59 protein-coding genes, 4 tRNA genes and 1 riboswitch (2 of these 64 cut by a window edge) are annotated in these 57,671 nt (G+C 32.6%); of the genes, 39 read left to right on the top strand and 24 right to left on the bottom strand.

Annotated elements, in window-relative coordinates; genetic code table 11:
- The 5 genes from EDB96_RS18785 to EDB96_RS18770 form a co-directional block, all read left to right on the top strand.
- On the top strand, positions 1-881 hold the 3' portion of the coding sequence (locus EDB96_RS18785) for a tetratricopeptide repeat-containing sensor histidine kinase (protein WP_134142554.1). Its footprint begins 793 nt before the window's first position; the window shows 881 of its 1,674 coding nt (coding positions 794-1,674); its start codon lies beyond the left edge, outside the window; its stop codon occupies positions 879-881.
- Complete coding sequence (locus EDB96_RS18780) at positions 881-2,674, top strand: tetratricopeptide repeat-containing sensor histidine kinase (protein ID WP_134142552.1); 1,794 nt, start codon at positions 881-883, stop codon at positions 2,672-2,674. Before EDB96_RS18785 ends, EDB96_RS18780 begins: the two co-directional genes overlap by 1 nt.
- Before the next feature lie 9 nt (positions 2,675-2,683).
- The gene (locus tag EDB96_RS18775; RefSeq protein ID WP_134142551.1) at positions 2,684-3,352 is read left to right on the top strand and encodes a response regulator; all 669 of its coding nucleotides are present in this window, start codon (positions 2,684-2,686) and stop codon (positions 3,350-3,352) included.
- Between the two features lie 144 nt (positions 3,353-3,496).
- Positions 3,497-3,664: a hypothetical protein gene (locus EDB96_RS21100; RefSeq protein ID WP_157848514.1), complete on the top strand. Its 168-nt coding sequence runs from the start codon at positions 3,497-3,499 to the stop codon at positions 3,662-3,664.
- Between the two features lie 70 nt (positions 3,665-3,734).
- Positions 3,735-4,538, top strand: coding sequence for an endonuclease/exonuclease/phosphatase family protein (locus EDB96_RS18770; protein WP_057117824.1), 804 nt, complete (start codon positions 3,735-3,737; stop codon positions 4,536-4,538).
- 2 nt (positions 4,539-4,540) lie between these two features.
- On the opposite strand, the gene EDB96_RS18765 is transcribed toward EDB96_RS18770, so the two are convergent.
- The 10 genes from EDB96_RS18765 to tgt form a co-directional block, all read right to left on the bottom strand.
- Entirely contained in the window at positions 4,541-5,800 is a 1,260-nt protein-coding gene (locus EDB96_RS18765; protein WP_134142550.1) for an asparagine synthetase B, read from the bottom strand.
- A 350-nt stretch (positions 5,801-6,150) separates the two neighbouring features.
- Positions 6,151-6,816, bottom strand: a complete 666-nt coding sequence (locus EDB96_RS18760; RefSeq protein WP_057117822.1) for a response regulator transcription factor — start codon at positions 6,814-6,816, stop codon at positions 6,151-6,153.
- Positions 6,817-6,931: 115 nt separating this feature from the next.
- Complete coding sequence (locus EDB96_RS18755) at positions 6,932-7,723, bottom strand: sensor histidine kinase (RefSeq protein WP_057117821.1); 792 nt, start codon at positions 7,721-7,723, stop codon at positions 6,932-6,934.
- Between the two features lie 30 nt (positions 7,724-7,753).
- Positions 7,754-8,389: a hypothetical protein gene (locus tag EDB96_RS18750; RefSeq protein ID WP_134142548.1), complete on the bottom strand. Its 636-nt coding sequence runs from the start codon at positions 8,387-8,389 to the stop codon at positions 7,754-7,756.
- A 25-nt stretch (positions 8,390-8,414) separates the two neighbouring features.
- Complete coding sequence (locus EDB96_RS18745) at positions 8,415-8,756, bottom strand: hypothetical protein (RefSeq protein WP_057117819.1); 342 nt, start codon at positions 8,754-8,756, stop codon at positions 8,415-8,417.
- A gap of 136 nt (positions 8,757-8,892) precedes the next feature.
- Positions 8,893-10,437, bottom strand: coding sequence for a replicative DNA helicase (gene dnaB / locus EDB96_RS18740; protein WP_057117818.1), 1,545 nt, complete (start codon positions 10,435-10,437; stop codon positions 8,893-8,895).
- A 140-nt stretch (positions 10,438-10,577) separates the two neighbouring features.
- On the bottom strand, positions 10,578-11,531 hold the full coding sequence (locus tag EDB96_RS18735) for an acetyl-CoA carboxylase carboxyltransferase subunit alpha (protein ID WP_057117817.1): 954 nt from the start codon (positions 11,529-11,531) through the stop codon (positions 10,578-10,580).
- A 112-nt stretch (positions 11,532-11,643) separates the two neighbouring features.
- Positions 11,644-12,534, bottom strand: a complete 891-nt coding sequence (locus EDB96_RS18730) for a DMT family transporter (RefSeq protein ID WP_134142546.1) — start codon at positions 12,532-12,534, stop codon at positions 11,644-11,646.
- The gene (locus tag EDB96_RS18725) at positions 12,521-13,609 is read right to left on the bottom strand and encodes an LptF/LptG family permease (RefSeq protein WP_134142544.1); all 1,089 of its coding nucleotides are present in this window, start codon (positions 13,607-13,609) and stop codon (positions 12,521-12,523) included. The genes EDB96_RS18730 and EDB96_RS18725 overlap by 14 nt, the downstream gene beginning before the upstream one ends.
- A gap of 83 nt (positions 13,610-13,692) precedes the next feature.
- Entirely contained in the window at positions 13,693-14,823 is a 1,131-nt protein-coding gene (tgt, locus tag EDB96_RS18720; protein ID WP_134142542.1) for a tRNA guanosine(34) transglycosylase Tgt, read from the bottom strand.
- 419 nt (positions 14,824-15,242) lie between these two features.
- Here tgt and EDB96_RS18715 point away from each other — a divergent pair, with 419 nt between their 5' ends.
- The 3 genes from EDB96_RS18715 (at position 15,243) to EDB96_RS18705 (ending at position 17,712) form a co-directional block, all read left to right on the top strand.
- Positions 15,243-15,563, top strand: a complete 321-nt coding sequence (locus EDB96_RS18715; protein ID WP_057117813.1) for a hypothetical protein — start codon at positions 15,243-15,245, stop codon at positions 15,561-15,563.
- A 271-nt stretch (positions 15,564-15,834) separates the two neighbouring features.
- The gene (locus EDB96_RS18710; RefSeq protein WP_134142540.1) at positions 15,835-16,686 is read left to right on the top strand and encodes a transketolase; all 852 of its coding nucleotides are present in this window, start codon (positions 15,835-15,837) and stop codon (positions 16,684-16,686) included.
- A gap of 72 nt (positions 16,687-16,758) precedes the next feature.
- Positions 16,759-17,712, top strand: a complete 954-nt coding sequence (locus tag EDB96_RS18705) for a transketolase family protein (protein WP_057117811.1) — start codon at positions 16,759-16,761, stop codon at positions 17,710-17,712.
- A gap of 156 nt (positions 17,713-17,868) precedes the next feature.
- Here EDB96_RS18705 and EDB96_RS18700 read toward each other — a convergent pair whose 3' ends face one another.
- Positions 17,869-19,038, bottom strand: a complete 1,170-nt coding sequence (locus tag EDB96_RS18700; protein ID WP_134142538.1) for an FKBP-type peptidyl-prolyl cis-trans isomerase — start codon at positions 19,036-19,038, stop codon at positions 17,869-17,871.
- A 79-nt stretch (positions 19,039-19,117) separates the two neighbouring features.
- Between EDB96_RS18700 and EDB96_RS18695 the strand changes: the two genes are divergently transcribed.
- Together EDB96_RS18695 and EDB96_RS18690 are read left to right on the top strand one after the other, a co-directional pair.
- Complete coding sequence (locus EDB96_RS18695; RefSeq protein ID WP_057117844.1) at positions 19,118-19,510, top strand: RNA-binding S4 domain-containing protein; 393 nt, start codon at positions 19,118-19,120, stop codon at positions 19,508-19,510.
- A gap of 127 nt (positions 19,511-19,637) precedes the next feature.
- The gene (locus tag EDB96_RS18690; RefSeq protein ID WP_134142536.1) at positions 19,638-20,138 is read left to right on the top strand and encodes a phosphoribosyltransferase domain-containing protein; all 501 of its coding nucleotides are present in this window, start codon (positions 19,638-19,640) and stop codon (positions 20,136-20,138) included.
- On the opposite strand, the gene EDB96_RS18685 is transcribed toward EDB96_RS18690, so the two are convergent.
- Positions 20,130-20,648 (bottom strand): shikimate kinase, encoded by a 519-nt coding sequence (locus EDB96_RS18685; protein WP_134142534.1) that lies wholly within the window; start codon positions 20,646-20,648, stop codon positions 20,130-20,132. The two genes, EDB96_RS18690 and EDB96_RS18685, sit on opposite strands and share 9 nt — an antisense overlap.
- A gap of 126 nt (positions 20,649-20,774) precedes the next feature.
- On the opposite strand from EDB96_RS18685, the gene EDB96_RS18680 reads away from it, so the two are divergent.
- The 13 genes from EDB96_RS18680 (at position 20,775) to EDB96_RS18620 (ending at position 30,427) form a co-directional block, all read left to right on the top strand.
- Positions 20,775-20,847 (top strand) — tRNA-Lys (locus EDB96_RS18680).
- Between the two features lie 40 nt (positions 20,848-20,887).
- Positions 20,888-20,960, top strand: a tRNA-Lys gene (locus EDB96_RS18675).
- Between the two features lie 42 nt (positions 20,961-21,002).
- Positions 21,003-21,085, top strand: a tRNA-Leu gene (locus tag EDB96_RS18670).
- Positions 21,086-21,216: 131 nt separating this feature from the next.
- Positions 21,217-21,289: transfer RNA gene (locus EDB96_RS18665), tRNA-Lys, on the top strand.
- Between the two features lie 117 nt (positions 21,290-21,406).
- Positions 21,407-22,312, top strand: coding sequence for a LytR/AlgR family response regulator transcription factor (locus EDB96_RS18660; protein ID WP_134142532.1), 906 nt, complete (start codon positions 21,407-21,409; stop codon positions 22,310-22,312).
- A gap of 102 nt (positions 22,313-22,414) precedes the next feature.
- A complete protein-coding gene (locus EDB96_RS18655) occupies positions 22,415-23,566 on the top strand; it encodes an acyltransferase family protein (protein ID WP_134142531.1) in 1,152 nt (383 codons plus the stop codon).
- Between the two features lie 144 nt (positions 23,567-23,710).
- On the top strand, positions 23,711-24,211 hold the full coding sequence (locus tag EDB96_RS18650; RefSeq protein WP_243839380.1) for a tetratricopeptide repeat protein: 501 nt from the start codon (positions 23,711-23,713) through the stop codon (positions 24,209-24,211).
- A 206-nt stretch (positions 24,212-24,417) separates the two neighbouring features.
- Positions 24,418-25,317 carry a MerR family transcriptional regulator gene (locus EDB96_RS18645; RefSeq protein ID WP_134142530.1) on the top strand — a complete coding sequence of 300 codons (900 nt, stop codon included), beginning with the start codon at positions 24,418-24,420 and terminating at the stop codon, positions 25,315-25,317.
- A gap of 39 nt (positions 25,318-25,356) precedes the next feature.
- The gene (locus EDB96_RS18640; protein WP_134142529.1) at positions 25,357-26,823 is read left to right on the top strand and encodes a phytoene desaturase family protein; all 1,467 of its coding nucleotides are present in this window, start codon (positions 25,357-25,359) and stop codon (positions 26,821-26,823) included.
- Positions 26,824-26,827: 4 nt separating this feature from the next.
- The gene (locus EDB96_RS18635) at positions 26,828-27,667 is read left to right on the top strand and encodes a phytoene/squalene synthase family protein (RefSeq protein ID WP_057117803.1); all 840 of its coding nucleotides are present in this window, start codon (positions 26,828-26,830) and stop codon (positions 27,665-27,667) included.
- A 196-nt stretch (positions 27,668-27,863) separates the two neighbouring features.
- Positions 27,864-28,304, top strand: a complete 441-nt coding sequence (locus EDB96_RS18630) for a sterol desaturase family protein (protein ID WP_134142527.1) — start codon at positions 27,864-27,866, stop codon at positions 28,302-28,304.
- 146 nt (positions 28,305-28,450) lie between these two features.
- Positions 28,451-28,960 carry an SRPBCC family protein gene (locus tag EDB96_RS18625; RefSeq protein WP_057117801.1) on the top strand — a complete coding sequence of 170 codons (510 nt, stop codon included), beginning with the start codon at positions 28,451-28,453 and terminating at the stop codon, positions 28,958-28,960.
- 171 nt (positions 28,961-29,131) lie between these two features.
- Positions 29,132-30,427, top strand: a complete 1,296-nt coding sequence (locus tag EDB96_RS18620) for a cryptochrome/photolyase family protein (protein WP_134142566.1) — start codon at positions 29,132-29,134, stop codon at positions 30,425-30,427.
- A 164-nt stretch (positions 30,428-30,591) separates the two neighbouring features.
- Here EDB96_RS18620 and EDB96_RS18615 read toward each other — a convergent pair whose 3' ends face one another.
- Positions 30,592-31,896 (bottom strand): ABC1 kinase family protein, encoded by a 1,305-nt coding sequence (locus tag EDB96_RS18615; protein ID WP_134142526.1) that lies wholly within the window; start codon positions 31,894-31,896, stop codon positions 30,592-30,594.
- On the bottom strand, positions 31,896-32,555 hold the full coding sequence (locus EDB96_RS18610; RefSeq protein ID WP_134142525.1) for a TetR family transcriptional regulator C-terminal domain-containing protein: 660 nt from the start codon (positions 32,553-32,555) through the stop codon (positions 31,896-31,898). The genes EDB96_RS18615 and EDB96_RS18610 overlap by 1 nt, the downstream gene beginning before the upstream one ends.
- Positions 32,556-32,653: 98 nt before the next feature.
- Between EDB96_RS18610 and EDB96_RS18605 the strand changes: the two genes are divergently transcribed.
- A complete protein-coding gene (locus EDB96_RS18605) occupies positions 32,654-33,565 on the top strand; it encodes a TIGR01777 family oxidoreductase (RefSeq protein ID WP_134142523.1) in 912 nt (303 codons plus the stop codon).
- A 3-nt stretch (positions 33,566-33,568) separates the two neighbouring features.
- Here the strand turns inward: EDB96_RS18605 and EDB96_RS18600 are convergent, their stop codons facing one another.
- From EDB96_RS18600 to rmuC, 4 genes are all read right to left on the bottom strand, one after another.
- Positions 33,569-34,138, bottom strand: coding sequence for a YceI family protein (locus EDB96_RS18600; protein WP_134142522.1), 570 nt, complete (start codon positions 34,136-34,138; stop codon positions 33,569-33,571).
- A 242-nt stretch (positions 34,139-34,380) separates the two neighbouring features.
- Positions 34,381-34,776: a VOC family protein gene (locus EDB96_RS18595; RefSeq protein WP_134142521.1), complete on the bottom strand. Its 396-nt coding sequence runs from the start codon at positions 34,774-34,776 to the stop codon at positions 34,381-34,383.
- 41 nt (positions 34,777-34,817) lie between these two features.
- Positions 34,818-35,366 (bottom strand): acyl-CoA thioesterase, encoded by a 549-nt coding sequence (locus EDB96_RS18590; protein ID WP_057117795.1) that lies wholly within the window; start codon positions 35,364-35,366, stop codon positions 34,818-34,820.
- 89 nt (positions 35,367-35,455) lie between these two features.
- Positions 35,456-36,829, bottom strand: a complete 1,374-nt coding sequence (gene rmuC, locus EDB96_RS18585) for a DNA recombination protein RmuC (RefSeq protein ID WP_134142519.1) — start codon at positions 36,827-36,829, stop codon at positions 35,456-35,458.
- Positions 36,830-37,019: 190 nt separating this feature from the next.
- On the opposite strand from rmuC, the gene EDB96_RS18580 reads away from it, so the two are divergent.
- Genes EDB96_RS18580 through EDB96_RS18560 form a run of 5 tightly spaced genes read left to right on the top strand, consistent with a single transcriptional unit; the run spans position 37,020 to position 41,142 of the window.
- Complete coding sequence (locus EDB96_RS18580) at positions 37,020-37,895, top strand: protease complex subunit PrcB family protein (protein WP_057117793.1); 876 nt, start codon at positions 37,020-37,022, stop codon at positions 37,893-37,895.
- Between the two features lie 11 nt (positions 37,896-37,906).
- Positions 37,907-38,308, top strand: a complete 402-nt coding sequence (locus tag EDB96_RS18575) for a hypothetical protein (protein WP_057117792.1) — start codon at positions 37,907-37,909, stop codon at positions 38,306-38,308.
- 51 nt (positions 38,309-38,359) lie between these two features.
- Positions 38,360-38,911, top strand: a complete 552-nt coding sequence (locus EDB96_RS18570) for an RNA polymerase sigma factor (protein WP_057117791.1) — start codon at positions 38,360-38,362, stop codon at positions 38,909-38,911.
- On the top strand, positions 38,908-40,557 hold the full coding sequence (locus EDB96_RS18565) for a hypothetical protein (RefSeq protein WP_134142518.1): 1,650 nt from the start codon (positions 38,908-38,910) through the stop codon (positions 40,555-40,557). The genes EDB96_RS18570 and EDB96_RS18565 overlap by 4 nt, the downstream gene beginning before the upstream one ends.
- 45 nt (positions 40,558-40,602) lie before the next feature.
- Positions 40,603-41,142 (top strand): MepB family protein, encoded by a 540-nt coding sequence (locus EDB96_RS18560; protein ID WP_134142517.1) that lies wholly within the window; start codon positions 40,603-40,605, stop codon positions 41,140-41,142.
- 44 nt (positions 41,143-41,186) lie between these two features.
- Here EDB96_RS18560 and EDB96_RS18555 read toward each other — a convergent pair whose 3' ends face one another.
- The 3 genes from EDB96_RS18555 to EDB96_RS18545 all read right to left on the bottom strand — a co-directional run bounded on the left by EDB96_RS18555 (position 41,187) and on the right by EDB96_RS18545 (position 46,181).
- Positions 41,187-44,600 (bottom strand): T9SS type A sorting domain-containing protein, encoded by a 3,414-nt coding sequence (locus EDB96_RS18555; protein ID WP_134142516.1) that lies wholly within the window; start codon positions 44,598-44,600, stop codon positions 41,187-41,189.
- A 305-nt stretch (positions 44,601-44,905) separates the two neighbouring features.
- Positions 44,906-45,658 carry an SDR family NAD(P)-dependent oxidoreductase gene (locus EDB96_RS18550; RefSeq protein ID WP_134142514.1) on the bottom strand — a complete coding sequence of 251 codons (753 nt, stop codon included), beginning with the start codon at positions 45,656-45,658 and terminating at the stop codon, positions 44,906-44,908.
- A gap of 148 nt (positions 45,659-45,806) precedes the next feature.
- Positions 45,807-46,181: a hypothetical protein gene (locus EDB96_RS18545; RefSeq protein ID WP_134142513.1), complete on the bottom strand. Its 375-nt coding sequence runs from the start codon at positions 46,179-46,181 to the stop codon at positions 45,807-45,809.
- A gap of 252 nt (positions 46,182-46,433) precedes the next feature.
- Between EDB96_RS18545 and EDB96_RS18540 the strand changes: the two genes are divergently transcribed.
- Positions 46,434-47,018: a pseudouridine synthase gene (locus EDB96_RS18540; protein ID WP_134142512.1), complete on the top strand. Its 585-nt coding sequence runs from the start codon at positions 46,434-46,436 to the stop codon at positions 47,016-47,018.
- A gap of 66 nt (positions 47,019-47,084) precedes the next feature.
- On the top strand, positions 47,085-47,540 hold the full coding sequence (locus EDB96_RS18535) for a tRNA (cytidine(34)-2'-O)-methyltransferase (RefSeq protein ID WP_057117784.1): 456 nt from the start codon (positions 47,085-47,087) through the stop codon (positions 47,538-47,540).
- A 111-nt stretch (positions 47,541-47,651) separates the two neighbouring features.
- Here the strand turns inward: EDB96_RS18535 and EDB96_RS18530 are convergent, their stop codons facing one another.
- The 3 genes from EDB96_RS18530 to EDB96_RS18520 all read right to left on the bottom strand — a co-directional run bounded on the left by EDB96_RS18530 (position 47,652) and on the right by EDB96_RS18520 (position 50,719).
- Complete coding sequence (locus EDB96_RS18530) at positions 47,652-48,428, bottom strand: ABC transporter ATP-binding protein (RefSeq protein WP_057117783.1); 777 nt, start codon at positions 48,426-48,428, stop codon at positions 47,652-47,654.
- Between the two features lie 118 nt (positions 48,429-48,546).
- Positions 48,547-49,575, bottom strand: coding sequence for a FecCD family ABC transporter permease (locus tag EDB96_RS18525; RefSeq protein ID WP_134142510.1), 1,029 nt, complete (start codon positions 49,573-49,575; stop codon positions 48,547-48,549).
- A gap of 1 nt (position 49,576) precedes the next feature.
- Entirely contained in the window at positions 49,577-50,719 is a 1,143-nt protein-coding gene (locus EDB96_RS18520; protein ID WP_134142509.1) for an ABC transporter substrate-binding protein, read from the bottom strand.
- Between the two features lie 93 nt (positions 50,720-50,812).
- Between EDB96_RS18520 and EDB96_RS18515 the strand changes: the two genes are divergently transcribed.
- The 8 genes from EDB96_RS18515 to EDB96_RS18480 form a co-directional block, all read left to right on the top strand.
- Entirely contained in the window at positions 50,813-51,175 is a 363-nt protein-coding gene (locus tag EDB96_RS18515) for a DUF5522 domain-containing protein (protein WP_057117781.1), read from the top strand.
- Between the two features lie 30 nt (positions 51,176-51,205).
- Complete coding sequence (locus EDB96_RS18510) at positions 51,206-51,583, top strand: four helix bundle protein (protein WP_198530121.1); 378 nt, start codon at positions 51,206-51,208, stop codon at positions 51,581-51,583.
- 29 nt (positions 51,584-51,612) lie between these two features.
- Complete coding sequence (gene cobU / locus EDB96_RS18505; protein ID WP_057117779.1) at positions 51,613-52,137, top strand: bifunctional adenosylcobinamide kinase/adenosylcobinamide-phosphate guanylyltransferase; 525 nt, start codon at positions 51,613-51,615, stop codon at positions 52,135-52,137.
- 132 nt (positions 52,138-52,269) lie between these two features.
- On the top strand, positions 52,270-53,949 hold the full coding sequence (gene cobT / locus EDB96_RS18500; RefSeq protein WP_134142507.1) for a nicotinate-nucleotide--dimethylbenzimidazole phosphoribosyltransferase: 1,680 nt from the start codon (positions 52,270-52,272) through the stop codon (positions 53,947-53,949).
- 62 nt (positions 53,950-54,011) lie between these two features.
- Complete coding sequence (tnpA, locus tag EDB96_RS18495; protein ID WP_134142506.1) at positions 54,012-54,446, top strand: IS200/IS605 family transposase; 435 nt, start codon at positions 54,012-54,014, stop codon at positions 54,444-54,446.
- A gap of 360 nt (positions 54,447-54,806) precedes the next feature.
- Positions 54,807-55,592: an adenosylcobinamide-GDP ribazoletransferase gene (locus tag EDB96_RS18490; RefSeq protein ID WP_134142504.1), complete on the top strand. Its 786-nt coding sequence runs from the start codon at positions 54,807-54,809 to the stop codon at positions 55,590-55,592.
- Complete coding sequence (gene cobC / locus EDB96_RS18485) at positions 55,577-56,107, top strand: alpha-ribazole phosphatase (protein ID WP_134142502.1); 531 nt, start codon at positions 55,577-55,579, stop codon at positions 56,105-56,107. The genes EDB96_RS18490 and cobC overlap by 16 nt, the downstream gene beginning before the upstream one ends.
- Positions 56,108-56,177: 70 nt before the next feature.
- Positions 56,178-56,381: riboswitch (cobalamin riboswitch) on the top strand.
- Between the two features lie 25 nt (positions 56,382-56,406).
- Positions 56,407-57,671 carry the 5' portion of a TonB-dependent receptor plug domain-containing protein gene (locus tag EDB96_RS18480; protein WP_134142501.1) on the top strand. It continues 589 nt past the right edge of the window, so 1,265 of the gene's 1,854 nt are visible here — the first part of the coding sequence; the start codon lies at positions 56,407-56,409; its stop codon lies beyond the right edge, outside the window.

Here is a 57,671-nt window from a genome sequence, read left to right as displayed (position 1 = left end):
TAGAAAATAGTTCTGATATTGATTCAAAAAAAAATGCTCTACTTTACACAAGAGTAATAGATAGTATTTTTGAAGTAAGACAAAGAGCTAAAAATCAATTTGCAAAAATTAAATATGACTCAAAAAAAGAAGAAGAAGAGAACTTAAAATTAAAAGCTCAAAAAATTAAAAATGAACTTCAAATAGTAAAACAGCAAAGCAAAAACATTGTATCATATATCATAATCGTATTAGCCTCATGCCTAATTGTTTTTCTGTACTTTTTTTTAACACTACGAAATAATCGTCAAAAAATTGAAGCAACTTATCAGAGCGAAATCAGAATTTCAAAAAAATTGCATGATGAATTAGCTAATGATATTTACCACACAATGGCATTTGTCGAAAACAGAAATCTTACTTCTCCAGAAAACAGAAATCATTTATTAAAAAAACTAGACAATATCTACTCCCGAACAAAAAATATTTCTAAAGACAATACTCCTGCCATTAGCGATCACAATTATGTAGCTTCGCTAAAAGATATGATATCAGGATTTGACACTCCAAATATTAATATTTTAGTAAATGGTCTCAATACTATTAACTGGGATAAAATTAATGATGATAAAAAAACATCCATTTACCGAACTATACAGGAATTGTTCGTAAATATGAAAAAGCATAGTGATGCAAGTTTAGCAGCAATAACATTTAAAGTACTGGAGAATATTATAATTATCACTTACACGGATAACGGAAAAGGAATCGATAAAAATAAAATGATATTAAGAAATGGTTTGAGCAATATTGAGAATCGAATTCATGCTGTTAGAGGTGATACTGAAATTCATTCCGGTTTAGGAAAAGGTTTTAAGGTTATAATTAAAGTTCCAGTATAATGATTAAGAACTTGTTTCTATTTCGCTTTTTTCAAAAAAAACATATTATTTTTTGCTTGCTAATCTTCGGTATAATTTTGGCAACGATCTTTTATATACAGTTTTCTAAGGCAAGAAACGATAAAGTACTACACATCAAAACCGATCGTTCAGTTGCAATTAAACAAATGATGGAAAAATCTAATGCTTTTTGGTATTCAGGAAAAAATGATAGTGCCCTTTTTTATTTCAATAAAACACAATTGTTATGTTACCCAAAAGCAGATTATGCAGATTATTATGTTGGTTCATTAAACAATATGGTCGAAATTCTCCAACAAAATGGTAATTATAACGAAGCAGAAACCACACTTATAAAAGCATTCCCTTACTTAGAAAAAACTACCAATGTAAAATATGCCGTTAACGCTTATACCTTCATGGCTTACAACTATTTGTATATGTACGATTATGAAAAAGCGTTGTATTATCATAGAAAAGCATTAAAAAAAGCAATCTCTACATTTAGGAAAGCGAGAATATTGTCTGAAATTGCATTTGCATATATGCACCAGAAAAAATATCAAGAGGCGGTAAATTTATTAGAACCTATATCTAAGTGCAAGATTGCAGATAAAATCACCCCTTCAAATACAAATGCTCAACGTGCAGCTATTCTATATAATCTAGGTCTTTCTTACTTAAGACTAGGAGACCACAAAGATGAGGCATTGAAATGCTTTAACGAAAGCCTAGAATTAACCCTAAAACTCAATGACGATTATGAATTAATCGGCAACTACTACGCTTTTTACTTGTTTTATTCAAAATACCACAATCCTGTACTAAAAAAAATTAACGCCGAAAAAGCCTACTATTGTGCAAAAAGCGCAAAATCTGTAACAAATGAAATCAACATGTTAGCTTCCCTAATCGAAGCGGATAATGCTGAAAATTCAAAAAAACACTGGAAAGTTTATAGTAAAAAAATTGACAGTCTTATTGTTAGCAGAAAAAAAGCAAAAAATCAATTTGCCAATATAATATACGATTCTAAAAAAGACAAAGAAGAAAATCTAGAGCTCAAAACTCAAAAATTAGAAAATGAATTAGAGCTGCAGAGACAAAAAAACAGAAGCTTTATTTCTTACATTATCATATCTTTCTCCATTTTCATATTGCTTTTTTTAATCTTTTATATAACCTCAAAAGGCAAAAGGGAAAAAAAAGATATCATATATAAAAGTGAAATGCGAATTTCAAATAAATTACATGATGAACTTGCCATAAATGTCCACCAAACTTTATTATTCGCAGAAGATAATGATCTGGAAAATGAAGAAAATAAAGAAAAATTACTTTATCACTTGAATAACATTTACTCAAAAACACGAAACATTTCAAAAGAAAATAGTCAAATTCCAACAGATGATCGATATGTAGCAGTTTTAAAAGAAATGATTTCAGAGTATAGATCTAAAGATGTCAATATTATCCTAAATGGTTTTGATGTCGTTTCTTGGAATACAATCGAAAAAAATAGAAAAATAATACTCTATAGAATTTTACAGGAGCTTTTATTTAATATGAAAAAGCATAGCGATGCAACTTTGATAAGCATTATACTAAAAATAAATAACAAAAGCCTTACTGTAGTATGCACTGATAACAGTACTGAAATTACAACTAAAGATACAATTTTAGAAAAAAGACTACAAAATGTGGAAAACCGTATTAAAACAATAAAAGGAACTATTAATTTTGACAAAAATACAGAAAGAGGTTTTAAAATAAGTTTCACATTCCCTATATAAGATTTAAATATGTTTAAAAAAGTTTTAGTTGCCGAAGATTTAGACAGTATCAGCATCGCTGTAGTTCAAGTTCTGGAAGAATTAGAGGTTCCGGTAATTGACCATGTAAAATATTGTGATGAAGGTTTACTCAAAGTAAAAAAAGCCTTACTGGAAAAAGAGCCTTACGATCTCTTAATTACCGATTTGTCATTTAAATTAGATCATAGAAAAGCCGACTTAACAAGTGGAGACGAATTAATTGAGGCTGTAAATCATGTTCAGCCTGAATTAAAAAAAATTGTTTTTTCTATCGAAGATAAAAGCTATAGAATCAAAACTCTTTTTAATGAATTGGGCATTAATGCATACGTTTCTAAAGGACGAAACAGTATGACTGAGCTAAAGAATGCCGTTGAAAGCACATACAATAATGAGGAAAGAATACTTTCTTCTGATTTATCTTTTAGCTTTAATGATAAATCTTTGATTGAAATTGAATCATATGACATTTCGATCTTAAAACTTCTTTCACAAGGATATATTTTAGAAAGTATTTCTAAAGAATTTAAAGATTTATCTATTACTCCTAATGGAACGAGCAGTATTGAGAAGAGAATCAATAAATTAAAAATATATTTTAAAGCAAATAATAATGTGCATCTAATTGCAATAGCTAAAGATTTTGGCCTAGTATAAATTGATGAGCTTTACGGTTTTCCGTAAGGATTACAACTTTGATAGATATACATTTGTAAATAACCTACTAACCTTCTAATGAAACCAAAAAATAAAGCTATTATTTTATTTGCAAAAATTAACACAACTCAAAATAAAATTATTATGAAAACAATGCTTCTTTGCCTTTTTTTATCAATTAGTTTTGCTTTAGTTTCTGAAAAAACAGGCTGGCTGGAAATCGATTGGAAAATAATTTTTATTCCAGCTTTACTTGTTTTACAAATCATCATTATTGGTACTGCCTTAAAAAACAGATATAAAAAACACTAGTTAATTCTAAGAGAGGTATGATATTCATATTATAGGAAATATCTATATTTGATTTCATTTTTAATTGTACATGAAAAACGTTCTAAGCCTTCTCTTACTATTATTTACATTTTTATCATTTGCTCAAACCAAAGTTCTATCTTGGAATATCGAAAATTTTGGTAAGTCAAAATCCGATATTGAGCTAAATTATATTGCTAAACAAATTTCAACTTACGACATAATTGCAATTCAAGAGGTAGTCGCTGGAAATGGCGGTGCCCAAAGCGTCGCTAAACTTTCTGAACTACTAAATCAAAAAGGATTTAAATGGGATTATAGTATCAGTGATCCTACAACGAGCAGTAGTTATAAAACTGAGCGATATGCTTATATTTGGAAAACAAAAAAAGTCAAATTGAAAAATAAGCCTTGGCTCGAGAAAAAATACAACTTAGAAATTGACCGAGAACCTTATTTTGCTACCTTCGAGATTAATAAAAAAGCGATCACTCTGGTTAATTTTCATGCTATAACTAAAAAAAAACAGCCTGAAACTGAAATTAAATATTTTAAATTCTTACCAAATCAATATCCGAATTTAAACTTGGTTTTTTTAGGTGACTTCAATTGTCCCGAAAAACATACTGTTTTTAATCCGTTAAAAGGAATGGGATATTCATCGGTTTTTAAAAATCAAAAAACCACACTTAAGCAAAAATGTAAAAACAATGTCTGTCTAGCTTCTGAGTTTGACAACATATTTTACAAAGATTCCAATTTAAAGCTTATTAATTCAGGAGTTATTAAATTCTACGAAGATTATGATTCTCTACAAAATGCTAGAAGAGTTTCTGATCATATTCCGGTTTGGTTTGAATTCTCCTTAAATTAAAATTAGGTTTTAAGCTTCTTTTTTCTAGCAGCAGGAAATAATACATTATTCAAAATTAATCTGTATCCTGGAGAATTAGGATGCAAATCTAACACAGTCGGCGGATCTCCTACTTGATGTTGAAAATCTTCTGGATCATGGCCTCCAAAAAAAGTAAACATTCCTTTTCCTTTTTCACCATGAATATATCTAGATTCTCCATTTAATTCGCAAGTTCCCATTATGAGAACATTAGATTTTATTAATGAAGTATCAAAAGAAGTCGTTTGTCCCATAAAACCTTTTACTAATTGCGTATGATTTTGACACAACATACTAGGAATTGGATCCCATTTTGCAGAAAATTCCATTAAAGTAAAATAATCCTTCTCCATCACGATACGCCTTTTGGTAGTCATATCGATATCTGAAAATTCATAAACTTCAGGTTTTCTTTCTAAAGTAAAGTTTTTAAAAGCAAAAGAATTATTATAATTTAGTTTTGACTGGTAATTTGATTCACTTGGATCACCATCAAACATTGTTTCGCAAATATCTACTCCGTCTGCTGCAAGTGCAATATCAAAACTATCCGTTGCAGAACACATTGCAAACATAAAACCACCACCAATAACAAAATCTCTAATTTTCTTGGCAACAGCACCTTTTTCTTGAGATACCTTATCATATCCTAATTTTGCGGCCAGCGCTTCAGCATCTTTTTTCTGGTCAATATACCAAGGTGTATTTTTATATGCTGCATAAAATTTTCCGTATTGGCCTGTAAAATCTTCATGATGTAAATGCAGCCAATCGTATAACAAAAGCTGGTCGCTTAATACTTCTTCGTCATAAATTGGCGTAAACGGAATTTCGGCATAAGTTAAAACCAGCGTTACAGCATCGTCCCAAGGCTGTTTTCCTTTTGGAGTGTATACTGCAATTTTTGGAGCTTTTTCTAAAATTACCGATTCCATATTTTGAGAAGGACTCGAAATTTCATTTAAAATTGAAGTTTGTTCACTATCTGAAATCACTTCAAAACTAACTCCCCTAATTTTACATTCTTTTCTAATCTCTTCTGCATCGGGCAGTAAAAAAGAACCGCCACGATAATTTAAAAGCCAGCTTGCTTTGTAATCTCTGCTTAAACACCAATATGTTATACCATAAGCCTTTAAGTGATTTTGCTGTGTAGTTTCGTCCATCGGAATTAAGATAAACGATGCTCTAGCATTAAATGTAATTAGTAGTATAAAAATGTAGAATAAACTCCTATTCATCCGAAAATTATTTTAGTAAAGATATAAAGGAAGAATCTAAAAAAAGAATCGTGAGATTTTTTTCTGGCATAATAGAATGTTAAATATAAAAACAGGGGTAAATACCTGATTTACAATATTAAAAAAAACAGGTAAAAACACCTATAGTGTGGCAAAATATTCTATATACATTTGCTATCCCAGGTCATAAAACTAATCAATGCAAAAAAAATCAACCACCATGAAGTTTAATGATAGTAATAACCAAGAAAAGGGTATGAATATAATTCAAAAAATAGGTTTATGTGTTCTTGTCATAACAATCATCTTATATTACGTATTGTCAATTCAATTTTTGACAGCGTAATATTTTAAATTGTTAGAACAGCCAAGTCATTTTGAATAGCGTATACTACTAAGCCTGCAATATTTCGTGATTCTGTTTTGAGCAGTAAATTATTTCTGTGTCCTTCTATAGTTCTTGGACTTAAAAAAAGATGATCTGCAATTTCTGCAGTTGTTTTCTGTTGACAGATCAATTGCAGGATTTCCACTTCACGAGGAGAAAGAAAATTAGTTTCTAAACCGCCTTTTGAATTCTTAGGAGAAACTATTGTTTCTTGAATTGTTTTTAAAACGCTTTCGTTATAATAAAATCCTTTTGCAGCTACTTCATTAATAGTGTGTATTAAATCTTTTGGGGTGGTATTTTTTATTAAATAAGCAACCGCACCTACCTGAATCATATTGGCAATAAATGATTTTGTATCATAACTTGTCAGAGCAATGATCTTAATGTCTGGAAACGATTTCCTTATGATTTTTGTAGCTTCGACACCATTTAAAACTGGCATCTTTAAATCCATTATAATAATGTCGGGCTTAATTTCATTTTTATTTAACTGAGAAATAAGTTCATCTCCGTTTGAAGCTTCAAAAAGAACATCAAAATTTTCTTCTCTCTGCAATAAAAAAGAAATTCCTTTTCGAAACAAAATTTCATCATCGACTAGGGCAATTTTAATAGCAGCATTCATTTAATTTGATTTTGGTCGTTTGTTTTGGTATGCCGAATTTACGAAATATCATTTATAAAAAGTCCATTTAGCTTGTTTTATTGAGTAAAAATCTTATTTTAATACAAAAACTAGATTAAAAAGTAAAATTTACTGCGATTCCGTTATTAATTTCAGAAGTAATTTTTATAGTTCCTTCTAAAAACGATATACGGCTGTCAATATTTTTCATTCCAAGTCCTTTTTGATTTTCAGCATTTGCACTATCAAAACCAACTCCATTATCTTCATAATCACAAATATTTATTCCATCTCTATTAATAAATGAAATCCATATTTCTGTTGCTTTTCCATGTCGCATTGAATTATTCATCAACTCTTGTAAAATTCTAAAAACATGTAAATGTCGATCGATATCTTTATCATCAAAATCGATTTCATTTTTATAATGTGTTTTTACAGATTTACTAGTTTCAAATTCTTCACACAACTCTTCTATTCCTGCATTCAAACCGAATTTTTCAAAAACCGGCGGTAATAAATTATGGGCGATTTTTCTAGAATTTTCTAATGCCTTGGTTGTTAGATTAATGATGTTCTCTGTAATTTCTGCCGTTTCTGTTTCTGTAAGATTTGGCGCGGTAAGCAAATGACTGTTTAGGGAAACAATATTTAATTTTGAACTAATATCATCATGAAGGTCTTGTGCAATTCTTTTACGTTCTTCTTCTTGAGTAATTATAATCGCATGGAGCTGTTCTTTTTGATATTGAAGGACTAAGTCTTTTTTCTCTAATTCTTTTTGAATGATTTTTTTTCGGGAATAGTAAAAGAATATAATTAATGCAACTGCAACAACTATAAAAAAAAGGGATATATATAATATAATTGCAACTAGCTCTTTATCAGGAATTGAATGGGTGTTCATATGTATTTATTTATGGTACACAATTACAGACTAACCTTGTAAAACTTTTTTTCTTGAAAAACTGACCTTCCATTCGTACATAATAAAAAGATAATAGACTATATTTAAAAATGCATTAAACATCCAGCTTAAATATTTTACATCGTTATTCAAGGCAGAAGTAAGATTACCAATAATAAACAATACTGTACTTGACAGTAAATAAATGATTATTCCCATACTTGCATAGTAATATGTTTTATTTTCGGTAAGCATATTATAGAAATGAAGTAATGCAAAAACAACAATCAACAATGATGTTAATGTAATTTCAAATAAATTAAATTTCAAAAATTCCTGTGGATCATTAACAAATTGTATTGTTAGTACAAGCAAAGCCACAATAAGACTAACTTTTACAAATTGTTTTTGGATTTTTATTTTTAAAATTGAATAATAAAACAAACCAAGAAATATCATTTGACCTATAAAAAAAGTATTTACGAGAAATAAATTATTCATTTTAAGGTGAAAGAGTGTCTCCATTGATATTTGCATAAGAAATGCAAAAGCTAGGTAACTAACAAAAAAAACATTAGCTTTTTCCTTTCGGAAAAAGCTATATGCATATAATATTAGATTAATTAATAAAATGGAATAACCTGAATATATTAAAAAATCAGCCATTATTTTTTACTTAAAATATTTAAAATTAAAATGGAGGGCTCGGACGTGAACCATCATAAACAACATCTCCTCCGTTTTCAACGCCGTCACCAGGTCCGTAAACATCAACGTACTTACCAGTTTTTTCGTCGTATTTAGCACCAACAAAAAGTAAAGTTTTTTCATTATCATCATTAATACCAATATATGCACGAACAGCTTCGGTATTAAGTTTTAAAACCAGTTCTAAACTTTCTCTTGGTATCAAATAAGATTTAACTTTTTTCGCACGATCTTCGACAGTAGTATCGTCGTCATACTTTTTCTCCCATTCTTTGGCAGTAGACAAGGGAACCCTGATAGGCCCTGGAAAAGCTTCTTCATTCATAATTTAAATTTGTTATTGGTTAATAATCTAAAAAAAATTAATAGTTTATAATTGGTTTGGCTAAACTACTGATTTTAATTAAAAAATTAACATTCAAACATAAAAAAAGCCTTAAAATTAAGGCTTTTATATTTTATTAGAATGGAACATCGCTGTCATCATCATCATCGTTCAAATTACTTCCAAAAGCTTCATTAGCCGAAGGTAAATTTTTGGTAATAAAAGGGTTATCATCATGATTCATTTTTGAAGGTAAATCATCATAACCTCCCGTAAAGTCTTCTAAATTATCGAACTTACCAAGATGCCCAAGGAATTTCAAACGAATATTCTCCAAACCACCATTACGGTGTTTGGCTATAATAAATTCTGCCTGACCAGCTGTAGATGATTGTTCGTCATCATCCCATTCTTCAATTTTATAATATTCAGGACGATAAATAAACGATACGATATCGGCATCCTGTTCAATCGCTCCAGATTCACGAAGATCCGAAAGTAAAGGTCTTTTACTAGATCCACGCGTTTCAACGGCACGCGACAACTGCGAAAGTGCAATAACCGGCACGTTTAGCTCTTTTGCCAAAGCCTTTAAGTTTCGGGAAATTGTAGAGATCTCCTGCTCACGGTTTCCTCCCCCTTTACCACTACCTCCAGCAGTCATTAACTGCAAGTAGTCAATAATAATTAATTTAATTCCGTGCTGTGAAGCCAAACGACGACATTTTGCACGTAAATCGAATATCGAAAGCGAAGGTGTATCATCAATAAACAACGGGGCTTTTTCTAAGTTTTTTACTTTAGTACTTAATTGTTCCCACTCATGTTTTTCTAACTTTCCTGTTCTTAATTTTTCTGAAGACAATCCTGTTTCAGAAGAAATAAGCCTCGTAATTAACTGTACTGATGCCATCTCCAGAGAGAAAATTGCTACTGCATGTCCGAACTGAATACTCACATTTCTTGCCATCGAAAGTACGAAAGCCGTTTTACCCATACCAGGACGAGCCGCAATAATAATTAAATCGGAAGGCTGCCATCCAGAAGTTACTTCGTCTAATTTTTCAAAACCAGTTGCAACACCACTCAAACCTTCTTTTCCTGCAATTTCTTCAATACGTTTTTTCGCCTGAAGAACTAAACTCTGAGCAGTTTCAGAACTACGTTTGATATTTCCCTGAGTTACTTCATATAATTTAGATTCTGCTTTATCAAGCAAATCAAATACGTCTGTAGTTTCATCATAAGATTCTTCGATAATTTCAGAAGAAATTCTAATCAAACTTCTTTGAATAAATTTTTGAAGAATAATACGCGAGTGAAATTCGATATGCGCAGAAGAAGCAATTTTCTGCGTAAGCTGAATTAAATAAAAATCTCCTCCTGCTAAATCTAATTTTCCATTTTTCTTTAATTGAGTCGAAACTGTCAATATATCAATTGGCTGCGTTTCGGTAAAGAGCTGCAAAATTGCTTCAAAAATGTGTTTGTGTGCATCTTTGTAAAAAGCATCAGGCTGTAAAATATCAATTACATCATCTACCCCCTTTTTGTCAATCATCATAGCACCAAGCACAGCCTCTTCCAAATCAATTACTTGCGGAGGGAGCTTACCTTTTTCTAAGTTAATAATTGTGGTTTTATCTACCTTTACAGGGTTTAAGTTTTTGAAATTTTCCATATAGCGAAAGTAGCGAAATTTAAAAAAAATCTGCTATCGAGTTATAACTAATAATTGTTTATAAATAATATTGATTTGTTGATAACCAAAAAAAAATCCGAAACGGTAAGGCTTCGGATTTTAAGTCTCTTTTTATGAATTTACTCTTTATACTCGCCCATATTACTGTATTTGTCCATTCTCTGGGCAATTAAGTCGGCTGTTGATAAGTCTTTTAATTCATTATATCCTTTAGTGATGTATTCTGCAACCGTTTTGAAAGTTGTTTCACGGTCATAGTGTGCTCCGCCTAGCGGTTCTGGAATAACATCATCAACTAATTTTTGTTTTTTCATGTCAGAAGAAGTTAACTTCAAAGCTTCAGCTGCACGCTCTTTGTACTCCCAGCTCTTCCATAAAATAGAAGAACAAGATTCTGGAGAAATTACAGAGTACCAAGTATTTTCTAACATATATACTTTATCTCCAACACCAATTCCTAAAGCTCCTCCAGAAGCACCTTCACCAACAATAATTGTGATAATTGGCACTTTAAGACGAACCATTTCGAAAATATTTCTAGCAATAGCCTCCCCTTGTCCTCGTTCCTCAGCTTCAAGTCCTGGATATGCACCCGGAGTATCTACTAAAGTTAAAACTGGAATTCCGAATTTCTCTGCCATTTTCATCAAACGCAAAGCTTTACGGTATCCCTCAGGATTAGCCATACCAAAATTACGATATTGACGTGTTTTAGTATTAAAACCTTTTTGCTGGCCAATAATCATAAACGATTGTCCGTTTACTTTACCAAGACCACCAACCATTGCTTTATCATCTTTAAAACCTCTGTCTCCGTGAAGCTCTAAGAAAGTATCACCGCAGATAGCTTTGATATAATCTAAGGTATAAGGTCTATTTGGATGTCTTGACAATTGTACACGCTGCCAAGCCGTAAGGTTTTTGTATATATCTTTCTTGGTTTGTTCTAATTTCTTGTTGATTTCCTTGCAAGTTGGCGTTACATCAACGTCAGATTCTTTTCCAATAATAACGCACTTTTCTAACTGTTCTTCAAGTTCTTTAATTGGAAGCTCAAAATCTAAATATTCCATGGATTTTTGAATTTTGTTTGTAAATCGAACCGCAAATATAAAAATATTATATCATTGGCGAAGTTAATTGTTATTTAAAGTATAAAAATGCAATTTAAAAATAAGTAAACTATTACAAGTTTTCTTTCTTATTCTTGTAATGTTTAAAAACACCATTTAGAATAACTGTTATGATAATGATAACGGCTCCTATATAAAATTCGACACTCATTTTTTCTTTTCCGCCTAATATAAAATAAGCCAAAACAATTCCATAAACCGGCTCTAAATTAGTAGTTAACATTACGGTATAAGGCGTTAATCGCTGCATGACTTTTACAGAAGCAGTAAAAGCATAAGCCGTACATATGGATGATAAAATCAATAATAAAACCCAGTTATTTAAAGACATTGAAAAGAAATCTGCCGTGAATTTTCCTTGAAATAAAAAATAAATAGTAATAAAAAAAACTCCCGCACCAAACTCATAAAATGTAATTACAGAAGGTTCATGATCCGCAATTAATTTTCCATTCATTAAAGTAAATAAAACTCCTAATATTATCGAAGCCAAAGCAAAATAAACACCTTGCAGATATTTTATTTCTACTTGAAGAATCAATCCTAAACCTGCAATAATTATGAGTCCAAAAAAAACTTCGTACCATAATACTTTTCTTCCGTAGAATAATGGCTCTAATAAAGACGCAAAAAATGCTCCCAAGGAGAAAATAGAAAGTGTAATAGAAACATTTGAAACATGAATAGCTTTGAAAAAGAAAATCCAATGAAGCGCAATCAGTAATCCAACAAAGATTAACTTAAAAAATTCTTTAATCGGAACTTGAAAAGATTGTCTTTTAAAAGCAATAAAACCGCCAAGAAAAATCCCAGCCAGCAACATTCTAAACCAAACCAGATTTTCGGCATCAATAGTAATTAGAGCACCCAAAATGGCTGTAAAACCCCAGATAAAAACAATTAAGTGAAGATTTAAATAACTTTTTAAATTATCGTTTCGCATTACGTAATAGGTAAACTGCCAGGATTCCGAAAACAATATTTGGGAACCAAACAGCTAATAAAGGTGAGAATGTAGATTTTTCGGCAAGTGTACCAAATATTTTATCAAAAAACACAAATGAGAAAGCAATTGCAATCCCGATTGCTAAATTCGTTCCCATTCCGCCTCGACGTTTCATAGACGAAACCGCAACAGCAATAATGGTTAAAATAAAAGCTGAAACTGGTACGCTGTATTTTTTGTAAAGAACTACTAAATAGGTATTGATATTTCCAGAACCTCTTTTTCTTTCTTTTTCAATAAAATCGTATAATTTGCCTAAAGTCAAAGTTTCTGCGATATAAACAACAGGCGTTAAATCTGCTAACTCGAACTTAAAAGCAACATTTTTTTCTGGAGTTTTTTCTATTACATCATTTAATTCTCCAATTGTTCTTTTGGTATAATCGTATAAAACGTAAATCTTCTTTTTAGGATCCCATTTAATACGACTTGCAGTAATCTTATAAGTTAGTTTTTCTTTTTCGAAATGTTCCAAAGAAAAATTAAAAGCTGTTTTAGTTTCTTCGTTAAAGCTATTTACAAAGATAAAATCGTGATCGTTAATTTGTCTGTAAACATTTGTGTTTTCGCCCCGCATGAGCTCTTTTCCATTTCCTTTTAAATACGTATATCTAAAATTATTATAACCTTCACTTGCGGCAGGAACAATAAAAAACCCCATTAACAGCACAAAAAGCGATACTATTGTTGCTCCAATAATATAAGGACGTAAAAAACGCGTAAATGAAATACCAGAACTTAATATTGCAATAATCTCCGTATTATTCGCCAATTTTGAAGTAAACCAAATTACCGATAAAAACAAAAATATCGGAAAAAGCGAATTGATAAAATAGATCGTGAAATTGTAATAATAGAATGCAATATCTCCAAATGGAATCTTGTTTTCTAACATTTTATTTACTTTTTCAGAAACGTCAATTACGATTCCGATTGGAGCGAATAAAAGAAGCATAACAGAGAAAGTCCCCAGATATCTTTTTAAAATGTATTTATCTATTATTGTTAACATATATATTTTGTTTGTTTCGTTTCAGGTTTCAAGTTTCACGGCCTGCAGAGAACCTGAAACTTGAAACCTGAAACTTAAAACTTTTAAAGTCTTTGACTCATATTTTTAACCATCATTTCTTTCCATGGTCTAAAATCTCCCGCTAAGATATGTTTTCTAGCTTCACGAACCAACCACATATAGAACCCAAGATTATGAATTGTTGCAATTTGTTTTCCTAAATATTCATTTGCAGCAAACAAGTGACGTAAATATGCTTTTGAATATTCGGTATCAACAAAAGTATGCGCCATTTCATCAATCGGAGAAAAATCGGCTTCCCACTTTTTATTCTTGATATTGATAGTTCCGTTTGCTGTAAACAACATTCCGTTTCTTGCATTACGCGTTGGCATAACACAATCAAACATATCAATTCCTAACGCAATATTTTCTAAAATATTAATAGGAGTTCCAACTCCCATTAAATAACGAGGTTTATCTTCTGGAAGAATTTCGCAGACAACTTCGGTCATTGCATACATTTCTTCAGCCGGCTCACCAACAGAAAGTCCGCCAATAGCATTTCCCTGCTGACCTGCATTTGCAATATATTCAGCAGACTGCTGGCGTAAATCTTTATAAGTACTTCCTTGAACAATCGGAAAAAATGTTTGCTCATAACCATATTTATAAGGAACTTTTTCCAAATGATTAATACAACGGTCTAACCAGCGATGCGTCATATGCATAGATCGCTGCGCATATCTGTAATCACAAGGATACGGCGTACATTCATCAAAAGCCATAATAATATCGGCTCCAATGGTACGCTGAATTTCCATTACATTTTCTGGTGTAAAAAAATGGTAAGATCCATCAATGTGCGATTTAAACTTTACCCCTTCTTCTTTAATTTTTCTATTTGAAGAAAGAGAATACACTTGATATCCTCCAGAATCAGTCAAAATATTACGATCCCAGTTCATAAATTTATGCAATCCTCCTGCTTTTTCAAGAATCTCGGTTTGCGGACGCAAATACAAGTGGTATGTATTTCCTAAAATAATATCTGGGTTAATTTCTTCCTTAAGCTCACGCTGATGCACTCCTTTTACAGATGCAACCGTTCCAACCGGCATAAAAATAGGAGTTTCTATAACTCCGTGATCTGTAGTAATACTTCCCGCTCTAGCTTTAGACTGCGGATCTTTTTGTAATAAATCAAACTTCATCTGTTTCTTTTTTCTCCCGACCTTTCGGGACGGCAAAGATAAGCTAATTTCAGAGAAATTTAATTACATAATTTACCAATTAGAAAATTAGATAATCATTGGAATCAACTTGAAACTTGAAACCTTAAACTTCCAGCGTTTAATATCTAACTATTAAGTTATTTGGGCGTTTCCTACGGCCGGGCTATCCGCTATATCTTTTGGTTCAAGAAGGCTTCATTTCCAGACAAGACCAGACATTTATCACAAAAGGATGCCGCTCCTATCCCTAACGCGAAGGACTTAACGTAAATCATGAACCAATTTTTATCAAATGTAAAAACTACAACAATCACATTATTAATATGTAACATAACGACTGCATTATTTCTTAATTTTAATTAAATAGAAATTACTATCAATTTTAAATCATAGAAATCATGATAAATTCAGAAGAAAGAGATCCTGCAGATCGTTTGGACCAAATTAAGGATGAGCAAATCGAAAGAAATCTAGAAAATTTAGATTATCCAGCAAATGAAGACATTTACAATCAAGAAGATAAATTAGAGGATATTGATCCAGAAGGAATTTCTGGCGAACGCATTATCAATCAAGACAATAATCATGAATGGAAACAAAACAGTGATAAAATTGGTAATGACTTAGACGTTCCAGGATCTGAACTTGACGACGAGCAAGAAGATATTGGCTCAGAAGATGAAGAAAATAATTTTTACAGCGAAAGCGATACCAATTAAATTTAAAATACTATATCATTTAAAAATCATAACAAATAAGTCCTTCAACAAGGGCTTATTTTTTTTTATATTTTAGAATCAAAAACAATCACAATAGTAATTTGATTTCAACACCTCAACATCAAAAACGATCCTAAAAGAGTATATTTTTCTTATTTCATTAAAAAAAGACTACAAAAATTTAACAATTGAAACAAACTAAAGCAGAAAATCATTTGTCTCCCCGCAAAATAACAATTACTTTTGCTACAGTTTAAAATTTTACATATAAATGAAGCCTAACACACAACAATTAAGCGATTTAACGATCCAAGTAAGAAGAGACATTCTTAGAATGGTACATGCTGTAAACTCTGGACACCCAGGTGGTTCATTAGGTTGTACTGAATTTTTGGTAACACTATATCAAAATATTATGGACCGCAAAGAAGGTTTTGATATGGACGGAATTGGAGAAGATTTATTTTTCCTTTCAAACGGACACATCTCTCCTGTATTCTACAGCGTATTAGCTAGAAGCGGTTATTTTCCAATTTCAGAACTTGCTAGTTTTAGATTATTAGATTCTCGTTTACAAGGACACCCAACAACTCACGAAGGTTTACCTGGAGTTCGAATTGCCTCTGGTTCATTAGGACAAGGTTTATCTGTAGCTCTTGGAGCAGCGCAAGCTAAAAAATTAAACAACGACAATCACTTAATCTATACTTTACACGGAGACGGAGAATTGCAGGAAGGTCAAAACTGGGAAGCAATTATGTATGCATCTGCTAAAAAAGTAGATAATATAATCGCAACAGTAGACCTTAACGGAAAACAAATTGACGGAACAACTGATGAAGTTCTGCCAATGGGAAGTCTTCGCGCTAAATTTGAAGCTTTTGACTGGGATGTTATAGAAATTGCAGAAGGAAACAATATCGATGCAATTCTTGCTGGATTGAATGACGCAAAATCAAGAACAGGAAAAGGAAAACCAGTTTGTATTTTATTACATACTGAAATGGGTAACGGAGTAGATTTCATGATGCACACACACGCTTGGCACGGTAAAGCTCCAAACGATGAGCAATTAGAAAAAGCTCTAGCTCAAAATTACTCTAAAGACCAAGTTGATTATTAAAAAAAGCTATAAGCTTTAAGCAATGTTTTACAATATTGCCTACAGCCTATTGCGTACAGCAAAAAGACAAAAATGAAAAAATACGAAAATACAGGAAGTAAAGATACTCGTTCAGGTTTTGGAGCGGGAATGACTGAACTAGGTCAAAAAAATGAAAATGTAGTTGCATTATGCGCCGACTTAATTGGATCATTAAAATTTGATGATTTCAAAAAAAATCACCCAGAGCGTTTTTTCCAAATCGGAATCGCAGAAGCTAATATGATCGGAATCGCTGCAGGTTTAACAATTGGTGGAAAAATTCCTTTTACTGGAACTTTTGCTAACTTCTCTACAGGAAGAGTTTACGATCAAATTCGTCAATCTGTTGCTTACTCAGACAAAAATGTAAAAATTTGTGCTTCTCACGCTGGTTTAACTTTAGGAGAAGATGGAGCAACACACCAAATCTTAGAAGATATTGGTTTAATGAAAATGTTACCAGGAATGACTGTAATCAACACTTGCGATTACAATCAGACTAAAGCCGCGACTATTGCATTGGCAGATCACCACGGTCCTGCTTATTTACGTTTCGGACGTCCGGTTGTACCTAACTTTACTCCTGCTGACGAACCATTCGTAATTGGAAAAGCAATTCTACTAAACGAAGGAACTGATGTAACTATTGTTGCTACAGGTCACTTAGTTTGGGAAGCTCTTATAGCTGCTGAAGCTCTTGAAGCAAAAGGAATTTCTGCTGAAGTAATCAACATTCATACAATTAAACCACTTGACGAAGAAGCAATTTTAAAATCAGTGGCAAAAACGAAATGTATTGTAACTGCAGAAGAGCACAATTACCTTGGAGGTCTTGGAGAAAGCGTTTCAGGAGTATTAGCTTTACACAATCCAACTCCACAAGAATTTGTAGCTGTACAAGATAGTTTTGGTGAGTCTGGAACTCCAGAGCAGTTAATGAACAAATACAAACTAAACAATCAAGCAATTGTTGAAGCTGTAGAAAGAGTTATCAAAAGAAAATAGTTTTTAAATTTTCTTACTTATAAAAAAACCTCGAGATCTATATTTCGAGGTTTTTTGTTTTTATCAATATACATCAACCTTCATAAAAGTAACAACATAATATTGACCATAAAAAAGCCCTGAAATATAACTTCAGGGCTTTTTAATTTATCGAATTTAATTAATCTTTATTGGATAAGTATTATCTAAATGAATTCTTTTTCTTGGATTTTCCGTATAATCTGCCTCAATGTATTTTCTAACATTTGTAGCAGATTCTGGTAAACTAGGATTTGCAAGTTCTCCTGTTGGCCTTCTAGGAATTCCTCTCGGCTCTGTTTCATCTACATTCGGCGTTAACGGATTATCTACAACTGGATCCCATGGAAAGTAAAGTTTAATTCCATAGTTAAAACCATTTACTACACCAACTTCGCCTGCTGCTTTAGTAATTTCAAACCTTGTTGTAAAACCATCTCCATCATCATCAAAATCTAGAAAATCTGCAATTCCATCGCCATCAGTATCATCAATCAACTCTTTGGGCGGATTAGGATATTTAGTTGTATTTCTAAAATCATATAGATATCCATCTCCGTTAACATCTTCTAAATAATCAGGAACACCATCACCAATAAATACTATTCCGCTACTTGATGAATTGTATTCATTATCCATTCTCTGCAAGTCAAATAATTTAAAAGTAAAATATATTGGTGTATATGCAGGAATAGCACTACTACTATTAGCATAATATGCAAGACCTGAAGGCAAAAACATGACTCCAGCCCCATAGTCATTATACGTTATAGTACCATCATTTGAAACAGTAGACGAACTACTAGTTTTAAACTTTGGAAGAATTTCCGCCCATCCTTGTATTACCGTATTTGAATTAGCATATGGAAATAAATTAGCCGTAAACGGAAGACCATAAGAAGAATCAGCGAGAGTTCCATTTAATAAATAACAAGAATACGCTGTTGAAACCTTATCTGTATTAGTTGGAGATTCGCCAGCACCTTTTCTCAAAGTTAAATAATATACTTTATAAGTAATACCATCACTATACACATCTCTGCTCTCTAATTTATATGTAGTTTGATCCCAAATAGAAACTTGAGTTGTTGCATCTGTAATTTTTGATATTTTAACATCAAAATCAGCTGTAACATTTTCGATATAATTACTTTTTAAAAATTTTTCAATAGAATCATTATCTGCTTTATACTGTACTGCATAATCTCTTACAGGAGTTACTACAACCTCGTCATCATCCTTTTTGCTGCAAGAAACGATGGCAATACCAGCAAGTAATAAAACAAAATAATATTTAAATTTATTCATTATTATGATTTTTTTAGGTGCGCAAGATACAATATTGATTTATTTTTGTAAAGAATTTAACTTGGATTTTAGAAAAATTATGAGAATAGATAAATACTTATGGTGCGTTCGATATTACAAGACTAGAAACATGGTTACTGAGGCCTGTAAAAAGAATCACATCACTGTAAATGGGCAGGTTGCTAAACCATCAAAAGAAGTTTTCCCTACAGACCGAATTACTTTTAGAAAAGATCAAATTACCCAAATTATAACTGTTCTAGACATTCCTGAAAGTCGTGTTGGAGCAAAGTTGGTTGATATTTACCGTAAAAACGAAACACCTCCAGAAGCTTACGCGCATTTAGAGCTATTAAAACTTTCTAAAGAACATTACCGAAAAAGCGGAACAGGACGTCCAACTAAAAAAGACCGAAGAGATATCGATGAGTACGGAAATGAAATCTTTGACGAAGAAGAAGAAACGGAATAAATTTCAAAACTTTGAAAAACCCAAAAATTAAATACCTAATTCCAATTTAGAATTTCTTCTGAAAAAATTGAAATTTGGATTTTTTATAATGGAATTTAAATTAATTATATTAGCAAAAAAATAAATTATGAGCAACAACATCATCTTAACCAATCAAGAAGTCGAGCATAAAATAAAACGTATTGCCTATCAAATCTACGAAACATTTGTAAACGAGGAAGAAGTCGTTATTGCTGGAATTGCTTCAAATGGATATGTTTTTGCCGAAAAAATTGCCACAGCACTAAGCAGCATTTCAACCTTAAAGGTATCAATCTGCGAAGTAAAAGTAAACAAGCAAAATCCACAGGAGGCAATACAAACTTCATTAAGTCCCGAGGAGTATAAAAACAAAGGATTAGTTCTTGTTGATGATGTTCTAAATTCAGGAACAACATTAATCTATGCTGTTCGTCATTTCTTAGATGTACCTCTCAAAAAATTCAAAACAGCAGTGCTTGTTGACAGAAACCATAAAAAATACCCTGTAAAGGCAGACTTTAAGGGCATTTCACTTTCAACTTCATTATTAGAGCACGTCCAAGTTGTTTTCGACTCAGAAAACGGAGACTATGCTTCTTTAAGCTAGAATATCTAAAATATCCTTAACCGTTTCTTCGACAGACTTATCATCTACCGAGACTTTATGCTGCGCGTGATTGTAATAAAAGCTTCTGTCGAACAAATGTTTCGCAATAAACTCTTTCATCTCTTCCTCATTCATATTTGCAATTAAAGGACGCTTACTCTTATTGTATATTAATCTACTATATAAAGTATCAATTGATGCTTTTAAATATATAGAAACAACATCTTCTCCTTTTAACAATTCATGATTATTAGCATAACAGGGAGTTCCTCCTCCTAATCCGATAATATTATTTTCGGCAGATTGCAATAATTCAACAAAAATTTGGTGCTCTAATTTTCGAAAATAGATCTCTCCGTGCTTCTCAAAAATCTCATTTATTGACATTTTTGCTCTTTCCTCGATAATTTTATCCAAATCTAAGAACGGAATATTCGTGATTTTTGACAAATTTTGGGCGATTGTCGACTTTCCGCAACCCATATAACCTAACAATACAATTTTCTTCATACTAATAAAACCTTATAAACTAAGCAATTGGAAATTTTTCCAAAAAAAAGACAAATTTATAATAAATTTGCTTGGAAACTTCAAAATAAACTCCTTATATTTGCACCCGCATTCAAGAAATTAAATGACTCGATAGCTCAGTCGGTAGAGCACATCACTTTTAATGATGGGGTCCTGGGTTCGAGCCCCAGTCGGGTCACAGATTTTGTGATTAACAAATTAAATTTCTTGATAGCAATGACTCGATAGCTCAGTCGGTAGAGCACATCACTTTTAATGATGGGGTCCTGGGTTCGAGCCCCAGTCGGGTCACAAAAGGTCGAGTAATTTATTTTACTTGACCTTTTTTATTTTGGCCATGTGGAGAAACGGTAGACTCGCCATCTTGAGGGGGTGGTGCTCGTAAGGGCGTGAGGGTTCAAATCCCTCCATGGTCACTAGAAAAAAATTAAAACTCTATTTAATTGTAGAATAGGCTTTTATAATTTATTCTTAAAATCATTCAAAAAAAAGACGCAAATAGCTAAATAAAGTACTTATATTTGCACCCTCATTGAAGAAAACAACAGACTCGATAGCTCAGTCGGTAGAGCACATCACTTTTAATGATGGGGTCCTGGGTTCGAGCCCCAGTCGGGTCACAAAAGGTCAAGTATTAATTTACTTGACCTTTTTTTATACCCTTTCAAATCGGAGAAATGTCTACACAAAAATTAAACCTTTCTTTTTTGTATTTTTGGAACTAAACAAACTTTAGCATGAGATTTTACATTAATACAGAACATTTAATAAATGAAATCGAATACCCAACTCGATATCAATCTCAAAATCTCATCAAAAGTTCAGTTATAGTATTTTTTATTATTCTAACATTTCTCTTACTATTCAAACCATTTGGAGTTTATGATCCTGAACTCAAAATGCACTATTTGTTTATTTGTTTCTTTCATGCTTTTGCACCAGCATTTATTTTATTTGCTTATTTTGAAGTTTTAAATCATTACAGAAAAACAAAATTCCAGACTAAATGGACGTTGCTCCAAGAATATAGTCACATTGGAATACTGTTAGTCCTTATTGGCACATCGAGTTTTCTAATGCGTGATTTGCTTTATAACAACCCAAACAACTGGTCTTGGAATTATTTTTTCGAAGAAATAAGAAACTGCCTCGTAGCAGGTATCTTTTTTTACTTTTTTATACGATTAGCTAGCTTCTATTTTGAATCTAAAAAAGGATCTCCATTTGTTCTTCAATTCACACCTTTAGCTGTTGAAGCCGAAAAAACAATTTCAAAATCTAATCTTTTCATCAGCACACAGGTAAAGCAAGATGATTTTAGCCTTGATATCGATCAATTACTTTTCGTAAAAGCGGATGGCAATTATATTGAGTTAACAAAATCGAACAACAACCAAATTACCACAGAAGTAAAGAGAATTTCTTTAACCCAATTTGAAACTCAAATAGTAGATTATCCACACTTTTTTAGATGCCACAGAACCTACTTAGTAAATATGTTTAAGGTTCAAAAAATATCTGGAAACTCTCAAGGTTATTTACTATCATTTAATGAAACCAATGTTAAAATTCCAGTTTCAAGAAAACAGATAAACAATTTCAACAACTATCACCAAGAGCTTCGCCGCAAATACATTGCATAATCTTGTTGCTCGTCACAAAAGGTAGTTATTAGTAACAATGCCCGCTATTACTGCATTTTACTGTTGTACGTTTGCCATCAATAACACAAAACCAAAATTATTATGTCAACTGCAACTGCTGTCAAGAATCAGGATTCTAGCTCTTCAAACAAATTATTATACATCGATAATATCAAAGTTCTTCTAACCATATTAGTTGTACTTCACCACACCGTTATTGCTTACAGTTCTTCTGAAGGCTGGTACTACAATGAAGAAACTAGTTTTTTAGGAGCACGCATCCTTTCGACAGTATTCATCAGTATAAATCAGTCTTTCTTTATGGGATATTTCTTTCTGCTGGCTGCTTATTTTACCAACTCTTCCTATTCTAAAAAAGGAGTTTCTAAATTTATCAAGGACAGACTAATTCGATTAGGAATTCCTTTAATTTTCTACTCTTTTATTCTTACTCCATTTATTTGTTATCTAGTTTATTATTTCACAAAAGCACATATCACTTATTTCAATTACTTAAGCAGATATGACAGCTGGATCGACTTAGGAGTTACTTGGTTTGTAGCAGCACTATTGCTTTTTACATTAGCATATGCGGCAGTAAAAAAAATGTTCAACATTAACTTCAACAAACCATTGGCAGCGCCCAGCTCTGGCGCTATAATACTATTTGCGGTAGGATTAGGAGTTATTTCTTTCTTAGTTAGAATTATATTCCCTGTTGGATGGGTTCTTGAACCTGTCGGATTTCAGATTGGGCATTTTCCACAATATATCGCACTATTTATAATTGGATTACTGGCATCAAAAAACAATTGGTTCGAACAGCTTTCAGAAAAAACAGGCAGACAACTCAAAAGGTCAGCACGTTTATGCCTGCTGCTTTTTCCAGTATTTTTTATCATCAGATACAAATTAAACACACCTCTTTCTTGGTTTTCGGGTGGTTTTCACTGGCAGGCATTATTATACGCAGTCTGGGAGCAATGGATTGGAATTTCGATATTAACCGCATTATTAATTAGAGGAAAAATAAATTGGAATGCTACTTCAATATTACTTACTAAAGCATCACGCAGTAGTTTTGCCGTTTACATTTTTCATCCATTAGTGACAGTTATATTTATGTTAGCACTAAAAAACTGGGCTATTGACCCCGCAATAAAGCTTTTAATTACCGCGCCGCTAATCGTATTGGGCAGTTTTGTATTAGGATCTATTATTTTATTAATTCCAGGAGTTAAGAGAATTTTATAACACACATTATTGATCTTTCAACAAAAGTCAAAATCCTAATTATAAACAAATAGCATTATATTAAAAAAGAAATTCCCTTACAGAATAAAAACTTTCTTAAATTCGTTGAGAAATAATTTAAATCACTAATCCCAAATTAGTTTTATGAAAAACCTACTATTAGCATCATTTATGATGATGACCTGCTCCATCTGGGCACAATCTGCAACTGGCTATTTTGACAAAGCCATAAAAAAAGCGGAAGCCGGAAACACAAAAGGCGCAATCGCCGACTACACCAAAGCCATCAGCATGAATTCAAAATTTGTCGAGGCATACCAGAATCGTGGTGTTGCAAAATTTAAATTAAACGATCTCAAAGGCGCGCAGGCAGATTTTAGCAAAACAATCGACTTAGACAGCATGAATGCAGATGCATTTACAGGCAGAGCCAATGTTAATTATAAATTACAAAACTATCAGGGAGCAATTGACGACTGCACATCTTCTTTAGGTTTAAATCCGAAAGATTACATTGCTTACAATTTGAGAGGTTTAGCTTATAATAAAATCGGCGATAGTAAAAATGCTTGTAAAGATTTTACAAAAGCAATTGAATTAGGAAGTCAAAGTGCTGCAAAAAACAGATCGACTTTCTGCAAATAAGAACTTAAAAACAAAAATAGTCTGCAATCTTACTGCAGACTATTTTTACTTTTTATTAAAGTAATATATTTCTTAGATAAAATATACCTGTTTTTAGGTAAAAAATATATTTACAGTACGTAAACCTCTAATCCTCTATCTTTTTAATGTGGTTTTAAGGTTGCATATAAGATTTTGTTTTACATTTGTCGACCTAATCGCGAGAAATGATAAACAATATTAAAACTGTTTTCAGTATTAAAGATCTTGAGAACTTATCTGGAATAAAAGCGCATACCATACGCATCTGGGAAAAGAGATACAACATCCTTGAACCAATGCGAACTGATACAAACATCAGATTTTATAATCTGCAAAATCTTCAGAAACTTTTAAACATCACGTTATTACACGAGTACGGTTATAAGATTTCTAAAATCGCAACTTATCCTGAAGAAAAGATTCCACAATTGGTGCGCGAAATAATTTCTAAGAAAAATTCACAAAATTACGCCATCACTTCTTTCAAAATGGCGATGATGAATTTTGACCAAGAGTTATTCTTTAATACTTTCGATTGGCTTATTTCTGAAAAGACTTTTAAAGAAGTTTTTAAAGAACATTTTTTACCTCTTTTAAAAGAGCTTGGATTATTATGGCAGTCTGAAACAATTACTCCTGCAAATGAACATTTCATGAGCCATTTGATCAAACAGAAAATATTAATTTACACAGAAAGTCTTCAAATAAGAAAACCAACCAAGACAGATAGAGTATTTGTTTTATCGCTTCCGCTAAATGAAATTCACCAAATCGGATTACTATATCTGCAATATGAAATTCTCGACAAAGGCTACAAATCCATTTATTTAGGAGAAAGCATGCCGATTGAAAATCTACAGGATTTAACCAGACATTTTGAGAACATTACATTTGTTTCTTTCATGACAGTTCAGCCTGATAGAAATGTAATTAACCAGTATGTTAAATCTATGGGACAGAAATTGTTGCAAAAAAACAACGAAATCTGGCTTATGGGAAAAATGGTTGAACATATCGATCAGAAAGTTTTAACAGATCGAATTCGAATTTTTGATTCGATGGAAGAAACTATTAATATGATCTAATTTTATTTTGTTTAAGTTTTTCTTATATTTGTTAAACAAATGAGAAAAACAATAACAATACTAGGATCGGGCTTTTCTTCTTTAGCCGCAGCTTGTTACCTTGCACAACAAGGAAACGATGTAACTATTTATGAAAAAAATGACACGATTGGCGGACGTGCCAGACAATTTAAAAAAGACGGTTTTACATTTGACATGGGACCAAGCTGGTATTGGATGCCCGATGTTTTTGAACGCTTTTTTCAAGACTTTAATAAAAAACCTTCAGATTATTACGAACTCGTAAAGCTGAATCCAGCGTATCGCGTCTATTTTGGAATAAATGATTTCATAAGCATTTATGACAATTTAGAAGATATCAAATCGACATTTGAAGAAATTGAAAAAGGAAGCGCTCAAAAACTTCAAAACTTTATCAATCAAGCCAAAAGCAATTATGATATCGCTATAAAAGATTTAGTGTATCGCCCGGGAGTTTCACCGCTTGAATTAATTACAAAAGAAACCGCTTTAAAATTAAATCAGTTTTTTAGTAATGTAAGTGCCGATATCCGAAAGAAATTCAAAAACGAAAGATTGATCCAAATTCTTGAGTTTCCTGTATTATTTCTGGGAGCGAAACCAACCAAAACGCCATCATTTTACAACTTTATGAATTATGCCGATTTTGGATTAGGAACGTGGCACCCGAAAACTGGAATGTTTGATGTTATTCGCGGAATCGAAAAACTAGCCTTAGAACTTGGTGTTTCTATTAAAACTAATGCTCCAATTGAAAAAATAATAGTTGAAAAAAGCACAGCAACTGCGATTGTTATTAATGGCGAAGTTATAAAAGCAGATATCATTTTAAGCGGCGCCGATTATCAGCATACCGAAACTTTATTAGATAAAGAGCATCGCGCTTATTCTGAAAAATATTGGAAAACCCGCATTTTTGCACCTTCTTCTCTCCTATTTTTTATTGGTTTTAATAAAAAAATAGAAAACATTTCGCATCATGCGTTATTTTTTGATACCGATTTTAACCAGCATGCTGCTGATATTTACGATAATCCAAAATGGCCTGAATCGCCTTTATTCTATGCCAATTTTCCATCCAAAACTGATTTAACAGCTGCACCAAATGGAATGGAAACTGGATTCTTCCTAATTCCGCTTGCGCCGGGAATTGAAGATAACGAGAAACTCCGAGAAGAGTATTTCGAAAAGATAATCACTCGTTTTGAGCAAGTTACGCAACAAGAAATCAGAAATAATATTATCTTTAAGAAGTCATTCTGCAAAAACGATTTTGTAACAGATTATAATGCTTATAAAGGAAATGCTTACGGAATGGCCAACACATTATTGCAAACTGCATTTTTAAGGCCCAAATTAAAAAGCAAAAAAGTCAGGAATTTATACTTTACAGGACAATTAACTGTTCCTGGACCAGGTGTTCCTCCTGCCTTAATTTCTGGAAAACTAGCAGCTGAATTAATTCAAAAATCTCTAAGATCTTAAAAAAATGAAATCACTATTCGACGCCGTTTCTTTCAAATGCAGCAAGCTGGTTACCAAAAACTACAGCTCTTCATTTTCAATTGCCGTGAAAATGCTTTCACCAAGCATTCGCGATGCTATTTACAGCATTTATGGATTTGTTCGTTTTGCTGACGAAATTGTAGATTCATTTCATGATTATGAAAAAGAATATCTTATCGACGATTTTGAAAAAGAATATTATAAAGCAATGGAATTAGGAATCAGCCTAAATCCAATTCTAAATTCTTTTCAGCATACTGTAAAACAATATAATATTACAGACGATCTTATTCAGGCTTTTCTAAAAAGCATGAAACTAGATCTTATAAAATCAACCTATAACACACAGGCAGAGTACGCAGATTATATTTACGGCTCAGCTGATGTTGTGGGATTAATGTGTTTAAAGGTTTTTGTTTCTGGAAAAGAGCATAAATACGAACAGTTAAAAGATGAAGCCATGCGCTTAGGATCTGCTTTTCAGAAAGTAAACTTTTTGAGGGATTTAAAAGATGACAATACGCTTTTAAACCGAACTTATTTCCCCGGTGTTAATCTTAACAATTTCAACGAAGATTCAAAAGAACAGATTATACAAGAAATTGAAGAAGATTTCCGCATCGCTTACCAAGGAATTGTAAAACTTCCTATCGAAGCCAAATTCGGAGTTTATACCGCTTATGTTTATTACAGAAAATTGCTTAAAAAACTAAAAAATACGCCTTATTACGAAATTGGTAACGCAAGAATCCGTGTTTCTAATTACACAAAAGCAGGACTTTTGGCGCAGTCTTTTGTGACGTACAAGCTCAAACTGGTATAAATTCGTCCAGTTTATAATTTCCCGACAAAGATGGTTACCATAGTTTACGGAGTTATTTGCGGAGATTTCTCTTTCGTCGAAATGACAAAAATGAGAGCAACAAAGCAAAAAAAATATTCTTTAGAGTCAATCTTTTGTAATTTAAAGCTAAACTCAAAAGATTTTAAATTATAATTTTAATTACAACATTTTACAAATGATTTCTTTCTTAATCTTTTTGGGCGTTTTTCTGTTTATGGAATGTGTGACCTGGCTTACGCACAAATACGTTATGCACGGCTTTATGTGGTATTTTCACGAAGATCATCACCAGCCTAGATATGAACATACTTTTGAGCGCAACGATATTTTCTTTGTCATTTTTGCAATTCCAAGTATTCTCTTATTTTATTTTGGTGTACAAGGCGGTTTTAACTATTTATTTTTTATTGCCTGCGGCGTGACACTTTACGGAATTTGTTATTTTTTAATTCATGATGTATTAATTCATCAGCGTTTTAAATGGTTCAAAAACACCAAAAACAAATATCTAATCGGACTCAGAAAAGCACATAAAATACACCATAAACACCTTAATAAAGAAAAAGGAGAATGTTTCGGAATGTTGTTTGTACCATTAAAATATTATAAAATGTAGCATTATTTGTGCGTTTCCCAAGGGCCGGGCTTTTCGTTCCCGCTTTTTTATGTCGGGCTAAAAAGCCAGCCATAAAAAGAGCTCCACTGCAATCCCTAACGCTCACGTAATACAAGAAACATTTGCAAGCAATTGATTCATAAGAAATGAAATTATACAAAATAGCAACCGTACAATATGTAAATGCCAGCGTAGAAGACTGCTGGGATTTTTTCTCGAGCCCAAAAAATCTCCAGACCATCACTCTGGACAATATGAATTTTCAAATTAAGGACTTCGATGACAAACGCATGTATCACGGTCAAATTATCACTTACACTTTAAGACCGCTTTTAGGAATCAAAATTTCTTGGGTTACCGAAATTACTGCTTGTAAGGAAAACGAGTATTTTATCGATGTACAGCGTTTTGGTCCGTACAAACTATGGCATCACAAACATTTTTTTGAGCGAACACCAGACGGTGGAACCAAAATGACAGACATTGTACACTATGCTTTACCACTCGGAATTTTTGGGCGGATTATGAATAGTTTAGTTGTAAAAAACAAACTAAAAACCATTTTCGATTTCCGCTACAAGAAAATCGAAGAATTGTTTAATTCAAAACCAAAGCCAAAGATTATACAAATACACGCAGAGCAAAAAAGTATTTAAAGATTTTATTTTTAAACATAGAACATATTTTTTAAAGTTTAAATTATAAAACTATATATTTAAAAATAAACGATTTGCTTTTAACTCCTTGCGAGAATTTTAGAATACACCCACAGATTTAATCCTTTTATCTTTTAATCTATGGCAAAAAAACAAAACGGAACTCAACAAATGACAAAACAAAAAGTTTCCTTTTTCTGGTTCAGACGGGATTTACGTTTAGAGGACAACAATGGACTATTTCACGCTTTACAATCTGAATTCCCAATAATTCCTTTATTTATTTTTGATGAAGATATTTTGGATAATCTTCCAAAAAACGACGCGAGGGTGTCTTTCATTTATCATTCACTCCAAAAAATAAACTCAGAATTAAACACTTTTGAATCTTCAATTTTAATTAAAAAAGGAAAAACACAAGAAGTATGGAAATCGCTTTTAGAAGAATTCGACATTCAAAGCGTATTTTTCAATAAAGATTATGAACCTTTTGCTATTAAACGTGATAACGCAATTGCTACGGTATTAAAAGAAAATAAAATAGAATGCTTTTCATTTAAAGATCACGTTATCTTTGAAGAAAAAGAAATCACAAAAGCAGACGGACTTCCATATACCGTTTACACTCCATACAAAAATAAGTGGCTTGAAAAATATCATATTTTAGGATCGGCTCCAGAATATGATTCAAAACCATATCAATCCAATTTTGCAAAAAATCAATTTCCTTTTCCCGATTTATTAGTAATTGGTTTTGAAAGAAGCACCATAAAAGTACAGCCGCACAACTTAACACAAATTGGTAATTATAAAGAGACCAGAGATTTCCCAGCTTTAGACAGTACCTCCTATCTTTCTCCACACCTAAGATTTGGAACGGTAAGCATTCGGAAATTAGTAAACTGGGCAAATCGAAAAAATCAAACTTTTCTAAGCGAATTAATTTGGAGAGAATTCTTTATTCAAATTCTTTTCAGCTTTCCGAATTGTGTCAATCATAATTTCAAATCGGCCTACGATGGAATTCAATGGCGTAATAACGAAGATGATTTTAAAAGATGGTGTTCTGGAACTACAGGTTACCCAATGGTCGATGCAGGAATGCGCCAGCTTAACGAAACGGGTTACATGCACAATCGCGTTCGCATGGTTGTGGCGAGTTTTTTATGCAAGCATTTATTAATCAACTGGCAATGGGGAGAAGCTTATTTTGCCGAGAAACTTTTAGATTTCGAACTGGCTTCGAACGTTGGAAACTGGCAGTGGGCAGCAGGAACAGGTTGTGATGCTGCGCCTTATTTCAGGGTTTTTAATCCAGAAATCCAGCAAAAGAAATTTGACGAAAAAGGCGAATACATCCGCAAATGGATTCCTGAATTTGATTTTGGTTATAATGAACCAATGGTCGATCATGCTTTTGCGAGAGATCGCGCTATTGCGGCTTATAAGGATGGAATAATTAAATAAAATTCCAAATTTTTTAAATTCCAAATTCCAATTGTTCGTAATCTTGTGATCCTTCTTCCGTCAGGATGACAAACAATACAAAAAAACCTTTGTCAAAGTTTTAAACTTTGAAAGGTTTATGTAAAATTGGAATTTGGAATTTAAAAAATTTGGAATTTTCCAATCTAGTACTTCAAATAATTATCTACAACAATTTTTGCCTTCAAATCAAACATTAGATTATACAAACCAAAGAAAGTACGGTTCATGTAAATAAAATGCTTAGAACCGCGGTTTCCGTTCATTTTTTTAAGATTTGTATCTTCAGAGAAACGTTTTCCTAATTCGGCAATTGCATTAAAAAAAGTTTCATCGGCAAAATCGAAGGTTTCATTTTGGAAAGGTTTTGTGAAAAGCGATAACAAATCATGAAACATTTCTGTGAAATATGCAACTTCTGCAGGGGAATCGTCTGGACGAAGAATTTCTAATTCGAATAGTTTTTCGTTAAAACGCTTTTCATCTGTAATTACATTTTTATTGATTAATTCAAAATAAGGCGTGTAGAAATCTTCTGGAATTTGTTTCATACAGCCAAAATCTAAAGCAATCAACTGGTTTTGACCATCAACCAAGAAATTACCTGGATGCGGATCTGCGTGAACTTTTCGTAAAACGTGAATTTGGTACATATAAAAATCCCAAAGTGCCTGCCCTATTTTGTCCCCAACTTCCTGATCTTTATTTATAGCCGTAAACTCAGAAAGATGAATTCCTGTCATCCAATCCATGGTAATGATTTTCTCTGATGAAAACTGTGGATAGTAATTAGGAAAAATGATGTTTTCAATTTTATTACAGGCATCAACAACTTCCTTACTTTGTTCTAATTCTAATAAATAGTTCGTTTCTTCAATAAGTTTATCTTCAACTTCCTTGAAATATTTATCAGAGTCTTTTCCTTGCAGATTAAACATTCTAATTGCAATAGGTTTCACCAAAGCTAAATCTGATGAAATACTGTTGGCAACTCCAGGATATTGAATTTTAACTGCCAGTTTCTTGTCATTTTTCTTAGCCAAATGCACTTGTCCAATACTTGCCGCGTTTACAGAATTTGGATTGAACTCGTCAAAGATTTCGTAAGGTGTTTTACCAAAATTATTTTTGAAAGTTTTTAAAACCAAAGGTGCCGAAAGCGGCGGAACTGAAAATTGAGACAATGAGAATTTCTCCACATAAGCTTGAGGCAGAAAATTCTTGTCCATACTTAACATTTGAGCGACTTTAAGCGCGCTTCCTTTTAAGCTTTTAAGTCCGTCGTAAATATCTTCGGCGTTATTTTCGTTTAGTTTATCTCGGGTTAAATCTGGATTTACTATTTTTTCAGCATAATGCTTTACATAGTTTACCCCAATTTTGGCTCCAGTTTGAACCAGTTTTCCTGCTCTTTCTATTTTTGAGGTAGGAATATAATCGATTGTTTTCATTATCTGCTGTGTATTTTTTCTTTAAATAGAAATTTTCCAAAATCTATTAAATGATTCATTGGTGCAACATTCATTAATTCAAATGATGCATTAACCGATTTTTCGATAAAAATGTCTGTTTTTTCAAAGGCAGCAGATTCATCTTCCATCCAGAATTTAATCGTCAGCATTAATTGCAGCCAAGCTGATTCCCGAATAGTTTTTTCTTGAAATTTTTGAAATCTTTCCTGCTCCAACCTGTAATCGTCAGTAAGGATTTCAGAAACATAATTTTTAAAACTTTCTCGAAGAGTAGTCAGCTGTACTAAATTTTTAAGCGGATTTCTATCGATTTTTAGCGTCTGTAAAACGTAACTTCTATTTGCAGTTAAAATTTCAAAAAACGTAAAATAGAAACTCAGCATTTTATTCTTCATGTCATACTGCTGGTATTCTTCATTTTTAAGAAGCAGATTAACTGTATTTTCAAAAAACATTCTGAAAATTTCTTTTTCTAAACTTTCTAATGTTCCAAAAAAGGAATAAAACTCAGCTTCGGTAAAATCATTTTCTTTCGCAAAATGATAAACCGATTTTGGTTTATGACCTTTTTCCAGAACCTCATCCATATATTTTGAAACGATAACATCTTTGGTAATAACCTGTTTTTTAGTCGCCATTTTATTAAAATTTAGAATTTGCCATAAAGGTAAACATTGTTTAATTATCTTTACTAATCCTTAAACAATATACACTGTTAAATATATTATAAACTATTATGGCTCAAAATGTTCTCTTAACTGGCGGAAGCGGATTCATTGGAAAACACTTAACAGATACACTTCTGGAAGCTGGATATTCTGTGTCTATTTTGAGTCGGTCTGAAAGAGAAAATTCTCCTTCAATTACATATTATAAATGGGATTTAAATAAAAATTATATTGACGAAAATGCCGTCCTAAATGCTGATTACATCATTCACCTTGCTGGTGAAGGAATTGTTGAAAAAAGATGGACAGACAAAAGAAAAAAAGAGCTTTTAGAAAGCCGTATTAAACCAATTGATTTAATCTTTTCTGTTTTAGAACAAAACAACAAGAAACTAAATGCTTTTATTTCTGCTTCGGCAGTTGGGATTTATGGTGCTGTCACCAGTCATAAAATCTGTACCGAAAACACACCGCCAGCCGATGATTTTTTGGGTTCGATCTGTCAAAAATGGGAAAGCACAGTAGACAAAATTGACTCTTTAGAGATTAGAACGGTCAAAATAAGAACGGGAATAGTTTTAGGGAAAAACGAAGGTTTTCTTAAAAAAATGATTCCGACTTTTAAATCTGGATTTGGCTCGGTCCTTGGCTCGGGTAAACAATATCTTTCATGGATCCATATTGATGATTTATGCAATATTTATTTAAAAAGTATCGAAGATGAAAAGCTGAAAGGCGCGTATAACGCATGTATAACAGACAATACCACAAATTCCAGCTTTTCTAAAACACTTGCCAATTTGTTTGGTTATTCTATTTGGCTTCCTAAAGTTCCGCCATTTATTCTAAAAATTTTCTTGGGAGAAATGAGCGAAGCTGTTCTAACTGGGCAACGCGTTTCTTCTGAAAAAATTCAGAAAACTGGATTTGAATTTCAGTTTACCGATTTAGAAAAGGCACTCATAAATTGTATCAAATAACACTTATTTCAAAGCTGCAAACATTATTTCGTCAATATGAACAACACCTGTCAGCGCTGTATTGGCAGTTTTTGCAATTTTTGAAGCAACCGAACTTGGAATTTGGATATTGAAATCTGAAATTGAAATTGGGAAATCTGAAATTACCTGAATGCCGTCTGCAACTTTCTTGATTAGAGCATTTACAACAATCTCTTTCATTTTTCCTCGTAAATAAAGCTTGCCTTTTATCTGATATTGCTTTTCGACTTCATTAATATCTTTCAAATCAAATTTTTCTATTTTGCCTTTAAATACAGCTTTAGGATAACGACGGCTCTCCATATAATTATCGTTAAAATGCTCTTGCATCATATCGAGTTTAAAACGAAAATCTTTGATCATTACAGTACAAATAAAAGTACTTGTTTTAGGTTCTAAAAGAATTGCAACTTGTCTGTTAACTGCTTTTATTTCTTCAAATAGAGGAACAGACGCCTCAAAGTTTACCGTGGCGGTATTGGTAAAAAATTTGTCTTGAGCAATTACAGAAAAAGCAGTAAAAAATAAAAATAATAAGGTAGTTGTTTTCATAATCGTCTACATTTAAACAATTATGTCATTCAATAATTGCAGTTAATAGAAAGTGAAAAAAAAATCCGATTAACTATAAAAATTGAACGGCAGTTATTCAGTGAAAAAAAAAAATTTCGTAACCAAATGATCACATTTAAAGTTACGAAATTTCGACAAGCAAAGTTCTAGAACTAATGCTAAATATTTGTGAATGTTTTTAAAAGTAAAATGTTTTTTGTAAGATGTGAAATGCTCCTTAACTACATTTTTACTTCTGTACAGATTTCGATTAAAAATCCATTTAAGTCTCGTGCATAAGCCACAACTTGTCCCCACGGTTTTTCTACAGGTTCTGAAACCATTATCGCACCAAAAGAAGTCGCTTTTTGTAAAACTTCTGGAACATTTTCAACAATAAAACCTATTTCTATGGCAAAAGGCTTATCTTCTAAACTGCTTTCTATAAAACCGTCTTTCAAATTTTGCGATGCCAGCTTTTTAGATGCAAACGAAAGTGTTGTTTCTCCGGTAATTAATTCGCCATAATCATTATCCGGGCTTATAAATTTCCTTGAGAATCCAAATGCATTTTCATAAAATGCCAATGCCTCTTCGACATCTTCAACGTACAAAATGGTATATCCAAACTTTATCATGTTTTCTTTATTTAATGTGTATTATATAAATATAAGAAAAATTAGCTGATTTCTAGAAGGACATTATATTTTTCTAAACTGGCTAAATCCTCAATAGAGTTTATATTTGTAAGTTTTTCGTGCTCTTCGACTTCTCTTCTAACTTCGATATGTTTAATTGCTTTTCTAAAACGACGGACTTCCTGCAGGTTTGACAAAATTAATCCAGGAACCTGAACACTCTTTCCTTCTTTATCTTTGGCAACCATTGTAAAATAAGAGGAGTTACAATGTTTAACAACTCCAGTCTGAATATTTTCTGCTTCAACACGAATCCCGACAATCATTGAACTTCTGCCGACATAGTTTACAGAGGCTTTCATGGTCACCAATTCTCCAACTTCAATTGGTTTTAGAAAGTTTACGGTATCTACAGAAGCCGTTACGCAATAATTACCGCTGAATTTCGATGCCGAAGCAAAAGCAATTTGATCTAATAGTTGTAAAATATAACCTCCGTGGATTTTACCGCTGAAATTGGTATGCGAAGGCAGCATTAATTCTGATATGCTGATTTTTGATGAAGAAACGGGTTTAAAATCTGTAGTCATGTTTTTGTTTTTTGGAGTGTATTTTATTTTTATTTTTTAAACACATAGATTCAGAACAAAACCTATGTTTCTATGTGTTTTATTTTTTTTTAATTCAAAAATTCATTTTCATCTGAATTTAAAGCTCTTGTAATTATATTTTCAGGAAGTGATTTCTTGGCCTTTGCTCCCATTTTTTTCAATCTTTCTACGCTTGTAATCAAGTTTCCTTTTCCGTCAACCAATTTGTTCATTGCGCTTTCGTATTCTGTTTTGGTATCTTTTATCTTATTTCCAATTCGGACTAAATCAGAAACAAAACCTTCAAATTTATCGTATAATGCGCCGGCTTGTCTTGCGATCTCAAAAGCATTTTCCTGCTGTTTTTGATTGCTCCACATGCTGTCTATTGTTCTCAAAGTAGCCAGAAGTGTACTTGGCGTAACAATTACAATATTTCGGTCGAATGCTTTGGTGTATAAAGCTGGATCTTCATTTAAAGCTATCGCAAAAGCTGGCTCCATCGGAATAAATAACAGCACAAAGTCGGGGCTTTCTATCTGATATAAATCGTGATAATTTTTACTGCCAAGCTGTTCCACGTGCCTTCTAATAGAATTGACATGCTCTTTTAGATACTCTATTTTTAAAAGCTCCGATTCTTCGTTAATCCATTTTTCATAAGCCGCCAGTGAAACTTTAGAATCGACAATCATTTTTTTACCATCAGGAAGATTGATTACAACATCTGGAAAAACACGATTCCCTTCGCTGTTCGTAAAACTCTGCTGTACTTCATATTCTCTTCCTTTCTCTAATCCAGATTTTTCCAGAACGCGCTCTAAAACCAATTCGCCCCAATTTCCCTGCATTTTACTGTCGCCTTTTAGCGCTTTGGTTAGATTTAAGGTTTCTTTACTCATTTGTGCATTCATTTCGCTTAAACCTAAAATCTGCTGGCGAAGTGCGGCGTGATAGTCGATGCTTTCTTTATGGGTCTGATCTACTTTTTGTTCAAAAACATGAATTTTATCCTGAAGCGGCAATAGAATATTTTTCATATTCTCGCTGTTCTGTTCGGTAAACTTAGCCGATTTTTCTTCGAGGATTTTATTGGCTAAATTTTCAAATTCTTTGGTGAATTTTTCCTGAAGCTCGTTGATTTCATTTTTTTGTTCTTTATGTCGTTCCCACAAATTTTCAAAATCAACTTCTTTTTTAGAAAGCTGAATCGCCAGACTGTCTTTCTCTGTCCGAATGTTTTCTTTCTCAAAATTGAGCAGCTGCAATTGTTTTTGAAAGTAATTTTTTTCACTTTCAAATTGCTCTTTCTGCATTTGCAACTGGCTGTTTAATGCGTTTAATCGCTCTTCTGAAATTGCTTTTTCTGACTGAAATGTAGACCCGGAAAGCATTTTACCTAAGTATATTCCAACAAAAAGCGCCACTACAAAAGCCAATAAAAATGGTAGATAATCCGACATAACTAAGTTTATTTTACGTAAAAGTACGCAATAATACGTAGTACTTAGTTTTAAAAATTAAAATTTCACGAATTCGTATTTAATCCAAACTAAATCAACATTTTATTTTTTTTCCAAAAAAAAATAAAAGTTTTACGCAACCTTTTTTAAAAAGTTCAATCTACAAGATATAAACCTATTAAAATAAATTATGAAAAAATTAATGTTGAGCTTATTTATAGCTTTCGGATTTAGTGCATGTTCTCTAAATAATGATGATAATTATGTTGACTGCGGTGCTAATACAAATGTAGCTTTTACTGGATTTCCCTTCTATTGTAATTATAGCGTAAAATCGCAGCCTAACAATGCGGCTGTAGCAGTTGTTGCAACGCAAGAAAAAATGAATGAATTATTCCCAAAACATGATAACACATGTCCTGTTGCAAGCGATCCTAATATTGATTTTACCAAACAATATTTAGTGGGAATTTTTGCGGGAGCTAAACCTACAAGCGGATATGCAATTAAAATTACTTCTATTGTAGAAAACAATTGCGAAATTGTAGTTAATTACTACGAGAAATCACCAGCGCCAGGCGAAAATATAACTCAATCTCCTACTTATCCTTCAGACTTTGTTTTAATTCCAAAAACATCAAAAGGTTTTATTTTCATTAAAGCTAATGAAAGTCCTGATACAGCAATTATTGGTAGTTTTAATAACAATTGTACTGGTGCAGACTGTCAAAAATTCTTTCAAGTTAATGATTACAGTATTTTAAAATTCTTAAATGTTGGCGCTAATCAATACGATTTTAATCAATATAAATACACTCCAACAATAAAAAGAGGTGATTACACAATATTATTAAAAGCTGTTCCTGCTGAAATTTTAGCTTTAAAAGGACAAACTAAAATTTACGGCGCTCCAGATGCAGCAGATCAAGGTGGTGTTTATTTTGAATTACGCCAAGGTATAACAGTAACTAAGGTTTATATTGACAATAATGATACACAAGATCAAAGTGCTGATATAAAAGCTTTCAAAAAACTTATTCAAGAAAAAATTACTAGTTTAAAATAATCCCCCCGATCATGAAAAAACTCTTTATCTCTTTTATTGCATTTTTTCTTTTTGCCAGTTTTTATTCCATAGACAAGACTTTTAGTGCAGGATCTAGTTCTCTTGTAAATACTTGGATTTGGGAAAAATCTGTAGGCGGTGCTAATAATCCGTATGTCGCAACGCCAAAAACTATTGGTTTTACTAAGAAAATTATCTTTACTCCAGATGGGAGAGTGATTACATATAAAAATAATGTAGAGATTAGAAACAGTCCTTATCAGGTAGAAAAAGGGATAGGATATCTTGATCAGTCAGAACATGATCTAATTACGTTCGAAGGCAAAACTTATGTGATAGAAAACCTTGACAATCAAAACCTAACGATTTTGAGTAATAACCAAGACGCAGCTCGTACTATTTTTAAAAGATAGTTTTATAAGCTTTTTAGAACTATTTTTGCCAAACCAAACAATACCACATTTTTGAAAGACGAGTTAGAAAAATATATCAAACTGTGCATGAAAAATGACAGAGAGGGACAACTGAAAATTTATCAGTTGTTCTCTCCTGTTTTGTATGGTATCTGTTTGAAATATATGAAAAACGAGGATGATGCAAAAGATGTCTTTCAGGAAGCCTTTGTGATTGTCTTTCAGAAAATAAACCAATACAAATTTGAAGGAAGTTTTGAAGGATGGCTCAAGCGGATTTTCATCAACAAACTCATCGAGACTTTAAATAAAAAAAAGAAAGAAAGTTTCTTTTTAGATGTTTTTGATCCAGATACTGATTTTGTTGAAGAGGAAGAATTAGAAATTATTCCGATGGAGCAGGAAAAACTTCTAGAATATATTCGGGATTTACCAGACCAATATCGAACGGTTTTTAACTTATATGTTTTTGAAAAAATGAAACACAAGGAAATTGCCGAGTTATTAAAAATCTCCGAAGGAACATCAAAATCAAATTTAAATCGCGCCAAACACATATTACAAAAGCGAATTTTGAGCATAAAAAATTTTAAGACAGCATGAAGAAGCAAAAAATAGAAGATATTTTTTCATCAATGGAAGACTTTTCGAGTGTTCCGCCTCCTGAATTATGGGGACAAATTGAAGAAAAATTAGACAAACCAAAAAAGAAGAAGAGAGCTATTCTTTGGTGGTCGGCTGCTGCATGCTTACTATTAGGGTTGCTTCTGCCCTCAATCTTACATTTTAGTTCTTCTCCTCAAAATAAAAACTTTGATAATGGGAAAGGTGGTTTCGAAAATAATCGGGTAGTTCTGGATGAAAAAATAAATGATAATACCAAAAAAGGCAATATAAACAGTAATCACAATCATAACAAAACCCTTGATTCTGTAACTAATGTTTCTTCAACAGAAGATAAATTAAATAATTCAAAAGCAACGCAAGAGCAAGAAACTGCTGTTGCACATGCCAATTCGAAAAACAAAACCAATAAAAAGGATTCTGAATCTCATATGCAGCTTCCGAATAATAATGTTCCGAATCAATCTCTTGCTGTTCAGAATTTTAATTCTCCAGAAGAAAAATCAGGTACTCGATCTTCAAAAAAATCTATTTTAGAAAAAGACAAATTTTCTAATACTAAAGGAATCGCTGAAGAAAGAGTCGCTTTTGGAAAACCAAACAAATTTAATTCTACGGCTAAAAAACAGCTTTCGAATTCTATTTTTAATGATAAGTTAGTTCCTAAAAACAATAACAATTTTGCTTTCAATACTGAAAGTTCCGCTGGGAATACTAATCCATCAAAACAAAATGCACTTGTTAATAAGAATGAAAAAGTTTCCGAAAAAACTTTAGCCGCTAATACAAAAGAGAACTCAAAATTCAATACTGCTGCTTTAAGTAAAAAAGATTCTATGCAGCTGGCAGAACTTCAAAATTTAGAAAAAGGAATTTTAGCTCCAGAAACTAAAAAAGAAGAAAAGGATAAAAAAGACAAATTAATTAACAAAAAAGAAAAATGGGCTCTTTCTGTTTTTGCCGGTGTTGCGAGTTCTGAAAACACTAAAAATGAAAAGACTTTAGGCAATGTAAACGACTCCAAACAATCTAATTCTTTTGGGGTTAAAACGAAATACAGCATTAATAAAAAATGGGCTGTGGGTTCTGGTTTAAAAATCAATGAACTTGGTCAAAGTGTGGCGAATGTCTCTTATGTAAGTGCCAAAGGTAATGCCCTTTTTGCTCCTGGTGAATATGCCAGCAATAGTAATAGTCCCGTTTCGCAGGCAAGCAGTAATTCTGATTATATACTGATATCAAACAGCACCAAAGAAGCTTTAAAAGGCGATAATATCCAGAGTGGAAAATTGGATCAAAATCTACGATATATTGAAATGCCCTTGGAGGTTTCTTATTCTATTTTTAATAAAAATAAAGCCAGCATTAATTTGAATACAGGTGGTTTTGTCGGGAAATTAATTTCGAACAATGTTGCTTTAGACGGCCATTCTATAGGCGAAAATGTAACTGCAAACGATTATGTTTACGGTTCTACTTTGAGCAGTACAATTCAATATCGAGTTTACAAAAAAACAAATGTTTTTGTAGAGCCTGCTATGAATTATTACATCAATCCTCTAAACAGCCAGTCTTTCAATCAGTTTCAATGGGGATTAAATTTCGGATTAAATGTTTCTTTCTAAGTTATATTTGTAGTAATTTTCAGAAAATTAATTATTATTTCTTTTATGAGTTTTACCGCTTCTACGATTGATTCAATGCCAATTCCAACTGATTTATTATTAGCCAAAGAAAGTATTTTTGACCAAACTGACCTTCATTTAACAGCGCTGCAAAAAGAAGCCGAAAGTGATGAATACAGCGCTTATCGTTTTCTGTTGAATGATAAAAACATTTGTTACCGTGAAGCCAAAATCACTCCAACTAAAACTGGACAGTTTGTTACTTTATGGAAACGTAATAAAACTGGGACAATCGAACCTTTTGATTACTCTGATGCAATAGAGTTTGTAATTGTTAGTGTTCGTAAGGATCAAAATTGGGGACAGTTTATTTTCCCTAAAAAGATATTATTGGAAAAAGGTGTTTTTTCAACCCCAAATAAAGAGGGAATTAGAGCAACAAGAGTTTATCCGCCTTGGGATGAAACGACAAGTAAACAAGCTCAAAAAACACAAAAATGGCAGTTAGATTATTTTATTTCGCTTACTAATTCAAATAAAATTGATTTCGATCAATTGAGAAATTCTTTTATAGATTTTCAATAAAAAAGGCTTCCAAATTTGGAAGCCTTTTTTTGTTTTTATTTTTCTTATTTTTTAAGAATCTTATCTTTAAAGATCACTTTGTTGTTTTCGGTAACGGTATAGAAATAAACTCCCGAAACTAGATTTCCAACCGCAACAGCTGCTGTACTAACTTCAGATTCGTTTTTAACGCTGATTGGATTTCCAATTACACGTCCGTTGAAATCGTATAATCTAATTTTCAGATCTCTTCCTTGAGTTGTTTTTACATCAAAATTCAGAACATCTATAGCAGGATTTGGATACGCTTTTACATAATATTTGTTCTTTTCAAAATCTGGCGTTGAAAGCACATCTTGTTTTAACTGAAAACGCGCTATTACTGGTCCGTGATCTGAAGTTGTTGTGGTATAATTTGCAATATCACTACGCGGATCATAAACGGCTGTAGAGTTTGAAATATAATCATCTATTAGCTCATTAGAAATCGTAATATGATCTAAGAATCCGCCTGAGCTCAAAAAGCTGTATGCACCAGCCTGGCTTATTTCTAAAGTAAGTGCTTTATAATTATTGGTGTCTGTTACAAAAGCTTCATAAGAAGAAGGCTGTCCTTCAATTACAGATGCTTTTACATCATCATTGTAATCTCCCAAAAGAATAATATTGGAGTTTGCATAATGAGCATCTAAGCTGTCTTTCAAAACCTGAGTATCATATTTACGCATGTTGTAACGAGAAATATCAGTTCCGCTGTTAGCACGTGCATGAAGATCTATTAGATTAATTTCATTTTTAACTCCATTAAGATTTGTTTCTATTGTTACCATATAAGGCAGACGCCCTGAAGAGAAAAAGTTGCTATTGCTATCTCCTGGATAATTATTCAACGTTTTAGTTCCATTACGCAATTCGGTATAGAATTTGTCAAACATGACACGTGTTTTTTTCACTGTTACGGTTTGTGTATTATAAAGCACTACCAATTTCTGAGGTGGAAAATTTGGATCAGAAGGCGGATCTTGCCAAGAATAGGACCATACATTAGAAATACTTTTTTCAAATGTTTTTCCGTTTACATTTATTTTCTGAATTAAAGCATCAATCTGAGCATCACTAGAAACCTCTTGTACTACGTAAACATCTGCATCTAATTTATTCATGACTTTGGCCACGTTTTCTAGTTGTAAGGGCTTATCTGAAGGACCATAAGCTGAAGTCGGAGCACCGAAAAACTCTAAATTGTATGTTACTACATCAAAAGTATCTGCTTTTGGCAAAGAAGAACCAGTCAATGAACCTATTTGCTTGTTTAATGAGGTTCCTGTTACGGTTAAAGCTCCTGATATTTTAAATTCTTTTACTGTTGGTGCAAATTTTGCATAAAGTGTTTTTCCTGCTAAAGCATCGGCAGCAGTAATTACTATACTGGATACAAACGAAACATTATCTGCTGAAATTTGATAAGAAGCAGGAGATGTAATTGTAATATCTCCATATCCTTCTGCCTTAAAGTTAAACGATTGAGAGTCTGAAACTGTATTTGGAAGTACAACTCCAAAATCTAAAACAGGATTTGAATCTACATATCCAATCTCATTTGTTACAGCAAAATCATCAAAAGACCATTCTGATGCATTGGTATTACCTCCCGCAGTCGTTTCATAAACCCAAGCCAAATAGGTATTGCTTGTCTTATAATTATCTAGCTTAATATATTGAGATTGTGCATAAGTACCTGTTACAGTCGGAAATGCTCCATTTATTTCTGTCCATGTTGCTGTATTAGGATTACTAACACCATCATAATTCGTTGAGACCATTAATTTTAAAGAGGGACCGGCATAAAATTTACGAGAATAAAAAGACAGCAATGGAAGTGCTCCAAAATTATCTAAACGTAATTTAGGTGAAATCAACCAATCTTTACTTGGTCCATTATCTGAAAAACCATTTATAAGAACTGCGCCAGTTCCCGAATTTACATTTCTAGTTACTGAAGTATAAGACCATTTGTTTACTGGTCCGGCTTCGTTATATTGTGTCCATCCGCTATTTGTTAAAACGTTTGGATCGTTAAAATCTTGTTTATAAGGATTGATTCCTGTTCCTGTCAAAGTAACCGTTTTTGTTACAGCGCCAGTCGATTCATGAGTGATCTGTCCTGTAAAATTAGCAACAGCATTTGGAATAAATTTCACATATACTGTTGGGGTAGCATTTGATGAGAAATCAGCAGGAACAAAAGTCAGAGAAGAGGCAAACGTGCTGTTATCTTTAGAAATAGTAAAATTTGCTGTAGAAGTTAAAACAACATTTTGAGTTAAATCAATTGCTCCAACTTGGTAACTTAGAACCTTTGCTTCATAATTTGCTTCGGAAAAACCTAAATCTAAACTTGTCGTAGTAGTTGTTAAAACTGGAACTGCAGAACTAGCTGTAGTAACATCAACTTTATTTACTACTGCCTGAATATTACTAGAAGTATCTTCAGAAACAGAATAAACAGAATAACTCGTATTTAAAGTAAGTCCCGAAAAAGTTTTGGTATATTCCTGAGCAGGATCTACAATATCTATACTTCCTGCTTGTAAAGCTGCAGTACCATTTGAGTCTTGACCAGCTTTCACCTGCGCAACGGTTGGCGCAGCACTTCCGCCTGGAAGCAGTACAAAATAAGTTTTTCCAGCTTCATCTAATTTATAGATAAAATCAAAACTTTCGGCTAAAACATTATTTGCTTTAGGAAAACCAGAAATATCAACTGGTGCTGTAATATCTCTTCCAACTTTTATATTATCTATAGCAAAAGATGGGCGAGAACCTCCCCCGCTAAGTTGTCTTGAAATCCATCTAATCTGTACTACAGGCTGATTATCACACTCTGCTGGCAAAATGATATTTATAGTCTTAGGATTTTGAGGGGTTGTATTTCCCGTTCCAATTTGGGTCGTAGTATTATTTGAATATAACGTTCCAGTTACTGAAGTAAAACTCGCAGTTGTTCCTACTCTATATTGCAATATCATTTCATTGATACGATTATTGGTTCCATCGCCGTATGGATTACGAATCGTCATTGCATCATATTGAACAGGAATAGAGAATTGTCCAGTTGCATCAAACGCAAAACCAATAGTCAAGTCTAACGAACCTGTATTCAAAAATCCAATTTTTCCATTATAATTATGAAAATTACCGCTGCTAGTACTGGCAGAACTATTGGCTACTAAAGCTCTATCAGCACCAAAACTACCAGATGTAGCAAATTGACTTTCACCTGTTGGATTCGAAGTTCCTGCAGTCCATCCCTGATATCCTGCTGGATAAGATGTATCTGTTACTAAAAGTGTATTAAAATTCTGTGAGTGTGGCAATTTTTGCGGAGCTGGCATTGTCTGAGAAAAAAGATCTCCAGAAAAACAGCCCAAAAAACATAGTAAAAGCAAAAGCTGTCGCGAAAAGTAAAGTTTTTTCATACGTTAAAGAATAGAGTTTTTAGAAGTCAAATTTATAGCCTTTAAAGTTAAGCTAATATTATAAAACTATAAACTTAATGTTGAGTTTTTTATCAAAATAATTCAATTTAAAACAACATAAGCTTTATTAAATTAAAATTACTACAACCAAAATCTCTTAATTCAAAATATAATTCAAAAATAAACAATCTTTAAAAACGCTAAAAAACTCCATGTTTCCTACAAACCAAAGGGTTTTTAAACAAAAAAGAAGCGAACTTTTGTTCGCTTCTTTTCCTAATTCAAAATAGTATTCTCTAAAATTATTATACCGCAGTATAACCTCCATCGGCAATAATATAACTTCCTGTTGTAAATGATGATTTATCAGAATTCAAGAAAACCACCAATTCAGCAATTTCCTCTGCAGTCCCTAAACGATTCATTGCAGATTTTGCTGCAAGAGCGTCCATCATATCTTTATTCAAATTATCTTTCAAAAGTGCTGTTTCAATATACCCAGGTCCAACTGCATTACATCTAATATTTTTCTGTGCATATTCTACAGCAATGTTTTTTGTCAAACCGACAACTCCATGCTTAGAAGCTGTATATGCAGGACTAAGCGGAGCTGCAACCTGCCCATGGATTGAGGCAATGTTTACAATACTTCCACCTCCGTTTTTTTCCATTTGTTCCAATTGATAACGGCATGCATAAAAAACACCGCTTAAATTTAAAGCAATAACTTTATCCCAAGCTTCTGGCTCATATTCTCCAGTTGGTTTTGCAGGTCCGCCCATTCCAGCGTTATTACATGCAATGTCAAGACGGCCGTATTTTGAAACGGTTACCTCAACCATGTGTTTATTATCAATTGCGCTCGACGAATCTCCTTTTACAAAAAAAGCTTCTCCGCCCTTTTCCTTTATAATTTTAACGGTTTCTTCACCGTGATCAACATTAATATCAGATACTACTACTTTTGCTCCTTCTCGAGCGTATGCTTCTGCAACTGCGCGTCCGATTCCTGAACCGCCGCCAGATACAAATGCTACTTTATTTTCTAAAAGTGACATATTCTTACGATTTAAATTTGTACCCCTAATTTACGAAGATCTACACCGATACTCAAGGTTTGAAAAGAGTTTACAATAACATTAACGCTTACCGCTAATGTTATGTTATTTGATATTAAAATGACCTAAATTTCTAAAAAATTTTGTATTATTCATCTTCATCCAATTTCATATTACCACGGTCTTTATGACTTTCTGGATTTGAATTTGGATATCTGTTAGGTGTGATATCAGAATTTCGGTCTTTATTTTCTACCGTCTTTTTTGCTTCTTCTTCAGAAGATACTCCTCGATTTGAATTTGGATTATCTGAGGAAACTTTTGGCGTTTTTAATTGAATATCCTCATTTTCGTTTCGAGCTCGGTCAACTATTTTTTTATCGCCGTCGGCATCGGTTACGATTTCTTTTTTCAATTTAGCATCCTTTAAATCTTTATCGTGCGAAACGTTTTTTCCTTTAGATTCGTCAATATCTTTCTGCGTTCCGTTTATCTTTTTTGTTCCTAAATTATCCGTTCCCATAATCGTTTTATTTTTTGGTTTCTATTATAATATTACGAATTCTAAATCTTAAAATTAAATGGTTTAACATTGCTTTGGGTTTAAAAGGCAAGATCTTTCATAATTTATTATCTTTATTTACAACATTTTAAGATTATGATTCTTTCTCGATTCATGCTGTTCCCCGTTTTGAACTCATTTTTTGCAGACTATTAATATGCTTAACTGTCGCTTTAATTTTAAGAAAGAAACTATCTTTGCAAAAAATTAAAAATGCACAGACACTTCATTCTTTTTAAACCTTACGGCTACTTAAGTCAATTTATTTATGAATTAAAAAGAAAGAAAAAGCTTTTGGGAGAATTGCATGATTTTCCGGAGGGAACAATGGCAATTGGAAGATTAGATGAAGATTCTGAAGGTTTGCTTTTACTTACTACCGACGGAAAAGTAAGTGAACAAATTAGAAGCAAAAAAGTTGACAAAGAATATTACGTTCAAGTTGACGGCATTATTACTCAAGAAGCAATTGAAGAACTGCAAAAAGGTGTCGAAATTGGTTTTGAAGGCGGTAAATACAAAACAAAACCCTGTTCAGCTTTTATCGTAAATGAAATTCCTGATTTTGGACCAAGAGCCAAAAAAATCAGAGACGAACGCCATGGTCCTACTTCGTGGGCTTCTATTACTGTAAACGAAGGGAAATTTCGTCAGGTTAGAAAAATGACTGCTGCAGTGGGTTTTCCGACTCTTCGCCTAGTTCGCGTTCGAATAGGAAATGTATATTTGCAAAACCTAAAAGCTGGAGAAGTTCTGGAGGTAAACGATTTTAAATTAGAAAATATGTCAATTAGATAATTAGATAATTCTTGAACTAAACCCATAACTCATAACCCAAAACTCAAAACTCAAAACTCAAAAAAAATGCTAAACGTAGTTCTTGTAGAACCAGAAATACCAAATAATACCGGAAATATCGGCAGATTGTGCGTTGGCACAGAAAGCCGTCTTCATTTGATTCACCCGTTCGGATTTGTTATTAATGATAAAAACCTAAAACGTTCTGGATTGGATTACTGGGTTCATCTTGATGTAACCGAATATCAAAATGTAGAAGAATGGATTGCACAAATTCCAGATCATTCTCGTGTATTTTTAATGAGCTCTCATTCTGATAAGTCATATTTAGAGAATGAATTTCAAGATGGTGACTGGTTAGTTTTCGGAAAAGAAAGCGTTGGTTTGAGTAAGGAGTTTATGGAGAGATTTGAAAATCATTTAACGATTCCGATGTCACCGCTTATTCGTAGTTTTAATATCGCTAATTCTGTTGCTTTTGTGGTTGGAGAAGCTAAGAGACAAATTGGATTGAAGAAATAATACCTATAGTATCTCTCCTGCAATGTTTTCAAAACCTTGTAGGTATAAATTCTGAAGTTGATGTTTTGAAACTTACAAGGTTTTGAAAACATTGCAGGAAGACGAAGAAAACTAAGTCACAATAAATTTCCCTTTTTCAGCATCAAAAACAATATGTTCATCTTTGAATAAATTGCTGAAACTTCCGTTTGAAATTAAATTACAAGGCTGATCTTGAGTAATATTTTCCGGCGTCATGATAATCATTTCATCGCTTAATTGAATCGCCAGATCAATATCGTGTGTAGAAAACAAAATACATTTTTGAGTTTCCTGGGTCAGTTTTTTTAATAATTTGAATAAAGAAACTTTATGCAGTAAATCCAAATGAGTTGTGGGCTCATCTAAAATAATTAATGGTGTATCCTGTGCCAAAGCTCTGGCGATTAAAACCTTCTGCAATTGGCCATCGCTGATTTCGAAATGCTTTTTTGAGGCTAAATGTTCAATTTGTGTCAGCTTCATAGCTTCTTGAACTTTCAGAATATCTTCATTTGATAAGGTATCAACCCAATTGGTATACGGCTGACGGCCAAGCGCAACTAATTCAAAAACAGAAAGATTGCTCGGAGGTAATTTTTCCGTTAAAACCAAACTCAAATTTTGCGCTAATTCTAAAGGTTTATAGTCGGAAATATTTTTTTCGTTTAAATAGACATTTCCAGATAAAGGCTGCTGAATTCCGGTAAGAGTTCGCAGTAAGGTTGATTTTCCAATGCCGTTTGCTCCTATTAAAGTAATGAGTTTCCCAGCAGCTAAATTTAGATTTAGATTTTCGGCAATGGTCGTAACGCCTTTCTTGGATTTATATCCAATATCTAAATCTGATGTCTTTAATATACTTATCATTTTTTTTAAGATTCTAAGTTACTGAGATCCTAAGGCTCTAAGTTTTTTTTGCCACAGATTAAGAGATTAAAATGATTAAAAAAATCTGTGCTAATCTGTTTAATCTGCGGCAAAAAAATTATTGAAAATTTCTTTTTCTTACCAAAAGCCATATTACAACTGGCGCACCAATTATAGACGTAATTGCATTTATTGGAAGCGTGACATCGAAACCTGGCATTTGTGAAACAATATCACAAAACAACATTATAATCGAACCAAAAAACAAAGTACTCCAAAATAGAATCGTATGATTACTAGTTTGAAAAGTCAGTTTTGCAATATGGGGAACCGCTAAGCCTACAAACGCAATTGGGCCTGCAAAAGCGGTTATACTTCCTGCCAAAATGCTGGTAGCGAATATAATAATAAGTCTTGCTCGTTTAAAATTCAATCCCATGCTTTTAGCATAGTTTTCACCTAAAAGTAATGCGTTTAAAGGTTTGATGCTATTGGCACTTAAAAGCAAGCCGACAGCAACACAGAATGTCAAAATTCCAATTGTTGACCAGGAAAGATTTCCAAGACTTCCCATTGACCAGAAAGTGAATTTCTGCAATTGTTCTGCTGTGCTGAAATAGGTTAAGACACTGACAATTGCCGTTGTAAAACTTCCGAACATTAAACCCACAATTAAAATCGCCATGGTATCACGCAGTCTCTGTGAAACTACCAAAACTAAAAGCAAAACTAACGTGCTTCCTAAAGTAGATGCCAAAACAATTCCGTATGAGGACAAGGCAATTACACTTAAAAAAGACGGCAGAAATCCTGCGCCCAAAATCACAAATGCAACTCCTAAACTCGCACCGGAACTTAATCCTAAAACATAAGGTCCAGCAAGCGGATTTCTAAATAAAGTCTGCATTAAAAGTCCACTTATCGATAGTCCGCTTCCCACTAAAACTGCCGTAATTGCTTTTGGCAGACGATAGTTGATAATAATATATTCCCAAGTTGATTTGGCAGCGTGACCTCCCGTTAAACTTGCAAAAACATCTTTTAAAGGAATCAGGACAGATCCTAGACTAATACTTGCAAAAAACATCAGTAAAAGACCCAAAGCCAAAGTGACAAATAAAATGGTATTTCTTTTCTTATTCGCCAATTTAATTCAGTTTTGATGCAAAAGTAAATTCGTAGCTAGCCAATAAATCTGGATGAAAAATTTTAATATAATCTTTTAAAACTAAATCAGGTCGGCTTGGTGCCAATTCGTAATAAACAGTACCGCCTGTTGCTCCCAATTTTCCTTCAAAGTTATAAACACTTTTATTTTTAAAAGCATCAAATTCTCCGTAATGTGGATTTGCTTTTTGCAGTTCATCTAAACTTTTAAAAGAACCAGAAGCAATCCAAATGTTGGCAGTTTTGGCTTTGTCTAAAACTTTTTCAAAAGACAAACCTTCACTTCCAGTTCCTTTTAAATCTGCCCACAAATAATTGGATTTAGCATCGTCCATAAATTGAGCAACCCAGCTGTTTCCTTTGGCAACGTACCAAACATCTTCATACATAGAACCGTACAAAACTTTTGACGTAGCTGGTTTATCTGCCACTAATTTTTTAGCTTGATTGTAACTCTCTACAATTTTATCAAAAAGTTCCTTGGCTTGATCTTCTTTACCAAATAAAGCACCGTAAAGCTTGATCCATTCTGCTTTTCCAAGTGGGGATTGTTCCATCCAATCACCTTGAATCAAAACTTTTAAACCGCTTTTTTTCAGATTATCCAGCATCGGATTATTATTATCAACTCCAAAAGTTACAATCAAATCTGGAGATAATTCGATTAACTGCTCAATGTTCAGTTTTTCATTTTGTCCAACATTTTTTACGGAACCTTTGTCAATTAATGCTCTGGTTTTTTCTGAAGAAATATAATCGGTATGCGGAAATCCTACTAATTTATTTTCCACTTCAAGCATTTCTAAAAACGGAATATTAGTTGTTGAAGTCACAACTACAGAAGTTAACGGCACCTGAACTGTAGTATAAGTTTGAAGGCTGTCTGGAACCTGTGCATCTTTTTCTTTTAAAATATATTTAAAATCTTTATTGGCATTCGGCCATGGATTTGAGACTGTTACAACCGAATAATCTTCATATTTAACGATAGAAAGTCCTGTTGCATATTCAATACTATTTTTTGCGTTTTCAACTTTTACAATTTCAGCTTTCTCATTCTTCTTACATCCGATAAGAATAAAAAAAGAAGCCACAAAAATCATTTTAGGTAATAAATGTCTCATGTTTTATGTTTTGGATGAAACAAAGGTAAAGTATTTTATATTTTTTTTGTTTACCTTTATTCTTACAAATTTAAACAATTGTATCTTTACAACATGAATACCACAAAAATGAAAATTTGCTCAAGCTGTGAATCTGAATTCAGCTGTGGAGATATATCTATAGAAAACAAATGCTGGTGTAATGATTACCCGCCAATCTTCAATCTCTCTGAAGGCGGAGATTGTCTTTGTCCAGTTTGCTTCAAAGAAGCCTGTGAAGACAAAATAGAGGCCTACATCGAAACTATTACTCCTCACAATGCTCCGAAAAATAAAGCCATATCTTTGCCCAAAACAGAAAAATTAATCGAAGGCATTGATTATTACATCGAAGATGGCAATATGGTTTTCAAAACTTGGTTTCATCTTAAACGAGGAACCTGCTGCGGAAATGACTGCAGACATTGCCCGTATTAATTGTTAATTATAAATTGTTAGTTGTTAATTATGAAAAACAACATCGTAAAAAATAAAAGTTTTGAATTTGCAATCAGAATTGTCAAAATATATCAGTATCTCAGCAATGATAAAAAAGAATTTATACTTTCCAAACAACTTCTTAGATCAGGAACAAGTATTGGCGCAATGATTCGAGAAGCAGAACATGCCGAAAGTAAAAGTGATTTTATTCATAAATTTGCTATTGCGCAAAAAGAAGCAAATGAGGTTATTTATTGGCTGGAATTATTAAAAGCAACTGATTATTTAAATCAAAAAGAATTTGAAAACATCAACAATGATGCTGTTTCAATTTTAAAATTAATAACCAGCATCATTAAAACATCAAAAAACCAATTAAGCAAAAGTAAACTTCTTCCTAATTAACCATTAATAATTAACAATCAACCATTAAGATGATTTACCTAATTACCGGCGGTGAGCGTTCTGGCAAAAGCAGTTATGCTCAGAAACTTGCTTTGGAACTTTCTAACTCTCCTATATATGTAGCAACTGCTCGAAAATGGGACGATGATTTTCAAAATCGCATAGACCGCCATCAGCAGGAAAGAGACGAGCGCTGGACCAATATTGAAAAAGAAAAATTTTTAAGCGAAATTGATTCTTCTGGTAAAACAGCTTTAATTGACTGCGTAACTCTTTGGCTGACTAACTTTTTTGTCGATCATAAAAATAATGTCGATCTAAGTCTCGAAGAAGCTAAAAAAGAATTCCTCTCAATTGCCAGTCAAAAAGATACTAATTTAATTATTGTAACTAACGAAATTGGAATGGGCGTTCATGCTAGTACAGAAATCGGACGAAAATTTACCGAATTGCAAGGCTGGATGAATCAGTTTCTAGCTTCAAATGCAGATGAAGTAGTTTTGATGGTTTCGGGAATTCCGGTTAAGATAAAAGGGGAAAATTCCAAAATTTAAATTCCAAATTCCAAAACTTAGGAAGAGAATTCAAAATTTTAAAATCAAAATTACAAAGCTATGCTTTATCTTTACTAGAATGTTATCCAATTTCAAATTTGGAATTTGGAATTTAAAAAATTGGAATTTAAAATGAGTAATCTAGAAGATATATTAAAATCACGCCGCGACACCAGACATTTTACAACCGATGAAGTTCCTGATGAAGTGATTCAAAAAGCTTTGCAAGCTGGACATTGGGCACCGTCTGTTGGTTTGACTGATGCTACTAGATATTATATCATTAAATTGGATGAAGTAAAGACTTCAATTAAAAAACTATTTTTAGATTACAACAAAAAAGCAGAAGAACTTACCGATAATCCAGAGCAGAAAGAACTTTACAGATCGCTCAAATTAGAAGCAATTGAAGAAGCGCCAATCGGGCTTATTATTGCTTATGATCGTTCTGTTTTAAACCAATTTACTATTGGGACTATTGGCAGTAATGAAGCTGTGAAATTTAGTTCGGTTTGTGCTGCTCAGAATATTTGGCTCTCTCTGACTGAACAAGGTTATGGAATGGGCTGGGTTTCGATTCTGAATTATTATCAGTTTAAAAAAATCCTTGATTTACCTGAGAATATAGAACCGCTTGGTTATTTCTGTATCGGAAAGCCAGCAACAAATTATAATAATCAGCCAATGCTGCAGCAATTGCATTGGAAACAAAAATCAGAAGCTCCGATCTGCGCTGAAATCACAGAAATTCATCAAATAAACATTTCTGATTTTGAAGTAAATTCTAAAAATGAAATCGAAACTAAACCCGATTTCAACAAACTGCTGCAGGAAAAAATAGATTCAAAAACCAAACCGGTTGGTTCTTTAGGAACTTTAGAAACCTTGGCTTTTCAAATGGCAAGTGTTTTTGAAACGTTAAATCCTAAAATTGCAAAACCCAATATTGTCGTTTTTGCTGCAGATCACGGAATCGCTAATCATGGTGTAAGCGATTATCCGCAAGATGTTACACGCCAAATGGTAACTAATTTCCTTGAAGGCGGCGCCGCAATTAATGTTTTCTGCAAACAAAATAATATTGAATTATCAATTGTTGATGCTGGTGTAAATTATGATTTCCCAACAAATGCAAATTTGATTGATGCCAAAATTGCCAAAGGCACTCAATCATTTCTGCATATTCCTGCAATGAGTGAAACCGAAGTTCAATTGTGTTTTGATAAAGGAAAAGATACTATTGAAAGAATTGCTAAAACAGGTTCTAACTGCATTGGATTTGGAGAAATGGGAATAGGAAATACTTCTACGGCTTCTGTCTTAATGAGTCTTTTAACTGATTTTCCTATTGAAGAATGCGTTGGAAAAGGAACTGGAGTTGAAAATGAAAAATTAATTCTGAAACAAAATATTCTAAAAAAAGCACTCGAAAATTATTCCGGTCAAGCCGATTTAATTTCACAGCTTTCTTATTTTGGCGGTTTTGAAATTATACAAATGGCTGGCGGAATGCTGGCTGCCTTTGAAAATAAAATGCTGATTTTAGTTGATGGTTTTATTTGTACCACAGCTTTTTTAATCGCTTATAAAATCAATCCGAATATAAAGCAAAATGCTGTTTTCTGCCATTGCTCTGCAGAAAAAGCACATTCTAAATTGCTAGAATATTTAGATGTCAAGCCCATTTTAAATCTTGATTTACGCTTGGGCGAAGGAACGGGCTGTGCAATTACTTTTCCTATTTTAAAATCGGCTGAGGCTTTTTTGAATGAAATGGCTAGTTTTGAAAGTGCCGGCATAAGTAGGAAATAGATTTCATTTTGCAATAATGGTTTTATAACTTTGGACAGCAAATTAAATTTAAAAAATTATACATGCCGTTTACCAAAGTTTATATCCATTGTGTTTGGAGCACAAAAAATAGATTGCCTTTTTTAAATTCATCTGATCTCCGGCAGAAAGTTTGGCATCATATAAAGGAAAATGCATTAAAAAAGGAAATTTATTTGGATTTCATTAGTGGGTATTCCGATCATTGTCATTGCTTAATTTCAGTCGGAAACAATCAAACTATTCAGAAAACAATACAATTATTAAAAGGTGAATCGTCCTATTGGATCAATAAAAATCAATTAACTGAAGATAAATTTGCCTGGCAAGATGAATATTTTGCAGTTTCAGTTTCGGAATCTATTGTTGATAAAGTCCGAGATTATATAAAAAATCAGGAGGAACATCATAAAAAGAGAACATTTCAAGAAGAATATGAAGAGTTTATAATCAAGTTTGGGTTTAGCAAAAATAATTGAATAAAATTTGGCTAAAGCCCTAATGAGGTAAACTCTCTGAAACCTCCAGATAAATCTGGAGGCAATTCAAAAAAATATAAATGATTTATGCTTTTCTTATTTTTTACTCATTGAATAATCTCCCAATTTATCTTTTAAATTATAATAGGAAAAAATGTAATCAAACAACTAACATCAAAAGATGTTGGCAATTTAAATTATAAAATCATTTTTTTTTTACTTTATAAACAGACTCCAAATTATTAGTAAATTTTAAATCCTCTAAAATTTAAAAAAAATCTTATTGAATTGCCTCCAGATTTATCTGGAGGATATAAATTTGTTTCTTAAAAGGGCTTTAGCCAAACAAACCCAATCTAAATGAAAAAAGAACTACATATTTTCTTCACCTGTTTAATGTTTTACACCAGAATTCCTTGTCCAAAAAACATAACTCATCATCCTGATTATTTAAATAAAGCCACACGATATTTCCCTTTTATTGGCTGGATTGTTGGAACAATTTCATTTCTGGCTTTCTATCTTTTTTCGCTTTTTCTTTCTACAGAAACTGCTGTAATTTTTGCAATTATTGCTTCTGTTTTAACAACCGGCGCTTTTCACGAAGACGGATTTGCAGATGTCTGTGACGGATTTGGCGGCGGCTGGACCAAAGAAAAAATCTTAATGATTATGAAAGACAGTGCCATTGGAGCTTACGGAGCAATCGGATTGGTTTTACTTTTTTTATTAAAATTCAAACTGCTTGCAGAATCCATTTTACTTTTCACAAATAACATTTTACTAATTTTCCTTTTATTTATTTCTGCTCATTCACTAAGCCGTTTAGCCGCAATAAGTATCATTTTTACACATGAATATGCTCGTGAAGATGCTTCTAGCAAAAGTAAACCAATTGCAAAACAATATACTTGGAAAGAAGTTTTTGGCTCATGCTTTTTTGGTTTAATTCCGTTAATTATACTTTCTTCTTTTGATTACAAATTAATTTTAGCCATAATTCCTGTATTTATTACAAGATATTTTTTGGCTCGTTATTTTCAAAAATGGATTGGCGGTTATACAGGTGATTGTTTAGGCGCAACGCAGCAAGTCTGCGAGGTTATATTTTATCTAAGTATTTTATTTTTATGGAAATTTATCTAGTCCGTCACACCGAGACGATCTGCGAAAAAGGAATCTGTTACGGACACTCTGATGTAAATATTGCAGAACCCTTTGATGAAATATTTGGTAAAATTATTTCAGAATTACCTTCAAAAGCAATGATTTTTTCAAGTCCATTAAAACGTTGTTCAATTCTTGCTAAACATATTCAGGAGAATGTAAATACAATTTCATATCAGGAAGATGATCGTCTAAAGGAAATGAATTTTGGAGATTGGGAATTGAAAAGCTGGGATGAGATTCCGCCCGAACAACTCAATCCGTGGATGGAAGATTTTGTAAATATCAAAGTTTCAAATGGCGAATCGTTTGTAGAGTTACATGAAAGAGTTGGTGACTTTTTAAATGAAATTTCACTGCTAGAAAATCCTATAATTATTGTTTCTCATGCAGGAGTCATCAGAAGTATTTTATGTCATCAGACAGAAACTCCCTTGATAGAAGCTTTTAAAAATAAAGTAAATTTCGGACAAGTTATCAGAATAAAGCTCTAATTTTCTGTAATGTTTTACATTTTGCTTCGAAAAGCTAAACAAATTTTGAATATTCAATATTTTTAACTTTATCTTTGCAGCCAATTAAGGTTGTGTTTTTATAAAACACATTAAAAGGGAATCAAGTAATTTCTTGAGCTGTACCCGCAACTGTAAGCTGAGTTCTTAAACGAATGCTTGTTGTAAACTACAAAACCACTGCTCGCCCATGGCGAATGGGAAGGTAAACAACAAGACGCAAGCCAGGAGACCTGCCTTTGTAACAATATCGAGCTCTCGGGAAAAAGAGTGTAGAAATTATGACTATAAAACTAAGGTTAGCTTTTTGTTTATTATTGTTGTGCCAGATTACTTTGGCGCAGAGCGATTCTATTACCAGTTTGAAAGAAGTTTTTGTTTCAGACAAAAACTTAAAAAAATACTCAGCATCGCAATCTGTTTTAAAACTTAATGATTCCATTATCAATAAAAATGAGGCATTGTTAACTGATTTGCTGAATTTTAATTCTACTTTATATTTTAAAGAATATGGTCGCGGAATGCTTTCGACTGTTTCTTTTAGAGGAACGACTTCTTCCCAAACAGCAGTAATTTGGAACGGAATAAACATTAATTCTCAAATGAATGGAAGCACCGATTTTAATACTATTTCCAGTTCAGATTATAATTCAGTCAGTGTTAAGGCTGGCGGTGGAAGTGTAATTTATGGAAGTGGCGCAATTGGAGGAACCGTTCATTTAAATAATGACTTATCTTTTTTAAATCGTTTTGAAAATAACTTAAGATTAGATTACGGCAGTTTTAATACTATTGGTATTAATTACAAAACATCTATTTCTAACAAAAAATGGAGCACGCAAATTGGTTTTTCAAAAAACAGCTCCACAAACGATTATAAGTATTTGAATCGCTATACTTGGAGAGGCGAACAGCGCTGGAATCAAAATGGACAGTATGATATTATTACTCTGAATGCAAATGTTGGTTACAAAGTAAACGAAAACCATATTGTAAAGCTGTATAGCCAGACTTCAAATACAGATAGAAATACATCTTTAATTGTAGAAACAGAAACCAAAAGCAAGTACGTAAATGGTTTCAACAGAAACCTGCTTGAATATGATGGAAATTTTGGAAAGCTGAAAACCAATTTTAAGACAGCATATATTTTTGAAAATTATCAATACTTTGCTGATAATAGCAATAATAATTTTACGTACGGAAAAACCGAAAATTTGATTACAAAGTTAGATTTAGATTATACTTTATTTAAATCTACTCAGGTCAACGGAATTATAGATTACAGCAGAACAAATGGTTATGGAACTAGTTTTGGAAGTCATGTTCGCGAAATCAGTTCGGCTTCTTTGTTGTTAAGGCAAGATATCGGCGATAACTGGAAAAATGAAATTGGTGTTAGAAAAGAATTTACCAATAATTACAAATCACCGCTTTTATTCAATTTAGGCTCTTCTTATAAATTCAATGATTGGTACAATTTAAAGTTGAATATTTCTAGAAATTTCAGAATTCCAACTTACAACGACTTGTATTGGGAAACTGG

Source organism: Flavobacterium sp. S87F.05.LMB.W.Kidney.N (assembly GCF_004366435.1).
Classification (GTDB): domain Bacteria; phylum Bacteroidota; class Bacteroidia; order Flavobacteriales; family Flavobacteriaceae; genus Flavobacterium.
This window is presented reverse-complemented; position numbering and strand designations above follow the sequence as displayed.

Excerpts from the sequence above, each read along its gene's own strand:
- EDB96_RS18700 (WP_134142538.1), bottom strand. The coding sequence starts at position 19,038 with ATGAATAAATTTAAATATTATTTTGTTTTATTACTTGCTGGTATTGCC.
- EDB96_RS18540 (WP_134142512.1), top strand. The coding sequence starts at position 46,434 with ATGCACAGACACTTCATTCTTTTTAAACCTTACGGCTACTTAAGTCAA.
- EDB96_RS18615 (WP_134142526.1), bottom strand. The coding sequence starts at position 31,896 with ATGAAAACAATCGATTATATTCCTACCTCAAAAATAGAAAGAGCAGGA.
- EDB96_RS18625 (WP_057117801.1), top strand. The coding sequence starts at position 28,451 with ATGAAATTATACAAAATAGCAACCGTACAATATGTAAATGCCAGCGTA.
- EDB96_RS18535 (WP_057117784.1), top strand. The coding sequence starts at position 47,085 with ATGCTAAACGTAGTTCTTGTAGAACCAGAAATACCAAATAATACCGGA.
- EDB96_RS18640 (WP_134142529.1), top strand. The coding sequence starts at position 25,357 with ATGAGAAAAACAATAACAATACTAGGATCGGGCTTTTCTTCTTTAGCC.
- EDB96_RS18545 (WP_134142513.1), bottom strand. The coding sequence starts at position 46,181 with ATGGGAACGGATAATTTAGGAACAAAAAAGATAAACGGAACGCAGAAA.
- EDB96_RS21100 (WP_157848514.1), top strand. The coding sequence starts at position 3,497 with ATGAAAACAATGCTTCTTTGCCTTTTTTTATCAATTAGTTTTGCTTTA.
- EDB96_RS18770 (WP_057117824.1), top strand. The coding sequence starts at position 3,735 with ATGAAAAACGTTCTAAGCCTTCTCTTACTATTATTTACATTTTTATCA.
- EDB96_RS18520 (WP_134142509.1), bottom strand. The coding sequence starts at position 50,719 with ATGAGACATTTATTACCTAAAATGATTTTTGTGGCTTCTTTTTTTATT.
- EDB96_RS18510 (WP_198530121.1), top strand. The coding sequence starts at position 51,206 with ATGAAAAACAACATCGTAAAAAATAAAAGTTTTGAATTTGCAATCAGA.
- EDB96_RS18635 (WP_057117803.1), top strand. The coding sequence starts at position 26,828 with ATGAAATCACTATTCGACGCCGTTTCTTTCAAATGCAGCAAGCTGGTT.
- EDB96_RS18730 (WP_134142546.1), bottom strand. The coding sequence starts at position 12,534 with ATGCGAAACGATAATTTAAAAAGTTATTTAAATCTTCACTTAATTGTT.
- EDB96_RS18735 (WP_057117817.1), bottom strand. The coding sequence starts at position 11,531 with ATGGAATATTTAGATTTTGAGCTTCCAATTAAAGAACTTGAAGAACAG.
- EDB96_RS18515 (WP_057117781.1), top strand. The coding sequence starts at position 50,813 with ATGAATACCACAAAAATGAAAATTTGCTCAAGCTGTGAATCTGAATTC.
- EDB96_RS18645 (WP_134142530.1), top strand. The coding sequence starts at position 24,418 with ATGATAAACAATATTAAAACTGTTTTCAGTATTAAAGATCTTGAGAAC.
- EDB96_RS18530 (WP_057117783.1), bottom strand. The coding sequence starts at position 48,428 with ATGATAAGTATATTAAAGACATCAGATTTAGATATTGGATATAAATCC.
- EDB96_RS18595 (WP_134142521.1), bottom strand. The coding sequence starts at position 34,776 with ATGATAAAGTTTGGATATACCATTTTGTACGTTGAAGATGTCGAAGAG.
- EDB96_RS18705 (WP_057117811.1), top strand. The coding sequence starts at position 16,759 with ATGAAAAAATACGAAAATACAGGAAGTAAAGATACTCGTTCAGGTTTT.
- EDB96_RS18690 (WP_134142536.1), top strand. The coding sequence starts at position 19,638 with ATGAGCAACAACATCATCTTAACCAATCAAGAAGTCGAGCATAAAATA.
- EDB96_RS18760 (WP_057117822.1), bottom strand. The coding sequence starts at position 6,816 with ATGAATGCTGCTATTAAAATTGCCCTAGTCGATGATGAAATTTTGTTT.
- EDB96_RS18655 (WP_134142531.1), top strand. The coding sequence starts at position 22,415 with ATGTCAACTGCAACTGCTGTCAAGAATCAGGATTCTAGCTCTTCAAAC.
- EDB96_RS18725 (WP_134142544.1), bottom strand. The coding sequence starts at position 13,609 with ATGTTAACAATAATAGATAAATACATTTTAAAAAGATATCTGGGGACT.
- EDB96_RS18610 (WP_134142525.1), bottom strand. The coding sequence starts at position 32,555 with ATGGCGACTAAAAAACAGGTTATTACCAAAGATGTTATCGTTTCAAAA.
- EDB96_RS18575 (WP_057117792.1), top strand. The coding sequence starts at position 37,907 with ATGAAAAAACTCTTTATCTCTTTTATTGCATTTTTTCTTTTTGCCAGT.
- EDB96_RS18750 (WP_134142548.1), bottom strand. The coding sequence starts at position 8,389 with ATGGCTGATTTTTTAATATATTCAGGTTATTCCATTTTATTAATTAAT.
- EDB96_RS18660 (WP_134142532.1), top strand. The coding sequence starts at position 21,407 with ATGAGATTTTACATTAATACAGAACATTTAATAAATGAAATCGAATAC.
- EDB96_RS18780 (WP_134142552.1), top strand. The coding sequence starts at position 881 with ATGATTAAGAACTTGTTTCTATTTCGCTTTTTTCAAAAAAAACATATT.
- cobU (WP_057117779.1), top strand. The coding sequence starts at position 51,613 with ATGATTTACCTAATTACCGGCGGTGAGCGTTCTGGCAAAAGCAGTTAT.
- EDB96_RS18745 (WP_057117819.1), bottom strand. The coding sequence starts at position 8,756 with ATGAATGAAGAAGCTTTTCCAGGGCCTATCAGGGTTCCCTTGTCTACT.
- EDB96_RS18755 (WP_057117821.1), bottom strand. The coding sequence starts at position 7,723 with ATGAACACCCATTCAATTCCTGATAAAGAGCTAGTTGCAATTATATTA.
- EDB96_RS18490 (WP_134142504.1), top strand. The coding sequence starts at position 54,807 with ATGAAAAAAGAACTACATATTTTCTTCACCTGTTTAATGTTTTACACC.
- EDB96_RS18555 (WP_134142516.1), bottom strand. The coding sequence starts at position 44,600 with ATGAAAAAACTTTACTTTTCGCGACAGCTTTTGCTTTTACTATGTTTT.
- EDB96_RS18630 (WP_134142527.1), top strand. The coding sequence starts at position 27,864 with ATGATTTCTTTCTTAATCTTTTTGGGCGTTTTTCTGTTTATGGAATGT.
- EDB96_RS18650 (WP_243839380.1), top strand. The coding sequence starts at position 23,711 with ATGAAAAACCTACTATTAGCATCATTTATGATGATGACCTGCTCCATC.
- EDB96_RS18715 (WP_057117813.1), top strand. The coding sequence starts at position 15,243 with ATGATAAATTCAGAAGAAAGAGATCCTGCAGATCGTTTGGACCAAATT.
- EDB96_RS18685 (WP_134142534.1), bottom strand. The coding sequence starts at position 20,648 with ATGAAGAAAATTGTATTGTTAGGTTATATGGGTTGCGGAAAGTCGACA.
- EDB96_RS18580 (WP_057117793.1), top strand. The coding sequence starts at position 37,020 with ATGAAAAAATTAATGTTGAGCTTATTTATAGCTTTCGGATTTAGTGCA.
- tnpA (WP_134142506.1), top strand. The coding sequence starts at position 54,012 with ATGCCGTTTACCAAAGTTTATATCCATTGTGTTTGGAGCACAAAAAAT.
- rmuC (WP_134142519.1), bottom strand. The coding sequence starts at position 36,829 with ATGTCGGATTATCTACCATTTTTATTGGCTTTTGTAGTGGCGCTTTTT.
- EDB96_RS18600 (WP_134142522.1), bottom strand. The coding sequence starts at position 34,138 with ATGAAAACAACTACCTTATTATTTTTATTTTTTACTGCTTTTTCTGTA.
- tgt (WP_134142542.1), bottom strand. The coding sequence starts at position 14,823 with ATGAAGTTTGATTTATTACAAAAAGATCCGCAGTCTAAAGCTAGAGCG.
- EDB96_RS18550 (WP_134142514.1), bottom strand. The coding sequence starts at position 45,658 with ATGTCACTTTTAGAAAATAAAGTAGCATTTGTATCTGGCGGCGGTTCA.
- EDB96_RS18590 (WP_057117795.1), bottom strand. The coding sequence starts at position 35,366 with ATGACTACAGATTTTAAACCCGTTTCTTCATCAAAAATCAGCATATCA.
- EDB96_RS18560 (WP_134142517.1), top strand. The coding sequence starts at position 40,603 with ATGAGTTTTACCGCTTCTACGATTGATTCAATGCCAATTCCAACTGAT.
- EDB96_RS18620 (WP_134142566.1), top strand. The coding sequence starts at position 29,132 with ATGACAAAACAAAAAGTTTCCTTTTTCTGGTTCAGACGGGATTTACGT.
- EDB96_RS18695 (WP_057117844.1), top strand. The coding sequence starts at position 19,118 with ATGAGAATAGATAAATACTTATGGTGCGTTCGATATTACAAGACTAGA.
- EDB96_RS18710 (WP_134142540.1), top strand. The coding sequence starts at position 15,835 with ATGAAGCCTAACACACAACAATTAAGCGATTTAACGATCCAAGTAAGA.
- EDB96_RS18775 (WP_134142551.1), top strand. The coding sequence starts at position 2,684 with ATGTTTAAAAAAGTTTTAGTTGCCGAAGATTTAGACAGTATCAGCATC.
- cobC (WP_134142502.1), top strand. The coding sequence starts at position 55,577 with ATGGAAATTTATCTAGTCCGTCACACCGAGACGATCTGCGAAAAAGGA.
- dnaB (WP_057117818.1), bottom strand. The coding sequence starts at position 10,437 with ATGGAAAATTTCAAAAACTTAAACCCTGTAAAGGTAGATAAAACCACA.
- cobT (WP_134142507.1), top strand. The coding sequence starts at position 52,270 with ATGAGTAATCTAGAAGATATATTAAAATCACGCCGCGACACCAGACAT.
- EDB96_RS18605 (WP_134142523.1), top strand. The coding sequence starts at position 32,654 with ATGGCTCAAAATGTTCTCTTAACTGGCGGAAGCGGATTCATTGGAAAA.
- EDB96_RS18565 (WP_134142518.1), top strand. The coding sequence starts at position 38,908 with ATGAAGAAGCAAAAAATAGAAGATATTTTTTCATCAATGGAAGACTTT.
- EDB96_RS18765 (WP_134142550.1), bottom strand. The coding sequence starts at position 5,800 with ATGAATAGGAGTTTATTCTACATTTTTATACTACTAATTACATTTAAT.